The sequence below is a fragment of the Thermoanaerobaculia bacterium genome (assembly GCA_035593605.1).
In the GTDB taxonomy this organism is placed as follows: Bacteria; Acidobacteriota; Thermoanaerobaculia; order UBA2201; family DAOSWS01; genus DAOSWS01.
Map to the genome: position 1 here is coordinate 1 of DAOSWS010000016.1, position 57671 is coordinate 57671.

The 57671-nt window shown below is 52.4% G+C and carries 51 protein-coding genes (1 of these 51 running past the window's edge); 21 read left to right on the forward strand and 30 right to left on the reverse strand.

What is annotated here, in order from left to right:
* Positions 1–148: 148 nt before the first annotated feature.
* The 3 genes from PLD04_09090 (at position 149) to PLD04_09100 (ending at position 5954) form a co-directional block, all read left to right on the forward strand.
* A complete protein-coding gene (locus tag PLD04_09090) occupies positions 149–1693 on the forward strand; it encodes a hypothetical protein (GenBank protein ID HXK68485.1) in 1545 nt (514 codons plus the stop codon).
* The gene (locus tag PLD04_09095) at positions 1690–3111 is read left to right on the forward strand and encodes a HEAT repeat domain-containing protein (GenBank protein HXK68486.1); all 1422 of its coding nucleotides are present in this window, start codon (positions 1690–1692) and stop codon (positions 3109–3111) included. The genes PLD04_09090 and PLD04_09095 overlap by 4 nt, the downstream gene beginning before the upstream one ends.
* Before the next feature lie 176 nt (positions 3112–3287).
* Complete coding sequence (locus PLD04_09100; GenBank protein ID HXK68487.1) at positions 3288–5954, forward strand: fused MFS/spermidine synthase; 2667 nt, start codon at positions 3288–3290, stop codon at positions 5952–5954.
* A 51-nt stretch (positions 5955–6005) separates the two neighbouring features.
* Here the strand turns inward: PLD04_09100 and PLD04_09105 are convergent, their stop codons facing one another.
* The 5 genes from PLD04_09105 to PLD04_09125 form a co-directional block, all read right to left on the reverse strand.
* Positions 6006–7841, reverse strand: coding sequence for a sulfatase-like hydrolase/transferase (locus PLD04_09105; protein ID HXK68488.1), 1836 nt, complete (start codon positions 7839–7841; stop codon positions 6006–6008).
* A gap of 118 nt (positions 7842–7959) precedes the next feature.
* Complete coding sequence (locus tag PLD04_09110) at positions 7960–12588, reverse strand: hypothetical protein (GenBank protein HXK68489.1); 4629 nt, start codon at positions 12586–12588, stop codon at positions 7960–7962.
* Between the two features lie 293 nt (positions 12589–12881).
* Positions 12882–13877: a D-alanine--D-alanine ligase family protein gene (locus tag PLD04_09115; protein ID HXK68490.1), complete on the reverse strand. Its 996-nt coding sequence runs from the start codon at positions 13875–13877 to the stop codon at positions 12882–12884.
* Positions 13874–14182, reverse strand: coding sequence for a zf-TFIIB domain-containing protein (locus PLD04_09120; protein HXK68491.1), 309 nt, complete (start codon positions 14180–14182; stop codon positions 13874–13876). The genes PLD04_09115 and PLD04_09120 overlap by 4 nt, the downstream gene beginning before the upstream one ends.
* Entirely contained in the window at positions 14179–14859 is a 681-nt protein-coding gene (locus PLD04_09125; protein HXK68492.1) for an HAD-IA family hydrolase, read from the reverse strand. The genes PLD04_09120 and PLD04_09125 overlap by 4 nt, the downstream gene beginning before the upstream one ends.
* Positions 14860–14946: 87 nt before the next feature.
* Between PLD04_09125 and PLD04_09130 the strand changes: the two genes are divergently transcribed.
* From PLD04_09130 to PLD04_09140, 3 genes are all read left to right on the forward strand, one after another.
* Positions 14947–15423: a hypothetical protein gene (locus PLD04_09130; protein ID HXK68493.1), complete on the forward strand. Its 477-nt coding sequence runs from the start codon at positions 14947–14949 to the stop codon at positions 15421–15423.
* On the forward strand, positions 15420–16718 hold the full coding sequence (gene der, locus PLD04_09135; protein HXK68494.1) for a ribosome biogenesis GTPase Der: 1299 nt from the start codon (positions 15420–15422) through the stop codon (positions 16716–16718). The genes PLD04_09130 and der overlap by 4 nt, the downstream gene beginning before the upstream one ends.
* Before the next feature lie 80 nt (positions 16719–16798).
* Positions 16799–18109 (forward strand): MFS transporter, encoded by a 1311-nt coding sequence (locus tag PLD04_09140; protein ID HXK68495.1) that lies wholly within the window; start codon positions 16799–16801, stop codon positions 18107–18109.
* A gap of 40 nt (positions 18110–18149) precedes the next feature.
* On the opposite strand, the gene PLD04_09145 is transcribed toward PLD04_09140, so the two are convergent.
* From PLD04_09145 to PLD04_09155, 3 genes are read right to left on the reverse strand one after another with little or no spacing between them, the layout of a single operon-like run.
* Positions 18150–18527, reverse strand: a complete 378-nt coding sequence (locus tag PLD04_09145) for a response regulator (protein ID HXK68496.1) — start codon at positions 18525–18527, stop codon at positions 18150–18152.
* 15 nt (positions 18528–18542) lie between these two features.
* Entirely contained in the window at positions 18543–18956 is a 414-nt protein-coding gene (gene acpS / locus PLD04_09150) for a holo-ACP synthase (protein HXK68497.1), read from the reverse strand.
* Complete coding sequence (locus PLD04_09155; GenBank protein ID HXK68498.1) at positions 18956–19738, reverse strand: PfkB family carbohydrate kinase; 783 nt, start codon at positions 19736–19738, stop codon at positions 18956–18958. Before PLD04_09155 ends, acpS begins: the two co-directional genes overlap by 1 nt.
* Before the next feature lie 73 nt (positions 19739–19811).
* Here PLD04_09155 and PLD04_09160 point away from each other — a divergent pair, with 73 nt between their 5' ends.
* Positions 19812–22757 carry a protein kinase gene (locus PLD04_09160; protein ID HXK68499.1) on the forward strand — a complete coding sequence of 982 codons (2946 nt, stop codon included), beginning with the start codon at positions 19812–19814 and terminating at the stop codon, positions 22755–22757.
* Here the strand turns inward: PLD04_09160 and PLD04_09165 are convergent.
* The 5 genes from PLD04_09165 to PLD04_09185 all read right to left on the reverse strand — a co-directional run bounded on the left by PLD04_09165 (position 22746) and on the right by PLD04_09185 (position 26280).
* Positions 22746–23042 (reverse strand): hypothetical protein, encoded by a 297-nt coding sequence (locus PLD04_09165; protein HXK68500.1) that lies wholly within the window; start codon positions 23040–23042, stop codon positions 22746–22748. The two genes, PLD04_09160 and PLD04_09165, sit on opposite strands and share 12 nt — an antisense overlap.
* Positions 23006–24241 (reverse strand): SufS family cysteine desulfurase, encoded by a 1236-nt coding sequence (locus tag PLD04_09170; GenBank protein HXK68501.1) that lies wholly within the window; start codon positions 24239–24241, stop codon positions 23006–23008. Before PLD04_09170 ends, PLD04_09165 begins: the two co-directional genes overlap by 37 nt.
* Positions 24231–24728, reverse strand: a complete 498-nt coding sequence (locus PLD04_09175; GenBank protein HXK68502.1) for an iron-sulfur cluster assembly scaffold protein — start codon at positions 24726–24728, stop codon at positions 24231–24233. The genes PLD04_09170 and PLD04_09175 overlap by 11 nt, the downstream gene beginning before the upstream one ends.
* Positions 24725–25972 carry an aminotransferase class V-fold PLP-dependent enzyme gene (locus PLD04_09180; protein ID HXK68503.1) on the reverse strand — a complete coding sequence of 416 codons (1248 nt, stop codon included), beginning with the start codon at positions 25970–25972 and terminating at the stop codon, positions 24725–24727. Before PLD04_09180 ends, PLD04_09175 begins: the two co-directional genes overlap by 4 nt.
* A gap of 77 nt (positions 25973–26049) precedes the next feature.
* Positions 26050–26280, reverse strand: coding sequence for a hypothetical protein (locus PLD04_09185; GenBank protein ID HXK68504.1), 231 nt, complete (start codon positions 26278–26280; stop codon positions 26050–26052).
* Positions 26281–26369: 89 nt separating this feature from the next.
* Between PLD04_09185 and kdsB the strand changes: the two genes are divergently transcribed.
* Genes kdsB through PLD04_09210 form a run of 5 tightly spaced genes read left to right on the forward strand, consistent with a single transcriptional unit; the run spans position 26370 to position 32050 of the window.
* Positions 26370–27086 (forward strand): 3-deoxy-manno-octulosonate cytidylyltransferase, encoded by a 717-nt coding sequence (kdsB, locus tag PLD04_09190; GenBank protein HXK68505.1) that lies wholly within the window; start codon positions 26370–26372, stop codon positions 27084–27086.
* Complete coding sequence (locus PLD04_09195) at positions 27086–28693, forward strand: CTP synthase (GenBank protein ID HXK68506.1); 1608 nt, start codon at positions 27086–27088, stop codon at positions 28691–28693. Before kdsB ends, PLD04_09195 begins: the two co-directional genes overlap by 1 nt.
* A gap of 3 nt (positions 28694–28696) precedes the next feature.
* Positions 28697–29479: a 3-deoxy-8-phosphooctulonate synthase gene (kdsA, locus tag PLD04_09200; protein ID HXK68507.1), complete on the forward strand. Its 783-nt coding sequence runs from the start codon at positions 28697–28699 to the stop codon at positions 29477–29479.
* Entirely contained in the window at positions 29476–30432 is a 957-nt protein-coding gene (locus tag PLD04_09205; protein HXK68508.1) for a KpsF/GutQ family sugar-phosphate isomerase, read from the forward strand. Before kdsA ends, PLD04_09205 begins: the two co-directional genes overlap by 4 nt.
* A gap of 4 nt (positions 30433–30436) precedes the next feature.
* Positions 30437–32050 (forward strand): POTRA domain-containing protein, encoded by a 1614-nt coding sequence (locus PLD04_09210; protein ID HXK68509.1) that lies wholly within the window; start codon positions 30437–30439, stop codon positions 32048–32050.
* Here the strand turns inward: PLD04_09210 and PLD04_09215 are convergent.
* Together PLD04_09215 and PLD04_09220 are read right to left on the reverse strand one after the other, a co-directional pair.
* Complete coding sequence (locus PLD04_09215; protein ID HXK68510.1) at positions 31993–32742, reverse strand: MBL fold metallo-hydrolase; 750 nt, start codon at positions 32740–32742, stop codon at positions 31993–31995. The genes PLD04_09210 and PLD04_09215 overlap by 58 nt on opposite strands.
* Positions 32739–34574, reverse strand: coding sequence for a TIGR04442 family protein (locus tag PLD04_09220; GenBank protein HXK68511.1), 1836 nt, complete (start codon positions 34572–34574; stop codon positions 32739–32741). Before PLD04_09220 ends, PLD04_09215 begins: the two co-directional genes overlap by 4 nt.
* Positions 34575–34737: 163 nt before the next feature.
* Between PLD04_09220 and PLD04_09225 the strand changes: the two genes are divergently transcribed.
* Positions 34738–35523 (forward strand): MBL fold metallo-hydrolase, encoded by a 786-nt coding sequence (locus PLD04_09225; GenBank protein ID HXK68512.1) that lies wholly within the window; start codon positions 34738–34740, stop codon positions 35521–35523.
* 16 nt (positions 35524–35539) lie between these two features.
* Here PLD04_09225 and PLD04_09230 read toward each other — a convergent pair whose 3' ends face one another.
* From PLD04_09230 to PLD04_09245, 4 genes are all read right to left on the reverse strand, one after another.
* On the reverse strand, positions 35540–36739 hold the full coding sequence (locus tag PLD04_09230; GenBank protein HXK68513.1) for a hypothetical protein: 1200 nt from the start codon (positions 36737–36739) through the stop codon (positions 35540–35542).
* Between the two features lie 81 nt (positions 36740–36820).
* Positions 36821–37588 (reverse strand): Stp1/IreP family PP2C-type Ser/Thr phosphatase, encoded by a 768-nt coding sequence (locus tag PLD04_09235; GenBank protein ID HXK68514.1) that lies wholly within the window; start codon positions 37586–37588, stop codon positions 36821–36823.
* Positions 37585–38670 carry a hypothetical protein gene (locus PLD04_09240; GenBank protein HXK68515.1) on the reverse strand — a complete coding sequence of 362 codons (1086 nt, stop codon included), beginning with the start codon at positions 38668–38670 and terminating at the stop codon, positions 37585–37587. The genes PLD04_09235 and PLD04_09240 overlap by 4 nt, the downstream gene beginning before the upstream one ends.
* Before the next feature lie 61 nt (positions 38671–38731).
* Positions 38732–39499: a DUF4115 domain-containing protein gene (locus tag PLD04_09245; GenBank protein ID HXK68516.1), complete on the reverse strand. Its 768-nt coding sequence runs from the start codon at positions 39497–39499 to the stop codon at positions 38732–38734.
* Positions 39500–39634: 135 nt separating this feature from the next.
* Between PLD04_09245 and PLD04_09250 the strand changes: the two genes are divergently transcribed.
* The gene (locus PLD04_09250) at positions 39635–41965 is read left to right on the forward strand and encodes an O-antigen ligase family protein (protein ID HXK68517.1); all 2331 of its coding nucleotides are present in this window, start codon (positions 39635–39637) and stop codon (positions 41963–41965) included.
* 3 nt (positions 41966–41968) lie between these two features.
* Here the strand turns inward: PLD04_09250 and xerD are convergent, their stop codons facing one another.
* The 11 genes from xerD to PLD04_09305 form a co-directional block, all read right to left on the reverse strand.
* Positions 41969–42856, reverse strand: coding sequence for a site-specific tyrosine recombinase XerD (gene xerD / locus PLD04_09255; GenBank protein ID HXK68518.1), 888 nt, complete (start codon positions 42854–42856; stop codon positions 41969–41971).
* The gene (locus tag PLD04_09260) at positions 42853–43422 is read right to left on the reverse strand and encodes an acyloxyacyl hydrolase (GenBank protein HXK68519.1); all 570 of its coding nucleotides are present in this window, start codon (positions 43420–43422) and stop codon (positions 42853–42855) included. Before PLD04_09260 ends, xerD begins: the two co-directional genes overlap by 4 nt.
* A complete protein-coding gene (locus tag PLD04_09265; GenBank protein HXK68520.1) occupies positions 43422–43919 on the reverse strand; it encodes a cupin domain-containing protein in 498 nt (165 codons plus the stop codon). Before PLD04_09265 ends, PLD04_09260 begins: the two co-directional genes overlap by 1 nt.
* A 4-nt stretch (positions 43920–43923) precedes the next feature.
* Positions 43924–44655: a PilZ domain-containing protein gene (locus PLD04_09270; protein HXK68521.1), complete on the reverse strand. Its 732-nt coding sequence runs from the start codon at positions 44653–44655 to the stop codon at positions 43924–43926.
* Between the two features lie 66 nt (positions 44656–44721).
* On the reverse strand, positions 44722–45147 hold the full coding sequence (locus PLD04_09275; protein ID HXK68522.1) for a 4Fe-4S dicluster domain-containing protein: 426 nt from the start codon (positions 45145–45147) through the stop codon (positions 44722–44724).
* A gap of 11 nt (positions 45148–45158) precedes the next feature.
* The gene (locus PLD04_09280; protein ID HXK68523.1) at positions 45159–45347 is read right to left on the reverse strand and encodes a hypothetical protein; all 189 of its coding nucleotides are present in this window, start codon (positions 45345–45347) and stop codon (positions 45159–45161) included.
* Complete coding sequence (locus PLD04_09285; GenBank protein HXK68524.1) at positions 45344–45889, reverse strand: 2-oxoacid:acceptor oxidoreductase family protein; 546 nt, start codon at positions 45887–45889, stop codon at positions 45344–45346. Before PLD04_09285 ends, PLD04_09280 begins: the two co-directional genes overlap by 4 nt.
* A 1-nt stretch (position 45890) precedes the next feature.
* Positions 45891–46640, reverse strand: a complete 750-nt coding sequence (locus PLD04_09290) for a thiamine pyrophosphate-dependent enzyme (protein HXK68525.1) — start codon at positions 46638–46640, stop codon at positions 45891–45893.
* Entirely contained in the window at positions 46637–47725 is a 1089-nt protein-coding gene (locus PLD04_09295) for a 3-methyl-2-oxobutanoate dehydrogenase subunit VorB (GenBank protein ID HXK68526.1), read from the reverse strand. The genes PLD04_09290 and PLD04_09295 overlap by 4 nt, the downstream gene beginning before the upstream one ends.
* Positions 47726–47749: 24 nt before the next feature.
* Positions 47750–48016: a 4Fe-4S dicluster domain-containing protein gene (locus PLD04_09300; GenBank protein ID HXK68527.1), complete on the reverse strand. Its 267-nt coding sequence runs from the start codon at positions 48014–48016 to the stop codon at positions 47750–47752.
* Positions 48003–48710, reverse strand: a complete 708-nt coding sequence (locus PLD04_09305; GenBank protein ID HXK68528.1) for a hypothetical protein — start codon at positions 48708–48710, stop codon at positions 48003–48005. The genes PLD04_09300 and PLD04_09305 overlap by 14 nt, the downstream gene beginning before the upstream one ends.
* Before the next feature lie 270 nt (positions 48711–48980).
* On the opposite strand from PLD04_09305, the gene groES reads away from it, so the two are divergent.
* The 7 genes from groES to PLD04_09340 form a co-directional block, all read left to right on the forward strand.
* Entirely contained in the window at positions 48981–49271 is a 291-nt protein-coding gene (gene groES, locus PLD04_09310; protein ID HXK68529.1) for a co-chaperone GroES, read from the forward strand.
* Between the two features lie 12 nt (positions 49272–49283).
* A complete protein-coding gene (gene groL, locus PLD04_09315; GenBank protein HXK68530.1) occupies positions 49284–50912 on the forward strand; it encodes a chaperonin GroEL in 1629 nt (542 codons plus the stop codon).
* 132 nt (positions 50913–51044) lie between these two features.
* Positions 51045–53516, forward strand: coding sequence for a DNA polymerase I (locus tag PLD04_09320; protein HXK68531.1), 2472 nt, complete (start codon positions 51045–51047; stop codon positions 53514–53516).
* Positions 53513–54697, forward strand: coding sequence for a hypothetical protein (locus PLD04_09325; protein HXK68532.1), 1185 nt, complete (start codon positions 53513–53515; stop codon positions 54695–54697). Before PLD04_09320 ends, PLD04_09325 begins: the two co-directional genes overlap by 4 nt.
* Positions 54694–55935 carry a pitrilysin family protein gene (locus PLD04_09330; protein ID HXK68533.1) on the forward strand — a complete coding sequence of 414 codons (1242 nt, stop codon included), beginning with the start codon at positions 54694–54696 and terminating at the stop codon, positions 55933–55935. Before PLD04_09325 ends, PLD04_09330 begins: the two co-directional genes overlap by 4 nt.
* On the forward strand, positions 55914–57212 hold the full coding sequence (locus PLD04_09335) for a pitrilysin family protein (GenBank protein ID HXK68534.1): 1299 nt from the start codon (positions 55914–55916) through the stop codon (positions 57210–57212). The genes PLD04_09330 and PLD04_09335 overlap by 22 nt, the downstream gene beginning before the upstream one ends.
* 52 nt (positions 57213–57264) lie before the next feature.
* Positions 57265–57671, forward strand: the beginning of a protein-coding gene (locus tag PLD04_09340) for a phosphatase PAP2 family protein (protein ID HXK68535.1). The gene runs 631 nt beyond the window's last position; 407 of the gene's 1038 nt are visible here — the first part of the coding sequence; it begins with the start codon at positions 57265–57267; the stop codon falls past the right edge of the window.

The following is a 57671-nucleotide window of genomic DNA, read 5'->3' on the forward strand; positions in this document are numbered from 1 at the left end:
GCGATGTCTACAATGGTGACAAATACGAAAATGGTATCAACCTGAAAACCTTGAAAAAGGACTATGTCGCATGAACCCTTTTTACACACCTATTGACATGTCCGGTCTGGAATCCTGGTTCTGACCGGATATAGGGTATAATTAAAGAATGCACTTGCATCACGTAAAATTTGTTTTGATCATTTTTCTTACTTTGACAGGAAGATTAGCACCCGCATTAGATGGTAGCCCTTTTAACGTTCTGGACAGTAAATTACATCAAGAGATGGATCAGATTAATAGAACCTGGTCTTCTGCATCACCAAACGTAAAACCTGTGTTGGAACAAAAATTGACAACGATCTATCAAAGACTTCATGATATTCGGCACTATAAAGCCTTCGAGGAGCTCTGGAACAACATTTACTATTCTGATGACGAGATTGTGGTTCTTTATCCTGCAAGCGGATCACACCTTGCCCCACTTGAGATTGTTCACAGTTCAACATTCCAGCGTGTGACCTTTATTTATACGGAAATCGATCCCAATGTAATTCCCAGACTGGAAGCCACATTGCTTCAAATGGTTGATCTAGGATTCTATTCCGACCTTTCCGTCACTATCACCCCGCTCCAAACACTCTCTGGTTCCCGGGGAGATGATCGTAATCCAAAACAAGATATCGCTTCCTGGCTGCAGAATGAGATTCAAAAAACAGGAACAGCCCCCCCCATAGAGCTCAATTTTTTCTTTAAGTTCAAGCACACAAATGTTTTACTAAAGCTATTAATAAATGCCAGTTCTCAAATACCCGGGTCTTCATCGTATTTCAGGGCTGAAGATATCTCAAAAGCCAACTTGGTCATCACCCATGACTTAAGCTTTGATCCACGTGAGAATCTGTCCCTTCTGTTCGAAATATTAGATTCAAGATGTACTCTCCAGGTTAAAACCAGACTCCTTATTTTGATGGAAGACCTAAATCGATATCCTTTTCCGCTGGATCTATCGCCTTTAGACATTATAAAAACAACTGAGCAACCATATGGACATGCTTCCTTTTTAGCGCTTCCTAGCGGCACCCTCACACCCTTTGAGTCAGGCCAAAGTCTTTACAGAGGAGCCACAGTGTTAGAACCCGATCTACATTTCTGGTGTGCATTAAGCACAAATAAAAGGAAAAATCTTTTCGATTTGATTCTTTTTCGGGATTACGGCTTTAACCGAAGAAATGTTGATCTGATCGATGGACATCCAGTATTTGCTCCCGCCATCCTTGATTGGTACAACGGGTACGCTTATAAGGATATAATAAACTCAGACCTTCGAGAATATCCCAATTTCTTATCGAAATTGGTCGAATCCTGTATCACTCTCCTCAGCGATATCCCAAAAGGAAAAAACCGTGAGTGGCTCTGTAATTCATTGAATATATTTAAGACAACGCTGAGCTCGATTTCGACTGGGGAACCCCGGACAATCATCGACGAAGCATTGAAAAACGGTGACTTAAAGTTCTTGCACTCCAATGCTTCCCGGACTCAGTATACCAAGGCATTAGCATCAACCGATCGAATATTACAAAGATTAAAATCAGACGTCAAACAAGCAAAAGAGGCGCTGAGAGTATATAAAATGAAGGCGAACTTTCTGGAAACCCAATGCTCCAGTCCGAAGGGTTTCAGTAACCATCATAAGGATAGCTTTCAATGAATTTACCTTACGAGATAAAATTTTTTTTCGCTGTGGCTTTCATCTTACCCGTGTTTTCCGCTCGAGTTATCGCAGATAATAATCCCTCAGAAAAATTACTGCACGAAAACATTTCCGTTCTCCGGGACCAGAATCCTGATATGCTCTACGGCCCGGGCAATCAAGAGCTTAAGGATAAAATTACCAAGGCCCGTAATCAAATTTTATCTCAACGTGAAATAGCAACAGAGTCTCTTAAGTCAGAGATCGAAACACTGGATCGGATTAAAGTCCAGGATCCCGTTTTTATTCAAGAATCCGCAGCTTTGATATGGAAACTAAAGGGTCTGAGTGAGGCAGATTACATATTATCACTCTTGAAGAAAATTCCAGCTGAAAAACAAAATACACCAGTATATTCTACACTCATGGACGTTGCCGAACTACAAAGCCCAAAGGGAATTCCCTTACTTGTTCAATGTATGGATAAACACAGTGGCGGTTTTTACCTGAACAATGAGGTATATATCCAATGGCCCCTTACCGTGAAGATCGTTTGGGCGCAATGGGGTCCAGATTCATGGCCGGTTCTGCTCGATTTATTGCACAAAAATAGCGACACTCGCATAAAACAGTCTGCTATGCTTATACTAACACAGGCTCAATACTTACCTGCACTTCAGTCGATTCGCGACCTCGTCAAAAGTGATAACGCCGCCCTTCGCCAGACTGCGATTACATGCCTGGGAGTATTCGGTCATCCTGACGATTTTGGTACACTTGTCAATGTTTTAGCCAACTCTGAAGGAGAAGATTTATGGGCCAGTGCATTCGCATTATTCGAGTATGAAGATCTACGAGCGATTCCCTATCTGGAAAATAAAATGATATGCGAGAACCAAGATGCTCGCTTTGAAATCCTTGCGGCATTATCACATCTAACGACACCTGATTCCATTAATTCTCTGTACCGATACTGCGCCAATCCAGCCAGCAGGAGTGAAAATAGATTTTGCACGAGATGGTCAGCCAATTTTCAAAGGGATTTCGAATGCAATCCGGAAGATTTCATTGTCCTGAATTCTCCGGAACAGGATCACAGGTGCAGGTTGCAGATTCAAAAATTCAACAGCCGATTTCAGCATTCTTCAGAGAGTCAACCGTTTACCCGGAATGATTTCATGACCTTATTAAAATTATGGAAAAATGGATCCTCCCTGCTACCTCCAGAATATCCAAATCTAACGATTGGGACCCTGATTAGTGTTTCTAAAGGTGATGATTTGTCCTTCTATTATCAAGTGTTAGCTTCGGCCTACAAACACTTTACGAATGAATCATGGGCAGACATTCAAACTCTGGAGGAACTGATAAAACGAATAAGCCGAAAGAGATTTCGAGCTGAGATTGGTATCACTTCAAAAGCGTCCAAACCTTGAGCCAAACCACATTGGAACAGAACCACATTCCGTCGAAGTTATTCATCCCGGTTTTCTCATTATTTCTCATTATTTCCGGGTACTGCTCCGTTAGCTATGAAATACTCTGGTTTCGTTCCTTACATCTTCTCCTTGGATCCGATTCTCTGGCTATCGCCCTTGTACTTTCATCTTTCATGGCGGGCCTTGGCGTCGGGAGCTGGTGGCTGGGTAAAGCTGCGGACAGAATATCTCCGTCAGCTCTTTATCGCTGGCTTGAACTGGGGATTGGGCTCTATGCGTGTATCACACCCTGGCTGCTGAGCTTCGGATCCATACCCTATCGTTTTATCTTCCAGTCCCTTGAAGGGCATACGGAACTTTTACTACTTTTCAAATTTCTTCTCAGTTTTGTCGTTCTGTTTATTCCAACCTTCCTGATGGGAGGAACGTTGCCAACCGCCGTACGCATATTAACAAAGAACTTTGAAATCAGGAGCGGCAGAATAGCAAAAGCATATGGTTTGAATACTCTTGGTGCATGTCTATCTGCCGTGCTTGTACCCTTCTTACTTTTACCCAGCTTGGACCAACATTGGGTCCTTGCAGGAACAATTTGTGGGAATCTATTTATATTTCTTGGAATGTTTCTTTTTTCTCCATCCCAAGGAAAACAAGCCATTGCGTATCATGAAAATTTGGGATCAAAAAGCGGAATGAGACTCGAAAAGTCTTTTCTCTCATGGACTTTATTTCTTACAGGTTTTGTGTCACTTGGTCTTGAAACCGTCTGGAACCGGCTTTTCTCGTTGCACATGACAAGCAGCATCTACACATTCAGCCTGATTCTTGCACTATATCTCGCAGCCGTAGGATTCGGATCCTTACTTATGGGACTCCGTCCCTTAAAAAATGGGAACCAGGGTCGAATCTTCGCTTTCACGCAACTAATTATTTCATTTCTTATCATTATCCAGGTGATGATTATTGATAAAGTTACCTGGATACAACTCTGGCTGCTCGACATGGGTGGCGTTGGGTTTGGTTCATACATGCTAACCAACGCTCTTGTCATCACCTTGATGACAGGACCTATCAACCTGTTATTTGGATTATCTTTTCCTTCCGCTTTAACCTATTTGACATCCGATCCAGAGCGGCTTGGAAGAAAAACTGGGGCATTAGCCGCAATCAACACCCTGGGTACAGCCACAGCTTCCATCGTGGTAACATTCTTTTTCTATTCCATTTTAGGCAGCAAAATTACACTTCTGATATTGGGGTTGCTGTCCCTATCTTGCTTTTTTATAATCTCTCGATCGATTCAATTCCCCAAGAGAAACCTCTTGGTCATAATCATTTTGGGTCTTATTGTAGTAGCTTTACTTTTTCCATGGAAAAAACAGAATTTTCATTTGCTAATGGCTCAAAAACCAGATTGGGCTCTGGAAATGTACAGAAAGGATAAACTCCAAACGTATAGAGATCAAATTAAAATATTATCCTTTTTGGAAGGAAGAGAAGCTGTTGTATCGGCCTGCATTTTACCAGAAGGAGTCCGGACCCTCTTTATCAATGGCAAACCGGATGCAAGCGATTATTCCAATGACAAACTCTCTCAATATTTATCAGGGCACCTGCCATTTTTGTATTACCGGAAATCCAATCCTCCTGAAGTTCTTGTATTAGGATTAGGATCTGGTTCTTCCACTTATGCTGCATTCCAACATGACGTGGCAAGCATAGAAACCATTGAAATCTCACCTGAAGTGATACAGTGTGCGAGGAAACATTTCACAGAATTAAACCATAACGTTGCCATGAAAACTCCCATTCGTCTTGCAGACGCCAGAAATATTCTGCATAACACAAACAAACGTTATGACATTATTATCAGTGAACCCTCCAACCCCTGGATTACCGGAGTCAGCAACCTATTTACTACAGAATTTTTTAAGGATGTAGATTTACATCTCAAAGAGGATGGTATTTTTTGTCAATGGTTTTATTATTACAAATTAAATTACGAACACGTTCTTGGTATGGTCTCGACTCTCCGAAGTGTCTTTCCGCATATCAACGCTTACAGTCAAGCGGGTGATATATTTCTGATTGCTTCGAAAAGCAAATTGCAACTGGATGAATCTGCGCTAATGACACCATCGTCAAATACGCAGACCCTCATCAAGCAAATGGGATTTTCTAATTCTAGTATGGTCACAAATTACTTTCTTTGGAATGAAGAACAAATCCATAAAATCGAAACACTACTGCCTGTTAACCGTGACGGCCGATCATGGCTTGAATTTGAAGCTCCTAAATACATTTTTGGAAACTACAGTGACAGTAACCTTTCCAAATTTATTGATACAGCCCCCTCATCTATTCTCCCCCTTTCGGTAAAACCTACTATTACCTCCAGTACTCTGGAATTTCATCCGATTGGCATTAACTTACCGCACTTGCAGGGACTCTCCCTCAACAGCTTTTGTCTTGAACGTCATACCTTTATTTCAAAAGACATAATCCAGAATGCGTTCTGGGTTGCCAGATTTTCAGATAAAAACGGGGGAACCATGGCCCTCTCATCCCCTGTTCTTGAGAGAGACTTAAATTTTCAAACAATTCAGTTACTCCTGAAAGGCGAAATGAAAGGCTGGCTAACTGCAGTTCCCGTGAAGGTGACCTTGCCGGACAGAACCTATTTAGCCTTTGTAGATGAAGGTCCTCCTTTCCGTTGGACAGGTCTATGGAAATATCATGCTAACGGTCAATATTACATTCTTACAGTTGATTCTCTTAAAACAATAAATGACAGAATTTCTTTAGTCAATTATTTAAATAGAATTCGTTATAAATCTTAATATCAGGTCCACTGAAAAACGATTCGGTAGTGTCAAGAATCTTTCGCACTTTTATGGGGAACTCTGCAGTTTTTCATGTCGATGCATATATTCGGTTAATCTCTCCTTCTCGGAGTCAGAAGGTTCTAATTCAAGACACCGCTGGTAGTGGAACACCGCCTGATCGGGTTTATTCAGGAGAGTTGCATAAACGTTTCCCAGGTTTTTATGAATAACAGGGTTATCCTCCCGCAATACAAGTGCAGCTTTAAAAGCTCTTTCGGCTTCCTCACCTCTCCCGGACATTGCGTAAAGGGCACCCATATTGGATAAAATCCCCACATCGGTCGAATTCCATTTTAAGACACGTTCATAGACCTCCAGGGATTCCTCAATCCTTCCTTGTCTAGCCAGAAGATTTCCCCATTCCTTTGCAAGAGTAGCAGATTTTGGATATTTTCTTATCAATGGCTCTATCACATCCGGCAGTGTTGACGGGTCGTTCCTCGATGCTTTTCTCGCATGATACAGGAGGTTCCAGTCTGACAAAATCTGGCTCAGTGTCGCCCTTTGAAACTCAATACCTTTCGGAACTACAGCTCCGATGTACCCGAGACTTTTAAGTTTTTTTTCTTCCTCCGTCGTAGGCTCACTTCGTCTGTATAAGACCTGTACGATTCTCTCCAGAGGAAGATTGCGCGCGCATTCACCGCGAAGATCACGAAGGATCTGTTTATTGGATGTAGAACTGACACGATTGACTTGCTGGTAAGGATCAACGGCACTGTTATAAAGTTCCTCTCCGCCATGTCGTATATACATCCATTCATCTTTTCTGATTCCCATTACAGGATTTGCCCCAAACATAAGTGATGGGAGTACCGTGAGGGAAACAAGAGCTTGCCCAACACGGTCGTGTAGAATTCGATTGATTCCATCCTCATCGATGCCGGAAGAAAGATTCACCCAGCCTTTTATGGTCGGAGCAAGGTCCACCAGTCCCCATGGCCCCTTTGCAGAGTTTGAAATGGGAGGCCTCGGAAAGAATATTAGTGGAACATGTAGCGTGCTTCGGTATATCCCCATACCGTGCTCGGGTTCGTCTTTATCGCCCAGACCCTCACCATGATCTCCCACAATTACCATTTTCCAGGATCTTTTTTTATCCTTACGCAATTGTAGGATCAGTTGTCCCGTAAGTTGGTCCGTATAAGCTACCTGTGATGCATAGGGATTTCCGGGATACTGTGAATCAATTCCAGGTCTTTCCGCGTAAGGCATATGTAAATCGTAAAAATGGACCCAGAGAAATAACTTCTGGTTCTCGGGAGTGTTCCGGATGTAATCCAGTGCTGCATCCAGGGTCAGTTGGCCATCACGGCGGGCTCCCCCACCGCCTTCATCTGCCCTTACTCTCTCGGGACATATGTCGTTGTAAACATCGAAACCTCGATTAAGTCCATACCGCGCGTTCAATGTCTCTGATGAAACAAAGGCCGCCGTTGAATACCCTTTTCTGTGGAAGGCTTCAGCCAGTGTTTCACGGGTATTATCCAGGTTATAACCGGAACAATCCATAACACCGTGGTTCAGAATATCGTTTCCCGTTAGAATGGAAGCATGTGCGGGTGTTGTGAGTGGACAGGTGGTCAATGCCTCTCGGACATATAAACCCTCTCCCGCCAGGGAATCAAGGTGGGGCGTTTCGACCTTCTCGGTTCCGGCAGCGCCAACGTAATCCCATCTCCATGTATCAATGGTTATAAGGAGGAAGGAAGAAACTGAAGGTTGCGATGGCGTGGAGCTTGCCCCATCCCTGGACGAATCATGGTAGCAGGTATTCAAAAGAAGCAGAGCACCTGATACGAGAACACAAAGAATCATTTTTCTGCAGAAATTTAGTATCATATTTGGATTATAGCACTGAGAACCGGGTTAAATGAATCAGTTTCATTTCCGTGTGGAAGTATAAATAAGCGGGGCCATTTGGCCCCGCTTAGAATTGCATCTTCAGGAATACGCAGGTTTACTGTTTTACTTTTCCATCTTCCGGGACTTCCCGCCTTGTGGGTGCTTTCCCAGATACATTGCACCGGGAAAGTGGCTTGGTTCGCCATCCGTTTGTCATGGGAAGAATTGGTGAAAGGGAAGTTGTATTCTCATGAGTTGTAAAACTTCTCTTTGCACAGCTATTCGCGGTTGTGTCCTTGGTACCACCGCAGGCGGCAGTATCTCCCGTTAGCGATCTCTCCGTGCTGGAAGAATTGTTTCCATGCCGCCCAAAATTGCTTCCAGTTACCGCAGTGATGACGAACCAGTAACCTTGTCCTGCAGCTGGGATCGGTGATGTTAGGTTGTCCACATTTCCTGAAGTACCAATGGAACAGTTCTCATTGGTAACAGTCATTGTTGAACCCAGCGTGGAGAGATTACCCCAGTACATATTAAAATTATCGGGCGTACCACAGGCTGGATCCCACGTAACGTGAACCGTATTCGGGTTTGTACCCTTGGTGACTGTCATGTAAGTTCCTGGAACATCTTCACCATAGGTTGGGGGGGGAGGCGCGCTTCCGCACGAACCCGAACAGGTTGTTGAATCACATTGCCAGCCTGTTGCAGAAAGGAAAGCTGCCGCCAATCGATGGGTCGAATTTGTGTTTTGCATGTGAGTCAAAAACCTAATCCCAAAATTAGGGTTGTTGAGCATTGAATCAGCAGCTGAAGGCCCGGAGCAAGGTGGTACATCCGCCATACCTGCCACTGTGGCATAGAGAGAACCACTCCAGCACTGCCATTCATCACCACCAGCGGCTGTACCGGGATCATTAAGGCCAAGGTTACACCAGGTAACTCCGTTTGGTGTCCACGCTATATCCCAGTAATCTCCTGTCTGAAGGTTACCGACATCCCACTCCCACCACATGGCTACGTTAGTTGTAGCACCTACCGTGCTCAATGTATGTTGGATATATCGATCAGTGTTTTTTCCAGTCGTAAATGCAACACCGGTATCGGGATCAGTCCAGCACCCATCACCATAGTCTGCCTGGCTCCAGGTACCTGAAACAGTCCACGGATCTGAAAATCCCCATCGACCTGTTGAACTCGTGGCAGTTGGGGCAACTTCGAACCTATCATAATAACTCATCCCGTTGACCGGATCTGGATTAATTGAATCTTCAATCCCGATATCTACTGGAGAAGACAAGGTGACCGGACCATAGGGGTTCGTGGATTGAACCGTTACCTCTAATGGGATCTGCTGGCCAGCAGCAGGGCAGGCGACGGAAGGATCCACCGCTATGGTGAAAGGATCACTGGGATCCGGTGCATAGACATAACCGGTACCGTAGGGAATGAGACCATAGGTTGCATTACCATCACAAATCTGGATCATCCCGGCACCAAACACCGCGTCACAGGTGGGACAGCTAAGTGTGGCGGTGGTCCCATAGGCCCAGTCGTTTCCTGTGTTGGCCAGGTAGGGCATGACAACCCCTACCTCCCCTGGATCAATACCGCCATTATCGTTGCAATCGGTGTCGTCAAAGGCGAACTGGTCATACGCAAGGACGGGATCACCGGAGCAGACCGTACTTTCGCAGACCAGATTGCCAATATTTAATGCCACATCATCGATGTGAACATCATTTCCATAATCGTTCACGCAAAGAAGTCCAACCTGCACTGACGAATGTCCTGCACCTGCATATGCTGTGAGATCCACGGAGTGTTGAGTCCACACATTCGCCGAACCATTGTATCTATAGACAGGTGCACCAACATTAACCCAGTGAGTTCCTTCTGTTGCACAGGTCGATGTTCCCGCTTCACAAACCTGAACCTGGATGTAGTCTTCATTCGTGTAGATGTTATCGTGAAACATCCAGTAGGTCAGTGTAGCACCTGCATAGGAGGTGAGGTCAGATACTGTGCTTCGGTAGAGCCGTGCAGAGGAAGGTGGATAAACGGTCCAGGTATTGGCATAGGCCAGGCCCGCGCCACTGTGGGTTGGATATCCCGAAGGGTGAACAGTAGCAGTAGATCGCTGCCACAGCAAAGTACCACCGGTGGTATCAACGGATAACCGGGCCCATCCCGTCGGAGGGAAAGTTGTCGAGTCGAACGATTCGGTAAAAGCTGAGCCAGTAACATTAAAATTGGCATTTGCGATTTCCGTGAAAGTTTGAGAAGCGCTGCAACCGCCTCCTGTATTAGTCCATGCATCATCAATGGCATGAATATTGGTGATGTTAAAGGTCAACGTCTTGGTACAATTGGCGGGCCAAGCGCCAGTGTACTCTACGGCAAATGGGTAATCACCATACGCATAAGTCATTGAGGGAAGATCCGGAAATGTCACGGTGGGATTGATGATCGTAACATCAGGATCCGAACAGGTCAGGGTAACTTCAAAAGGTCCAGGAAGATCATCACTTTCATAGTTTGCGATAGCGATATTGTAATTTAAAACTTCCCCACGATCATGGTATGTGTCGTCATCACAGCCGCCACTCAATGGATCAATTTGATACACGCAGACTTCCCTCTGGCAGTCTACTGTTGAATTGTTGGAAGTGTATGGGTTTCCATCACCGCCGGTAAAGGAGAGCCAGATGTCGTCCCCGTGAACGGCACCCAGATCGCTTAATGAAGCTGGTGTAACAGAGAAGGGTCCGGTACCTGAAATCGTACCCGCTACAGAACCTCCGCTGGTTACGTGGTACACAGCATTAGTCGGCGTTCCCGTTGCATCAACGATGGTTGCCGTGGCTTCATCCACGCAGAAGTAGGTCATCTTGTCCAGTGTGGCAGAGGGCTCTACCGCACAATCGGCAAACCGGAAGCTGGCGATGTAGCTTGTATCTTCCACGCCGGTGCTGGGGGCAGTGGTTGAACGATCTCTCACATACTCAACATTCACCCAAATGTCACATCCGTTGGGATCAATGGCAGCCCCGTTATAATCACCCCACCGGTAGATACTATACTGCACAGTACCATTCTGATATACCTTTTCACCAGCTTTGACAGTAACGGGACCTGAGAGTGTATTGGTTGGGTCACCTGCCTGACGCCCCGCGAGGTAGCCACCGACGTACACAGGGCCTGTTGCTGAAGCGCGGTTGAAGACTGTTATGAAGTTTTGCTTCGTATCCACAGTGCAATCGGCCATCCACAAATGGTTGTTTGCGAGCGTATATTCGTTAGTTTGAATAACAGCCGGGTTACTTCCACTAACATTAATCTGGTTCCACTGGACCGTATCGAAGTTGGAGCCATTATTCCCCGTTCTAACCGTCCAGAGGTAAGGCCATCGCAGCTCAACATCGGTTTGGCGAATATCAAGCCCATCGATCGGGTAGCTTTGTGCGTAGGCAGAATTACTTGGGTTAGTGATCGAACCAGGGTAGGATGTTACGCTGGCCTGCCATTGTGTTGGGGTTGACGTCAATGTCGGCTGGTTCCATCGCCAGAGATCATGGGCTTGAGTAGACAAATTTGGGGTAATAATATACGTGGGCGTGCCCGCCGGGGGGTATTGCCCCTGGTCAAAGCCCCGCCTCTCGGCAGCCTGCGGAATGAGTGTACTGGAAAACACATACTGAGCCTGATCCGCTGATAGCAACGTTGATCCCGCATAAGCCTTTGTTTTATTAATGACATACATCACAGACTGGTTGCCTCCGGAAGATGGGAACCAGACGGATCCGCTGAAAATTGCATCTTCCCCTACAGCCGTATGGGGATAATCCGCAACTCCCGTACCGGCAGGATCGATTTCATAGGTCCACCAGTTACTGGCTGCGGTAATGGGGCTTTCCGCTTTGGATACGGCCAGGCAGAGTCTGCTATCTGTTGCGGTAGAATTAATACCAAGTCCTGTTACAACGTACCGGTCGTTCTCATCATCGTAGACAACCTGTGGATCACAGGTATAACCGTTGCCGCAAATGGACAGGCCCGTAAACAGCGATTGAAGTGAGATCGTGCCCTGCGAAGCACCGGTCTTGTTGTACACATGGAGGTATGAGTTGTAGCCCCCTATCACATATGAATCCCCGACCGCCAGGTCCACATCCGGAGGACCTCCAAATGTAGCGGAAACAGGGAAACTTTTAAACCCAATCCCCCCCGAACCCGGGGCTCCATCAGGTCCGTATCCGGGGATAAGGTTCAGGATCGGAGCGTCAGGGTCCAACCCGTCCTGGAGTGTTCCATAATCGGGTAAACCTTTTGAGTTCTCTTCCAATGTGCGCTTTAGCTGCTGCTCACTCTCCTCCAACCACTCCATCTCAATGGAACCTTTATTGTTTACGGGGACCGAAGGATCCCATTCAAGGGAAAAGTCTCGATCAGGTCCTTCGCTTTGCTGTGCAGGATCCAGATAAATGAGCACGCCTTCAGGAAGTGCACCACCCGACGAATCCGACCCCGATTTCGGAAATAAGATACCCCGGGAAGCAATGGTTTTGGGTTCAACGTAAACCGAAGTATCCAGTTTTTCTGCATGAAGCGGTTTTTTCGCTTCTTTCATGCTTTTCTCAGTTTTGCTCTTGCCGGGTTCATCCCCTCCTATAACGATGGAAGTGGAAAAAAACAGAAAAACAGCCAGTAAAACAAGTAAAACCCTTAAACGAGAATGTTTCATACGATCCTCCTTGTTGTAGACCTCGTAAGAATATATTGCGCGGGCGCATTCATCATGCGGCCGAGATCACATGCAAATAATGAAAGCAAAACTCGTGCCAGCAAAGCACAATTCAAAATAAACCTTTTTTTATCAAAGACTTACTTTCCTCTTGAATCCCTTGACCCGCATTCCCACTGTTACGTTTTGTAACAATCAGAACAGGCCCTCCGAAAGACGAGAATTCCACGCAGATATCATACCCACCCCCTCCCCCTGTGTCAAGCCCGAAGCCACTCCTTTTCAAAATTCGTTCAGGCCAGAAGGGCCAGGTCGGCGAGTTGAGTAATGAGGTTGGTAAAGGAAATGCCGGAATGCTCCATGAGCTTCGGGTACATAGATATGGGAGTGAATCCTGGAATCGTGTTGATTTCGTTCAGGAGAAGACCTTTCTCTCGATCCAGGAAGAAGTCCACCCGGGCCATCCCATAGGCATCGACGGCTGTGTAGGCGGACGCGGCCATTCTTCGCGCCTCGGCAATCACTTCTTCAGGAAGGCTGGCGGGAACCAGAACCTGAGCTTTATTATTCACATACTTGTCGTCGTAATCGTAGAAGTCGGAACCCGGCACAATTTCTCCCGGCACGGATACGACATCCGGCGTATAGCCTCCCAGGACCGCGACCTCCAGTTCGCGTCCCTTGATGGCCGGCTCGATCATGACCTTCCGGCTGATTGCAAAGGCGGATTCGACGGCAGCCGGCAATGCCTCCAGGGCGCTCACATGGGAAATTCCGACCGAGGATCCCGAATCGGCCGGTTTCACAAAGACCGGTGCGTGAATTGCGTTTCCGAATCGATCCAGTTCACTCTTCCAGCTCTCCCGGTGGAGGACCCGCCAGGGGACAACCGGAAGGCCGTGATGGGCCCACAGGGCCTTGGATACAGCCTTGTCCATTCCAAGGGCGGAAGCACGGACCCCGCAGCCCACGTAGGGGTACCCGAGGGACTGCAACCACGCCTGAAGGTTCCCGTCCTCTCCAAAGGTCCCATGAACCAGGGGAAAGACAACATCCGGTCGGAGGTCGCCGAGGATATCATGGAGCTGGCGTTGTGAGGGTTCATATCCAGATCCCAGGACCATCGACTCTGCCTGCGCACCTTCGACCCATTGCCAGTCCCGTGTCATACCGATCAGGACCGGGTCGAAGCTTTCACGATCCACCCGGGCGTAGACACTCCGGGCCGAAATAATGGAGACATCGTGTTCGACAGAGGGGCCGCCGAAGAGGATGGCGAGGCGTCTCATGAAAAGATCTTGAAAAATTTCTTCATGACAGAGGAATCCTCAATGGCCAGAATGGTCTCCATCTCTCCGGCATCAAGATAGACGCCGCCGCAGGACAGGCACTTATCGACCTGGACTCCCTTGAACTGAATCTCCTCCATTTCCATTCCGCACTTGGGACAGTGAAGCCAGTGAAGTTCCCTGAGCTTTGCCCTCTCTGCCTCGGCAATCTTATCGAGCCGCTCCTTCTGAAGTGCCTTCCGGCGCTTCAGCTCTTCCTGCATGAAAAACTCTTCTTCTTTTTCACTGGGCTTATGAATTATCATCGGTCATCCTCCTTGAAGGGTTGCTTGGCAGAATGTAAGCACTGATCCAAAAAGGTGAGGATCGCGTCCAGGCGTTCAATCACCGGCACACCGGAAGCCTTCAGCTCTTCATAGGAATAGCTCCCGGTGGCCACCAGAAGGACGGGAACCTCCGCGGCCTTCGCCGTTTCGACATCCAGCGGCATATCTCCGATATAAAGGCAATGTTCCGGCCCCTTCCCGGCCCGCTCCATGATGGATTCCAGCATGTCCGGGTGGGGCTTGGGGCGGGGTACGTCGTTGGGGCCCAGTACAGACTGAAAGTAGTGCTCGATTTCAAGATGCGCAAGGATCTGACGGGAAAATGTAGAGGGTTTATTGGTCGCCACCGCCATAGTGTACCCGCGGGATCGGAGCCGGGACAGCGTCGTTTCGACCGTGGGCAGGATCTCCGTGAGCGGCAGGCAGACCTGGGGATATTGTTCTCGAAAGTAGCGAATCCCGGTGGTCACATTCGCTTCTCCCATTGCCTCCCGCATCAGGTGCTCCAGGCCCCACCCCACCCTGCGGCGCGTCCGCGCGAAATCCCAGGGTTCGTATCCCAGGGTGGTCATGGCGTGAACCAGGCTTGCGTGGATCGCCCGGAACGAATCCACCAGGGTGCCGTCCAGGTCAAAGATAAGAAGTTCCGGGGCCATTGCGGCCTAGTATATCAGATGCCCCATCACCGTCGACCATCCAATCGGGAACTTTCCACGTGCCTCCCGGTCCTATATAATATGATTGTGAAACGCTGTATTCTCTTTCTGCTTCTTCTTTCTCTTGCCGGATGCGACAACGAAGCCCGGAAACTCAGGCGTCTCGATGAGGTAAAGAACCTTATTCATCGATATGTGGAAGTTCTCCCGAAGGCCTACGAAACGGGCAATATCAGTGCTCTGGACGGGTTTGCTTCCGAAAGGGAAAAATCCACGGTCCGCACCATGGTTCAGACGCTACGGGCCAAGAACTACCGTCTGAAAGCCTCCCTGGCCGATCTGCAGATCACCTATACCGACATCTTCAACGAATCCAATGCCTATGTGAGGACAACCGAGACCTGGGATGTCACTTCGTACCGCGTGGACACGGGGGAAGTAAGGGGACATCAGCGGGGTCAGGTTCTCCACGTGGTCTATCAGGTCAAAGAATTTCAGGGAGAGGGCTGGCTCGTCATCGCCAGAATCGTCCAGGAGACCAAACAGCCCTTCCTCAAAGAATGACCCGTTCCCAACCTGTTGTCGTGATCTGCGGGAGGCCGAACGTGGGGAAGAGTACGCTCTTCAACCGATGGGTCGGCCGGAGGAAGGCTCTCGTTCATCGGAAACCGGGCATGACCCGGGACCGGATTGAAGAGGATATGGGAGGGTACCGGCTCGTGGACACGGGCGGGATCGAATTTCTCTCGGAAGATGAGCTATCCGGCACGATTCGCGACCAGGCCAGGCAGGCCCTCCAAGGTGCCGACCTGATTCTCCTTACCGTGGATGGGGCCGGAGGAATCAATCCTCTGGACAAGGATCTCTCCGACTACCTCCATAAACTGGATGTACGGGTATGGCTCGTAGTGAACAAGGCGGACGTCAAGGTTTCGGAGTCGAACATCCATGAGTTTTCCGAACTGGGGTGGCCCCGGATTCACCTTGTTTCCGCCGAACATGGCGACGGTACCGGAACGCTTCGAGAGGAGGCGGAAGCCTTCCTTGGAGTGGAAAGCACGGCGGGTCCCGCTCCCATTGCGAGAATCGCCATCGTAGGAAAACCGAACGTGGGAAAATCCTCCCTCATTAACCGCCTTCTGGATCAATCCAGGCTCACGGTTTCCTCTCTTCCGGGAACAACCCGGGACGCGGTGGACGTGGAAGTTCGAAGACAGGGGAATACCTATGTCTTCGTGGATACCGCCGGGCTCCGAAGAAAGAAACAGGTTCGGGATGAGCAGGAGAAGCTCTCCGTCATGAAAAGTATTCAGAGCATCGAACGGTCAGATCTCTGCTGCCTGGTTGTCGATGCCAGCCAGCCCATCACGCAGCAGGACCTGAGTATTGCGACGGAGATTGTACGGGCCCGCAAGGCGGTCATCGTTCTGGCCAATAAAACCGATCTCCTGACCGGTTCCGATGCCTCCATCACCCTCCGGTCCGCATTGACGGAACGCCTTACCTTTCTCAGCCATGCCCCCATTCTTCTCCTTTCCGCCAGAACGGGACGAAACGTAGGGAAGATCTGGCTTCAGATCGATCGAGTCCTGGAGGCCTATCAGAGACGGGTACCCACCGGAATACTTAACCGTCTCTATGCCGATTTTGCCGCCCGCTTTCCTTCACGGCAGAGAAAGTTCCTCTACATCACTCAGGCGGCCACGGCCCCTCCTCTCTTCGTTCTCATGTCCAACCGTGCGGGCCCCCTGGATGCGAGCTTCTCCCGTTTTCTGGAAAACCGCATTAGAGAAGCTGTGGACTTTCCCGGTACCCCCATCCTGTTCAAGGTCCGGGGACGAAAACCCAGGAATTCGTAATCCGGGACCCGGGTATGATAGGATAGGTTCGCCGTTCCTGATTCTTGAGGAACAACCCCATTTCAGTCCGGAGAGTATCGATGACACAAGAGGTCTCCCTGTTCCACCCGTCCCGCAGAGCCTACAGGTTTTCCGTACTTCTCTTTGTTAGCCTCCTGACCTACGGCTCCTATTTTGCATATGACAGTCTTGGCGCCATCGCCCCCATGCTCATCGAAGCCCTGGGCGTAGACCGCGCCGCTGTGGGAGCCACCTACACCGTCTATTCCATCGCGGCCATAGTTTCTGTATTCCTGGGCGGCCTGTTAATCGATAAGATAGGGACAAGGAAGGCCAGCCTTATCTTTTCCTCCCTGGTCGTACTGGGAACGATCATCGTGGCCATCGCGCCATCCCTCTGGCTCCTCTATGTGGGCCGGTTCATCTTCGGTGCAGGATCGGAGTCTCTTGTCGTTGCCCAGAGTGCCATCATCGCCCGCTGGTTCAAGGGGAAGGAGCTGGCCCTCGCCTTCGGCATCGCCCTCACGATTTCCCGCCTGGGTACGCTCTTCAGCTTCAACACCGAAGCACTCATCGCCTCCTTCTTTGGAAAGTACCAGTACGCCCTCTGGGCCGCCGTTCTCTTTTGCGTCGTGTCTCTCCTGAGCAACCTCATTTACAATATCCTTGACAAACGGGGCGAACACGCACTGGATCTCAAAGAAGAGGGCGCCGGGGACAAGATCGTCTTATCGGATATTAAGAAATTCAAGTCTTCCTACTGGTACGTCACTCTCCTCTGCGTCACCTTTTACTCCGCCATCTTTCCTTTCACCGCGCTGTCCACCGATTTCTTCCATGACAAGTGGGGGCTCCCGATGGAAGCAGGCGGAAGCGGAGGGTTCTTATCCCAGGTCTTTTCCAACCTGATTCACATGTTTACAACGGCCGGCGGGACCACTTCGATTATCATCTTTGCCTCCATGGTTTTCGCCCCCTTCGCAGGAAGTCTTGTGGATAAAATTGGCCGCCGGGCCAGCCTCATGATGATCGGGTCGATCCTCATGATCCCCTCTTACATCATCATGGGCTACACGACCGTCAACCCCGCCATCCCCATGATCATTCTGGGAGCGGCATTTGTCCTCGTTCCGGCCGCCATGTGGCCCGCTGTTCCTCTGATCGTTCAGAAGGAGCGGGTGGGTACAGCGTTCGGGCTCATGACGATGATTCAGAATATCGGGCTGGCCACCTTTCCCTGGTTAAATGGTCTTCTGCGGGACTTTACCCATACCTACAAGGCCAGCATGCTGATGTTTGCCAGCCTGGGAGCTTTCGGACTTCTCTTCGCCGTTCTTCTTCTCCGGGCAGACCGGCGGGAAGGCGGAAAACTGGAGAATCCTCACGGCTGAGAATTGAATTTTCAGTCTGATGTGACAGGAAGGATGTCGGTCAGGCTCCAACCATGCTGTGGACCTTGTCCACCAGCACATTGACGGAAAAGGGTTTCCCGAGAAAATCGCTGGCACCCAGTTCAACGCCCCGATGTATGTTCTGCGGGCTGGACAGCACGCTGAGGATGATGACCGGGATGTTGGCGGTTTGGGGGTTTTCTCTGACGATCCGCAAAAAATCGAACCCGTTCAGCTTTTCTTCCTCAAAGGCCAGATCGAGGATAATGAGATCGGGACATTCATCCCGTATGAACTCAATCGCATCACGCACGGAGGACTTCAGCGTGGTGTCAAAATTGGAAAGCCTGAGCTTGAAATCCACCACCTGACGCAAACATGGATCATCATCTACAATCAGGATCCGCTTCCGTGCCATCATATGTAGTATACCTCAATCTTCCTTTTTTGGCTCCCATGGAGCGGCAGACCCGTTTTTCATGGCAATGGCAACGGTCACAGCCTGATCCCGCTCATGGGTCATGGAGACATGAATCTCTCCGACATTCGCCTGGCTCGCGTGAACAGCCAGTCGACCGTGAAGCCGGACAGAGGGAGCTCCCCCGGGAAGGTGGATCACTTCCACATCCGTAAACCGGATGGGAAACCCAACCGGTCGGAGGGCCTTGTACACCGCCTCTTTCATGCTGAATATGACCGCAAGTTCCTGGATAAAGACCGGGTGTTCATCCGCGTGGCGAATTTCGCCGGGATGGGTGATCCGATGGAGAAATTTCTTCCCAAATCGGGAATAGGCAGATGCGATCCGTTTCAGATTGACAATATCAACACCGATGCCGTAGATCATCAGAGCGGTGTATTCAGGTTGAGGGGGTGGGCTCCGCCTCCAATCTTAAAATTGTGCATCATCGCCTTCCGGATATAGAGCTTGGCCTTGTTGACGCTGGTCAGAAGATCGTCTCCCTTGATGAGGTTTCCCAGCACACAGGAAGAGAAAACCGCACCTTTGCCCAGCGTGTTTTCCGTAACCATCAGAGGGGCATCCGCCAGTTTGATGCTCATGCCGTCATGAACCACATCCATGGCGCGATTATCCTTCCCTCTTGAGGTGATCACGACCTGGCTGCACCCGCGCTGGATCAGCTCCGAGGCTGCATCGCGCATGGCCTGCAGGTCCTCGACCGGTTTTCCCAGGATCATACCGGCCTCCTCCACGTTGCATACGACAATATCCACTTTGGGCATGATATGGGTGACCAGGGCATTGAGAACAGCGGGCGTCTGGAGACGGTGTCCTAACGGATGGATCAGGGAAAGATCCAGCAGGCTGGGCTGGATGGGTCGGGAGCCGAGAAGCTCCGCTACCATGTCGACCGTAATTTCTTCAGGGAGCAGGGAAAGCTTCAGCCCATTAAACGTGAGATCGGAGAGAAGCGCTTCCAGCTGCTGCCCCACACTTGCGAAGGGAACCGGCATGAAATCGGTGACCTGACGGGTATTCTGGGCAAAGATCCCCGTCACACAGGCCGCCACGTAATAACGAAAATTGTGAAACATACGGATATCCACACCGACACCGCCTGCGCCGGTCGGATCGAAGGCCCCAATGACAAGAACACGTTTATTCACAACCATATTGTACATAATTTCACCAGTGCGCGCAAAACCAGCCTTCGACAGGGCCGTGTTAGAATGTCGCCATATGGACATCCGCCTCTGCCCGAAATGTGAAACCGTCCATGGCGGAGGGACTTCCTGCCCTTCGTGCAGCAGTGGCCTCGTTCTCCAGGACGAATCTTTTTTTCTGGGGAAATTCGTCGGAAAATACCTGATTGACAGGCTTCTGGGAGCCGGGGGTATGGGTGTCGTGTTTCGGGCCATCCACACGACACTAAAGAGGCCTGCAGCCCTGAAAATTATCCTGCCCGAGCTTTCCGATGAGGGATTCCTCCAGCGATTCCAGAGGGAAGCGCAGCTTCTTGCCGATCTGAAACATCCCAACATCGTGGAAATCTACGACTTCGACGTGTCCCCCTGGGGCCCTCCCTTTTATGTGATGGAGTATCTGGAGGGGAAGAGCCTTCGCAGGGTCCTGTCCGACGGATCTTCCCCCATTCCCTATCCTGAGGCATGTTCCATCCTTCAGGATCTTTCCTCCGCATTGCAGTACGCCCATCGAAAGGGCGTCATTCACCGGGATCTGAAGCCGGAAAATATCATGCTGATTCCGCTGGAGGATCGCACCGTCGTAAAGATTCTTGACTTCGGTATTGCCAAAATCCTCACCCGTGCCCGGGAGGAGGCCTCCATTCTGACCCAGACGGGGGCAGTTCTCGGAACGCCCCAGTACATGGCTCCTGAGCAGGTCATGGGAGGAGAAGTTGGACCGGCCACCGATCAGTACGCCCTCGCTCTGATCACGGCGGAAATGTTGACCGGGAAGGCCCTTCGAGCAGGAAAGACCCTGGGAGAAATCATTTCCCGGGAATTCACCACTCCCCTCCCCCTTGAGACCCTCTCGAAGGAAGATCTTCCTCCAGGAGCCGGAGAAGCTCTTCGAAGGGCCACACAACCCGATCCTTCTCTCCGTTTTGAAGATGTGACGTCCTACATGCGCGCCTTCTGTGCCGAACATGTTTCCGCCGGTGAGGGGGCCACTTCCGTAGTGCGGAGAGATACGGAGGCCACCCCGACCATTTCCGTCCCGTCCCACCCCTTCCCGTCAGCAAAAAAGCGGCGCAGGTTCCCCTTTGTTCCTGTGGGAATTCTTATCCTGATTCTCGCCCTTTCGTCCATTCTCTTTCTGGTTCGGCCATGGAGCCGGACGTCTACCGAACCAGCGGAACTTCTTACTTTACTCGATACGATTGCCCTCCCTCCTGACACCGTTTCGATTCTCGGTTCAGGGGAGGGTGCCATCCTTCTTAAGGGATCGGGCTGCGTCTACCTTCTCGATCCTTCCAATCCAGCCATACCCGGACGTTTTCCACTCATGGAAGGGGAGCAGATCCTGGGCAGGCTCCGGGATGGGAGGCTGGCTACCCGGGAGGGAGAAACCGTATGGGCCAGAGATTTACAGCAGAATGAGCGCAAGCCGCTCTTTGAAGACCTGGAGAGCGGAAAGAACCTGCGTATCAATACGGATGGAACCTGGCTGGCCCTTTTTGATTCAGAGAACGTCACCCTTCTTTCTTCAGGTGAGACAAAACCCGTTCGTTTTGCGCCGGGTGATGGGGAAATCCTGGAGGTCACCGTCGGTTCCCGGTATGCCGCGATGGTTTCCCGGCTGGGCAGTGTCACCCTCATCGATCTACATTCCGGCTCTCCCGTATTTCGTGCGCCCTATCCGGAAAGCGAGGTTAAGACCCTCGCTCTGCAGGAAGCCTTTGGCCTTGTCGCCGTGGGCGGTTGGTACGACACCCTCTTTCTGGGCAGGGCAGGTGAGAATCGACTCTTTCCCGTGCTGACAACCCCGGGGATGACGCGCCATATTCAGATTCTGCCCGATCATCCCACCCTCGTGGCTGCAAAGGGAGACACCCTGACCCTCTACCGCCCGGAAAATCCCACCCCGACCATGTTGAATTTTGAAGGGAGGGATGTCCTGGATGCCGCCATGGTTGCAGAGGGACTTGCCATTGTTGTTGCCCGACCGCTTCAGATGTTTCTCTACCGATACAGAGATCTTTCGATTGCCACCACGATCTCCACCGGACCCAAGGAAATATGGGCTCTCGCAACCGGTGAGAAGGACTCCACGATCTATGCAGGGAATTCGGAGGGAACGCTCTTTCGGGTCAATCCTGAACATGGCGACATTGAAACGCACCCCCTCCACACCCAGGGAATCACGTCCATGGTTGCAGGGGGAGCTTACCTGGCTTCGGCTTCTGACGACAAAACGATCGCCGTCTGGAAGATTCCCGAAATGAACGTAATCTGGCGATCACGGGTCCATGACTACCTGATAAATTTTCTCTTTCTCAATTCCCACACTTCAACACTCTGGTCCTCCTCTTCGGATGGAACGGTCAAGGCGTGGCGCTGGCCTGGATTGGAAGACGCGGGCAGTTTTCCGATTGAACGGATCTCTTCCGCTGCCCTGTGGGTAAACCGTGAGGAAAACAAGGCCCTTCTGGGAACATGGGACCATCGAGCCCTGCTCTTGGAACGGACGGAAGGCAGTTGGAAGGTCATCGCCACCTATGCCCTCCCCTCCTCCGGCGGATACTCTATCGCGGCTCTTGAAGACAGAGGTCTGATCCTCCTCGTCGGCGTCAATCCCACGGGCCTCTTCCTTCTGGATGCACGCGACAATCAATTCTTCTCCCTCGACCCCATGGGTCTTACCCTCTTCTGGACAACACCGTATGATCAGGATTCACTGCTTGTTGGGGGAGAAAACGTTCTTGGCCTTCTTTCCTTTACGCGAGGGGATAGCGAGATCTCCTGCAAATCAGCCATCCGTTTTTCCACCGACCTCCACACACTCTTTATTGTCCTGAATTCTCAACCTGCGTCACAGATTATTGCAGGTAGCGGCAAGGGGGAAATTCACATTCTTGATTTGACAGATCAAAATATCCCTTTCGCGGCCACCGATCTTCACCCCCGGCTCCTGACTCCTCTGAAACGATCAGGCCAGTAAGGCTTCCAGGTAGGCTTCCGCCTCTTCCCTCCCCCCGTCAAATCCTTTAAGGATCAATTTTCCGTTGCAGAAAAGGGTCAAATCCTTCCCCTGAAAGGATCCCATCGTCATAATGTCCCCCACCTGCCTTGTGATCGAGACCCTGGTTCGAATGCGCTGAATCACCTCAGCTGAATGGGAGGGTTCAAGAAGGGCGATAAAATCCCGTTCTTCATTACAGGAGGGCTCCAGATCCCTCACGTATCGGGTCAGGCCTTTGTCAGAGTTTCCAGAGCTTCGAGGCACCGGTCAACTTCCTCTTCTGTGTTGTAGATGTACGGGGTGATCCGGATGGTGGCCGGGACGTTAAAATGGGAATGAAGGGGATGGGCACAATGCCGTCCGGATCGAACACAGATTCCCTGCGTATCGAGATAGGACGCCACATCATCTGCTGAATATCCATCCAGCGTAAAGGCGAGCGTTCCGATTGAATCTTCAGGATCGGGAACGGGAATCAGGGTACGCACACCGGGAAGCTGATCCAGTCCTCGGGTCAGCCGATCAAAGAGAACATATCCGTGTTCCCGGATAAAGGACCAGCCAACCTTTTTCAAGTACTGTATCGCGGTCTCCATTCCAACTGCGGAAGCGACGTTTGCCGTCCCGGCTTCGAATTTCCATGGCAGTTCGTTCCAGACGACATCGAGTTGATCCGATTCGGGGGAAAAACGAACCTCGGAGATCATGTCACCCCCGCCAAGGAAAGGAGGCATGGTGCGCAGGAGCTCTTCCCGGGCCCAGAGAACACCCATTCCCAATGGTCCAAGCATCTTGTGAGCAGAAAAGGCATAGGCGTCGGCACCGAGAGACACCACATTCACGTCGAGATGGGGCACAGCCTGTGCACCGTCAACGATGAGGAGGGCTCCCGCCCTGTGAACCAACTCTGCAATGGTACGGATGTCGTTGATCCTTCCCAGCACATTGGACACGTGGGGAAGAGCCACGATTCGCGGTTTCCTTTCCAGCTCCCGCTGCAGGGCTTCAAAATCGAGGGTCCCATCTTCACAAACGGGCAGAAGGTGAAGGTGGATCCCCATCCGCTCCTTCAATAGAATCCAGGGAATCAGATTGCTGTGGTGATCGGAGACCGATGCGACGACATGATCTCCGGGACGAAGATATTTCTCGGACAGGGATCGGGCGAGCAGGTTGAGAGCCTCAGTTGTATTTCGCGTAAAGATAACCTCCCGGTAAGAGGAGGCATGGATAAAGCGTGCCACGGTATGGTGAGTCCTGAGGTAGAGCTCTGTGGCTTCTCTGGCCAGCGAATAGACACCCCGGTGCACATTGGCGTTGGTTGTGGCATAAAACGCATGCTCCGCTTCGAGAACCGACCGCGGCTTCTGCGTGGTGGCAGCATTATCGAGGTAAACGAGCGTATGGCCATTCCGGGCCTGAGCCAGGATCGGGAAATCTTTCCTCAGGAGGTCAAGATTCATCGGAGGATTCAAACCGATCCTGCATGGTTTCCGCCAGCTCTTCTTCTTCAAGGGCATGGGCTTCGTCGGAAGTCAGCTCCGCAGGAAGCCACTCCGGCCCGGGTGGATGCTCTTCAAAATATTTCCGTATGGAACGGCGCAACGCACCGACGGCCAGAACACCGCAGTGGACTTTTACTGGAGGAAGGCCCCCCAGATCCTCGGCGATTTCCTTCCATGATGCAAAAAACGCATCCCGGAGAAGCTGGCCCTTCACCCGCTCGGTAAGAGCGGATGCTGTGGCGATATTAGACGCACATCCAAAGCTCTCAAATGAGATCGATTCGAGGTTTGCATCTTTTACCTTCAGGTAGAAGGTGATCATGTCTCCACACGCCATACTTCCGGCAGAAGCCTTTACGTCGGCATCGGCCATGGGACCCAGGTTTCGCGGATTGCGAAAGTGATCAAGCACCTGAGGTGAATAGGGGAGCGGAGAACGGGTCATGATTCCTCCCGGTAGGCACCGGATATGGTCCGAAGCCGGATGAGGCTCAGAGGAAAGGATTCCAGGATATGGTCCACATCCTCATCCGTTAGACAGCGGTGGACTTTCATCAGGATACTTCCATGCGCCTCTTCAAATTTGCGCCCCATAGCCATGAGAACGTGGGACGGTTGAAGAATCTTCCTGGAACAGGCACTTCCCGAAGACACGTAGATCCCCCGATCTGCCAGGTCCACGGTCAGGGCCTCTCCCTCTGCATGAAGAAAGGAGATATTCACGTTGTCGGATGCTCTCGACGTCCGGGGACCGTTCAGAAGGGAATCGGGAAGTGTAAGCAATTCATTCATCAGGCGATCCCGCATGGCATTCAGTCGTTCCAGCGTATGATCGAAATCGAAGAAATGGGCCTTTACCGCAGCTGCAAATCCGGCAATTGCAGGTATATTTTCGTCTCCCGGCCACAGGGGTTGGGTTGAATAGGCTCCTTCAAGGAGAGCGTTTACATTTTTCCGCTGTTTCACCCAGAGGCCGGCAACTCCGCGAGGTCCGAGAAGTTTCGTCGAGGAAAAGGTAGCCATGTCGAGATCGAGATCCGGGAGCCGAAGGGGAATCTTGCCGAATGCATCGGAAAGGTCAGAATGGATAAGAGCTTCCGGACTTCGATCCCGGATCAGCCTGATGATTTCCTTCATCGGCTGAATCGTTCCCGTCTCCGCATTGACCATGGCAATCGAGATAATCATGGTTTCTTCGTTTACCGCATCCTTCAACCGATCGAGATCGATCGTTCCGTCTGAATCCACTTTAATTTTATGTAAAGAAAAACCCTCCCGGGACAGACGTTCTGCGCAGTGGAGAACACTTAAGGGCTCGACCTGGGAGACCACCACGCCCCGGGCTGATCCCTTGCGGTTTCGAGTAGAACCGAGGATCGCCAGGTTGTTGGCTTCTGTCGTATCGTGGGGAAAGTGGAGACCATCCGCTGTCGGGAAGCCTAAAGCGTTTGAAATAATGGTTCCGGATTCCTGGAGGACCTGATAGGCTTCCCATCCCGGTGCGTGGGTCATTCCCGTATGGCCGTACCCCTCCCGGTTGAAGTAGGGCAACATGGCCTGAACCACGTCTTCAGCCACATAGTAACCATTTTCCACATCAAGAAAGACACGACGCTCCATGGGTATACCGTCCATTACAGAAAAGGCTGCGGGACCGGAACCCAGGGGGCCCGGACCCGGAAAATCCATCGAATTACTATAGACGATCGGCGTGTTCTTTTCAACACAGCGTTCTTCAGGGTTTCGTCGTTGGAGGTGGATGTCCTTCACCGCTCAGACAGAGCAGATCCTTCCTTCCTGAACCGGCAGGAGCTGCTCACGACGGAAATCTGCGCGCGGTCCATGGCAATCAATCCAGACTGGAAACCATTTGTGGAAATTAGGGAGAGTGTCACCGTCTCTCCGGCAATGACCCAGTCCCGGGCACGGTCCACCATACCCGGAAACAGTACAGGGATCCACAGGATCCTGAGCCCGGGGCCTCGTGTCTTTTTCATGGCATAAACCCGGAATTGATTATATCTGCCTATCCTTCCGGCTCCAACTTCATGTTGACAAATAACGGCCGATTCTCTAACATCTTTTCGTGCAGGGTACCATCATTATTCCAGCGAGGTTCGCCTCCACCCGTTTTCCCGGGAAACCACTGGCCCCCATTCTGGGTGTACCTATGATCGTGCATGTCGTTCGGCGCTGTACCCGGGTTCCCGGTATTGAGAGGGTTCTTGTCGCTACAGATGACCACCGGATCGCAGAAGCTATCCGCTCTGAGGGAGGGGAAGTCATCATGACCTCCCCCGATTGTCCTTCGGGGACCGATCGTGTGGCCGAGGCTGCTTCCGGCATGAGCTCCCCATGGTTTATTAATGTTCAGGGAGATGAGCCCCTGATCCCCCCTGAGAATATCGCACGGGTTGCACGCGCCCTCGCGGAAGGACGCCCCATGGTGACACTGGACTTTCCTCTGGAACCTTCCCGGGCGGAAGATCCTTCCATCGTTAAAGTTGTCACCAGCGCGGCACGTGAAGCACTCTACTTTTCCCGTGCTCCCATTCCATATCCCCGCACACCTGGAACTTTTTTTAAACATATTGGTATTTACGGGTACCGCAGGGATATTCTCGAAAGGCTGGTGACCCTGCCACCCTGCCCTCTTGAAATAACCGAAGGCCTGGAGCAGCTGCGAGCTCTCTACCACGGCATTCCCATTTACGTGGAACGTGCCGTGGAGGATTCCCTGGCTGTCGATGAACCCGATCATGTCGCGCAGGTTGAAGCACGTCTGCGTAATAAGGAGGAGTGATGGAAACCAAGTATATCTTTGTAACCGGCGGAGTCGTATCGTCCCTGGGAAAGGGGATTGCCTCTGCCTCGATGGGTGCCATCCTCGAAGCCCGGGGCTTTAAGGTCACCATCCAGAAATTCGACCCGTACATCAATGTCGATCCGGGAACGATGTCCCCCTTTCAGCATGGGGAAGTGTACGTCACGGATGATGGAGCGGAGACCGACCTGGACCTGGGACACTATGAACGTTTCACATCAACACGAACCTCGAAAAAGAACAACTTCACTACGGGACAGATCTATCAATCGGTCCTTCAGAGGGAGCGGAAAGGCGACTACCTGGGGGCCACGGTACAGGTTATCCCTCACATCACCGATGAAATCAAGCGTTGTGTCCGCGCACTGGCTGAAGATGTAGACATTGTCATCGTAGAAATCGGAGGTACCGTAGGCGACATTGAATCCCAACCCTTTTTGGAGGCTATCCGCCAGTTCCGGCAGGACGTGGGTGAGCGGAATGCAATCTTTATTCACTTGACCCTGGTTCCTTACGTATCCACGGCCGGAGAGCTGAAAACCAAGCCCACGCAACACTCCGTGAAGGAGCTTCGGGCGATCGGTATCCAGCCCGACATCATCCTCTGTCGTTCCGACCGTGCTCTTCCTGAAAACGTGAAGCGAAAGATCGCTCTCTTCTGCTCTGTGAGTGAGCGGGGCGTCATTGATGTACTGGATGCAGAAAATATTTACCAGGTTCCTCTTCAGCTCTGCAGAGAAGGCCTGGACAACCTCCTGGTCGATCTCCTTCGACTTCCCAACCTTAAGGGAGACATGTCCGCATGGGTGGACCTGGTTCAGAGGATCAGGAATCCTGAAGATGAAGTCACGATTGGAATTGTCGGAAAATATGTCCAGCTTTCAGATTCCTACAAGAGTCTGAACGAAGCACTCATGCACGGAGGCCTGGCCAACGGAACCCGGGTCCACCTTACCTGGATCGATTCCGAGAAACTCGAAGATGACGATTCCTTTCCGGGTGAAGTCTTTTCTGTGGATGGAGTCCTGGTTCCGGGAGGATTTGGCGTCCGGGGAATCGAAGGTATGATTCGAGCCATCACCGTCGCCCGAGAGAAAAAGATACCCTTTTTCGGAATCTGTCTGGGCCTGCAGACGGCTGTGATCGAATTTGCCCGGCATGTATGCGGCCTGGAGGAAGCCCATTCCACAGAGTTTCATGAAGATGCGACCCACAAGGTGATTTACAAGCTTCGGGACCTTCTGGGCGTGGACACCCTGGGTGGGACCATGAGGCTGGGGGCTTATCCATGCCGGCTTGAGGAAGGGACACTCGCCCGCGAGGTTTATGGAAAGGATCTGATTTCCGAACGCCATCGCCATCGATACGAAGTAAACCAGGAATTTTTGGACATATATCGAGAGAACGAGCTGAAGATTTCCGGTCTTTCCCCGGACGGAAAATTCGTTGAGATGATCGAACTTCCAAACCACCCCTACTTTGTCGCCTGCCAGTTTCACCCGGAATTCAAAAGCAAGCCCCTCGCACCCCACCCGCTCTTCTCCGCCTTTATCGGGGCGGCACTCCGGTACAAACGTTCGAGGTAATCCATGAAACGCATCCTTCTCTTTGCGGGACCCTGCGTGATTGAATCCCTTGATCACTCCCTGACCATGGCCGAAAAAATCCTGGAAATCACCCGCGATCTTCCTGTGGATTTCGTCTTCAAATCATCCTTCGATAAGGCCAACCGGACGTCCCTTGATTCCTACCGGGGACCCGGCCTGGATCGTGGTCTATCGATTCTGTCCACGGTTCGCGATCGTGTCGGGGTTCCTGTCATTACCGACATCCACCTTCCCGAACAGGCAGAACCGGCCTCTCAGGCCGTGGACATTCTCCAGATTCCCGCCTTCCTCTGCCGCCAGACCGACCTTCTCGTTGCGGCGGGAAGCACGGGAAGACCCGTCAATATCAAGAAGGGTCAGTTCATGTCCCCCGCGGATATGGGATACGCGGTCGAAAAGACCCGGACAGGGGGTTCCCAACGTGTCACCCTGACAGAAAGAGGAACCTTCTTCGGATATGGAAACCTCGTCGTGGACATGCGTTCCCTGGTTATGATGCGGGACCTGGCCGACGGAGTCATCTTTGATGCTACCCACAGTGTCCAGCTTCCCGGCGGTGCTGGCGGGAAATCGGGCGGATTGAGGGAGTTCATCCTCCCGCTTTCGAAAGCGGCAGCCGCCGTAGGAGTCGATGGCTTTTTTCTGGAGGTTCACGACCGGCCCGAGGCCGCTCTTTCCGATGCGGGAAGCCAGCTCGCGTTGAACGATCTTCCATCCTTTCTGGAAACGATTCTCTCGATCTGCAGCGCAGGGGAAAGACCGTGACCGTGGAACTGGGGAAGCGGGTCCTGAAGATTGAAGCCAACGCCATTCAGGATGTGGCAGAGTCTCTGGACGAAGCCTTTTCCCGGGCGGTCGATATCCTGGCGGACTGCAGGGGTAAAGTCGTGGTGACGGGGATGGGAAAATCCGGCATCATCTGCAGAAAGATAGCCGCCACCATGTCTTCCACCGGCACCCCGGCCATCTTCATGCATCCGGCAGAAGCCATTCACGGTGATCTGGGGATCATTGCTCAGGGAGACGTTGTCCTGGCTGTTTCCTACAGTGGTGAAACCGAGGAGGTGATTCGTCTTCTGGAATTCCTCCAGAGACAGGGGATCCTTCTCATTGCGATTACCGGAAATCCGGAATCGACACTGGGCCGCCATGCAAAGTCCCACATCAGTGCCCGCGTGTCCAAGGAGGCATGCCCGCTGAACCTCGCCCCGACCGCGTCGACCACAGCCGCCCTTGCGGTGGGAGACGCATTGTCGATCGCTCTTTCAATCCGAAAGGGGTTTCGGGAGGAAGATTTTGCCCTTCGCCATCCAGGAGGAAAGCTGGGTAAAAAACTGATGAGGGTCAGAGATCTCATGCACACGGGAGATGCGCTTCCCAGGGTTCAGCCCGGAACAAACATGAAGGATGTGATCTACGAGATGTCTCGTAAGGGTTTCGGAATCACGGCCGTTGTGGACGATCAGAACGCCCTCCTGGGCGTAATCTCCGATGGGGATCTGCGAAGGTTTCTTCAACGGGACAACGCGATCCTCCAGAAGACAGCAGGAGAATGCATGAAGGCAGGCGCGGTAACGATCGGCCCGGACATCCTTGCCTCGGAGGCCCTGAAACACCTGGAGGACCGGAGAATTACTTCACTCTTCATCACGGACGACCGGAAGGTGCTGGAAGGCATTCTCCACATACACGACCTCTGGGGAGTCGGCTTCTTTTGATCGTGTGAAGCACCTTCCCGTTCTCATCCTGATATTCCTTTCCTCCATCATCCGGGCGGATGATCTCCCCGTAATCCGCGAAATCTCTCTGATAAGGAATCCCATATTCGATCCCGACGACCCGGTGGAGAGGAGATGGCCCTATCGCCTCGCCAACTCACTTCACATCACCACAAAGGAGGGATTTATCCGCTCTGCCCTTCTTTTCAGAGAGGGAGATCTTTACGATCCGCTTCTCCTTGAAGCAGCCGAGCGCAGGCTCCGGAATACGGGCTTTTTCAATCCCGTGTCGATCACGGCGGTTCCCCTCCCCGATGGAAATGTCCGTGTCGAGGTTCGGACAAGGGAAACATGGACTCTCAACCCGGGTGCCAGCTTCTCCAGTTACAGCGGGAACAATTCCATCAGTTTCGAGGTGGAGGAATCAAACTTCCTGGGCTGGGGAAAGAAGGTGATTGCCCGGTGGGAAAATTCGGTGGAACAGGAGCGTGGATCCATCCACTATGAGGATCCCGTCTTTCTGAGCGATCGAAACCACCTCACCGTGGGATTGTGGAAGACCAGCGACGGGGAAGGACATCAACTCTTCTACCATAGACCGTTTATGACCCGGAAACAGGGTGCTTCATTCAGGGCCGGGTTTTTGAACAGTGATGATCGCGTTCTCCTGTACTGGAAAGGAGAGGAAGCCCTGGAATTCATCCTTCACAGGGACTGGGCCGTTGTAGAAGGAATGATCCGCCTCTGGGGTCAGGGGGACAGGGTTCTGCGGGGTGGGGGCGGATTCAGCAGTCTCGAAACTTCTTCCTCAACCTGGGAAGACCACGGGGGTGACCATCCCTTTGTCCTGGATCGACCCAGAAAGGATCGGCTCGGTTTCTTCTCCCTGGAGTACATGCGGCAGCGATATCTGAAAACCCAGGGGCTCTATGCCTTCCAGCACGATGAAGACACCCTTCTCGGTCCCAGGGCCCGTTTTGGTTTCGGATTTTCCGAAGGCGGCCGAATGTGGATCTACTCCGATGCTGAAATCGGCTGGGGTACTCCCAGGCATCAAATCCTGGGAAAGGGGGTCCTGAACCGCGAAATGGGAGGCGACCGGAGGACCTTTTATCTGGCAGGATTCCAGGCAGCGCACCAGTGGTCAACCTCCTCCACTTCGATCATGGCGGTCCGGATGGATGGATACCTTCACCCTGCGGGAATGGAGGTCCTGTACCTTGATGCCGAGGAAGGGCTGCGGGGCATACCGTTCCGGAACCAGGCCGGTACACGCCGGGCACAATTGACTTTCCAGCACAAGGTGCTGCTTTTCACGAATGTGCTTCACCTCATGAACATTGGAGCCGCCGGATTTGCGGATATCGGCAAGATCTGGGGTCTGGAAAGAAACTTCGACGAAGCAGAGATTCAGCGAACCATTGGCGTAGGCTTGAGGATTGAAAGCCTTCGCTCCGGATTCGCAACCCTTGCCCGGCTCGATCTTGGTTATGATTTAAAAGATGGCGGCTGGGAAATATCCATCACCACCGATGAGTGGTTCGACTGGCGCGTCGGGGGTTATTTGCCTGACGAAATGGAAAGCCCGTCCCATGCGATGTGGTGGGTGGGCCGCTGAAGCATGGCCTGCAGATCTCCCATCGTCTGTCCGGAATGACCCACATGGGTAAAGACCAACCTCTCAATCCCCAGCTCGTCTGCCCGTTGAACCGCTTCGTTCATCGGCCAATGATTGGGCAGAGAACGATCGGGTGAGGATCCGTCGGTCACAAGAAGGTCAATCCCCCGGATCCGGGAAGCGGTGGGCCGGGGAAGGCAGCAAATATCGGGAGCATAGAACACCGATCCATCCATGAGGATTCCCGAGGTGGGTGTTCGAGGAGAATGTTCAACTTCCAGAAATTCAATGTCATAACCTGCAATCCGGACCGCACGTCCGGGTATCACCTCACAGTATTCAAGGGGAAGATCTCCATGAACCTTCCGCACGGTGTCCAGCGTATCCGACAGGGCCCATACCCGAACCCGTCCCCATGAAAGATCGGCATAGTCAGGACATAGATCTCTCAGCCCGAGAATATGATCATGGTGACCGTGGGTCAGCAGGACATCCGACAGGATCGGGTGTCCTGCGCGAGCCCATTGGATGGAAAAGTCGGTTCCGCAATCGATGAGAACTCTTCGATCGAGAAGGATAGAGGATCTCGTCCGGGAATCCCTGGGATCAGGGGAGAGGCACTGAGGACATGTACAACGGGGCCGGGGAAGGGCCCAGGCTCCCGATGTTCCCAGGAAAGAAAAGTGGATCATGCCACCTGGGCGGCGGAAAGAAGCCTGGAGAACCTGGCAGGATCGACATTTTCCATCTGCAGATAATTCTGCTCCAGCTCCTCGACGGTGAAGAGATCCAGCCCGCTGTTATGGAGAAAATCTTTCCGCAATTCGATCTTACCGGTTTCCATCATCTCCGGCAGGATTTCACCCAGGTAGAGGGATTCCATCTGGAGATGGTGAATTGCTTCGAGGATCAGACGGTCAGATATTTCCTCTCCCAGCTGCTGGCGTACCACTTCCCTGCGGATTTCCTTCACGAAGGCTTCAAGGCCATGCTGTGTCGAGAGGCCGGCATATACGTGCTTGATACGCTCCCGGGCAATCTGAAGAACGACACTGAAAAAGCGTTCTTCCGTGGTTACTTCGGAAATGAGATGGACCAGTTCCTGCAGTGTCATTTCATTATCGGAAATCCGAATCAGACCCTGCTGAACAAGCTCCAGTTTGCGCCGGCCATACCGGGGAAGATAGGGGTTACTGAAAAGAGGCTCGATAAAGAGCTCATCAAAAAGCTGGGATTTCAGATCATTGAAGATTCTCCGGTTATTCACGAGGGACCGGATATTGGAGTCTTCAATTTCGACGTTATCCATAAAGGCCAGACGGTTGATCAGTGCGGCCGTGGCATCAAAACGGTCCAGATAGGTCACAACATTTCCAAAAGATTCCAGCAGCTGGAAATCTTCGGTTTGCGCCACACGTTCGTCAATGAGACGTCCGACATCCAGCAGAATTTCTTCGAAGGCATTGTTATGCTGTTCAACGGAAATCTGCTTTGCTTTTAAAAGCGCGATAAGTTCTTCTTCGGCCACCTCGTGGGTAAAGGGGCCGCTTTCGATCAGGAAACCCTCCAGAACTTCCCGGGTCTTACTGAGATAGGGAGGCTCTTCCACTGTCTTCAATGTGGTCTTTCCCGAGAAGAGAATATCTTCCAGGGTGTCGAAAATCGTGGACGGTACGTTCTGCCGGAGTGCGATCGTTCTCAACCTCTGGAGGCGAGCCTGGAGGGAAGCATCCAGCGCTCCTTTTCGACGACCCTGCATGAGCGTCTGACGATACTCACGAATGATTCGAGCGTTATCCGGATTGTGATAGATAATATCAATCTTGATTCGCTCCTGCTGATACGAATCGACCCGATCCGACACCTCTGAATATCGTTCCATAATTTCCGGCGGAAAACCCCGGTATTCCGAGTAAATCTGTCGACAGAGCTTCTGATAGGCTCGATTGGGAAGGTGGACAAAACGAAAAAGAAAAATATCCGTACCCTGTTCCTGCAGCGATTCCCTCAGCTCCCGCATCAGGTCGACATCGTGCTCCTGGCCGACATCGGCACTGCGTTTCAGCAATTTCCCTATACATTTGAGCGTCATCTCCTGTCGTTCCACAACGGATCGCCCTGCATCGTGGTCAGCAACAAAGAAGAAGTAATTACTTACCGCATGACCGTTGAGAAAGATGCGCTCGTAACTTTCCTTCCCGGAAGTTCGGGTCGTAAAGTAGATTTCATCGGTTTCTTCATCCTGGAACGCGCCGTAAAAGACAAGCCGGTTTGTGACATCCTCGGTGAACATGTCTTCAGGAGGAATCTGTGTCCCGAACATATAGGCGTTAAACGCGCCCCCATTTCCGTTGTACTCTATCCCTTCCGCCGTCATACGCAGGTGATTCATATCTGAAAAAAAACAGACTTCGCCTTCCATCTGCTGAAGGAAGAACCTGCGATGGATGTCAGGCCCCGTAATCGTAGCGAAAAAAGCAACGTCCTCGTGAACGTGACCGTGGTAGGAAACCGAACGGATCATTACCGCAATTCTAACATGGAAGGATGCGCGTTACGGTCCTCTGGGAATATCGGCCTGAACGAATCTGTATTCAATGGATATGACGAAATACCCATCAGTTCAAATTGGAAATTTCCAGTTGCGGATCCTGAATGGAGGTTCCTTCAGCCTGGACGGAGGCGCGATGTTCGGAGTCGTTCCCCGAACGATGTGGTCCCGTGAAGAACCGCCTGACCCTTTGAATCGCATCCGTCTTCATTGTAACTGTCTCCTGATTTCGAGGGAGAATGACCATGTTCTGGTGGAAACCGGAATGGGATTTTCATGGACAGAGAAGCAGCGCCATCGGTTCGCCATTGACTCTGGTTCCCTCGAGCAGTCGCTGGAAGATCTAAACCTTCAGGTTTCATCCATCACCCATGTGGTGAATACGCATCTCCATTTCGATCATGCCGGGGGTAACTTTATCAATCTGAACGGCGAAAGTGTTCCCCGGTATCCCCGTGCTTCATACTATGTTCAGGAAAGGGAATGGACTCACGGTTTGAATCCGACATGGAAGGACCGTGCAAGCTATCGAAGCGAAGATTTTGAAAAACTTGAACTCCGGGGACAGCTGGTACGGCTGGAGGGTGCATCGGAGATCATTCCCGGAATCCGTGTCCTCTCTGTCGGCGGGCACAGCCCCGGTATGCAGCTGGTTGAAGTCAGGGACGGCAGCGAACGGGCTGTCTTTCTTGCAGATCTGATCCCGACCCGCCACCACGTGCGCCTTCCATGGCTTATGGCCTATGACAGCTATCCCATAACGACACTCCAGGTCAAGGAGAACCTCCTTCCCGAACTTGCAGAAGATGGCAGCCTTGTGGTTCTTTACCATGATAATCGTTTCCCTATGGGCCATATCCGGCGGGAGGGTAACGATTCATTTCAATTCATTTATTTGCCGATTTTCAATCCGGAAAACTGAATCCGGCTGTATACGATCACTCCTTCAGGCGAAGCTCTCCAATCGGGGCCAGAAATCCCTCCGAAGTCAGGGCATAGATGCCATAGGTCGTTGAAGTCGGCTCTTCGCTTGGATCCAGCAGATGGAATGACATCGGTTCAAGAGCATGGGGAACCGCGGGAAGCATCGAAGCCAGACCGGTAACAAGCGTGTCATCCACGACTTCTGATTTCAGAATAACCCAGGATTGAACGTCCTGCACCGATTCCGCCCGGAAGGACACCTGGAACTGATCGCCTTCCAGTTCAAGCTTCGTGCCCTCCACCCGGGCCGGGTACCGTTCCAGCGGTGTGAGCTGGACCTGGCTGTTCTCTGACAAAGGGAGATCCGCCGTATTAAAGAAAACCATCAGGAAATCTTCCAGGCCTGAGAGGGGAACGCGGATTCCTGCGGTAAGAGGCCTGACATCCACGTCCGCGACGGGGAATCGATACCTCACGATCAGGCTCCCGCGAACCCCTGAGGGTTCGGTAACGGCATCCAGAACAACACCCTCTGCAGATCGGCGGCCAAGATCCCACCGATGGACACGGATCGTAAGCGGATCGGGGTTGTCGAACTGAAAGATCTGAGGCTGAAGAGGGAATGCATGGATGGATCCGGGCTGAAGAAGAGGCATCCATTCATCGATCATGCGAAGGGCACGGGATCGGAAAAGAGAACCGATCGTATCCTGGCCGCCGCCGAGGAGAACCTCGTTAATGGCTTCGATACTGCGGCCCGGTCCATTCGTGCGGTCTGCAACCCAGATTCGCCCCAGTACGGTGAGATCCTGTTCTATCAGACTGTCATAAAGAGTTCGGAGAACCAGGTCTTCCGGCGTGGCCCCGCCCATTTCAAAGGAGGTACCTTTCAGCAACGTCGCCAGTGTCGCATCACGATGAAGGGGAAGCGATGCGGGATCCAGAAGATCCAGCACGAGGGTGTAGAAAACGGGCATGACGTGGGAAAAATCCCTGGGCTCAGGAAGGATCGCACGAGAAATAGATTCATCCATGGTGAGAACCATGACTCCATCTCGTATCGCAAGATCATCCGGTATCGGAAACCCGAATTCATTCAGATGCTGTTCGGCTTTCTGAAACCATGGGTCCCAACTGACAGGACCGGAGTAGTTCATCGCCTGGAGTAAGCTGGAAAGGCCCAGAACCATCAAAAGAATAAGATTACGACGCATGAAAAGCCTCCCGACAAGGTTGCATACTATTCCTAACCTTCATTCGCAATCGGGTTATTCCTGCCAACGGACCGGTCAACATCAATCCCTTATACGGACTAACACGACCGATGTGTTGTCATGGCCTCCCATCTTGTTTGCCGTTTCAATCAGGCGATTTGCCTGTTGCTGGAGACTCCCCCCCTCTCGAAGCAGGGATGCAATCATCTCATCCTCAAGCATGGTGGTAAGACCATCCGTGCAGAGAAGGAGAAGATCACCCGGTTCAAGGGACATGGAGGCGATATCGACAGAGACAACAGAGGCACCCCCAAGGGCACGGGTGATTACATTTCGGAGTGGATGACGGAGCGCTTCTTCCGCGGTAAGGCTTCCAGCATTGATCTGTTCCTGGATCCAGGAGTGATCTTCAGTTTTCAGATAGAATTGGCCATTTCTCAGAAGATAGAGGCGACTGTCCCCTACATGTGCATAGATCGCTTCATCATCCCTGAGAAGTATGGCAACGACGGTGGTCCCCATCCCGGCCAGGTTTCGGTTCTCACGGGAGTGCCGGTAAATCATCCCGTTCGCAGCCATGATGGAAGCCATGAGCCGTTGCCAGGGTAGAGGAAATTCCTTCGGTGTCGGGAAGGGCCACGTAGGTTTGCTGACCTCAGCTGATTTCTGGATGAACTCCCGTATTGACTCTACAGCAAGATGAGAAGCAATTTCACCGGCGGCATGACCGCCCATTCCGTCCGCAACGAGGTAAAGGTTGAGATCATCCTCCACCAGGAAGGAATCCTCGTTATTCTGCCGGAGCATCCCTGTATCCGTCAAACCGAAGGTTTCGATTTTCAGGGTCACCGATTGGTCTTTCTCACGTTATATAACCGCTTGGCAGCCTGACGCACCGGATCGGGAACATCCTTTTCACTTGTCAGGTCTTTCAAATCCTTATCATTCATGCGGGGCAGCAGTCCCAGAGAAACGCCTACCGGCGTATGGGGGTTATAGATGACCTGTCTAACGATGGGGTACTTTCTCATCCACTCGCGACGCTGTGATATCAATCGCATCACCTCGGCGGGCACGTCCCTCATTCCGGAGATGACATTGATTTCCGACTCCGTCACCTTTGGACTCATGACAACTGCCGCCTTTACAAGTTTATTCGCATCCCGAATCAGAATACCCCTGGCTTCCTTACTGCCCTTCAGCGCGACTTCCACCTTCTGCGGTACGGTCATTTTCAAGACCGTCTGGTAAAGCGTGGCCTCTTCCTCATCCGCCAATTCTTCTCCCGTCATATTCAGATCGGAAAAGAGCATATCGTCCGGGAGCGAAGTCATTCCGAACGTTTCAAAAATTTCCTTTGGAATTTCAAACAGATCTTCCCCGAAGGTATCCTCGGTGAACTCTTCCGATTCCTCATACTCCTCCCCAAACATCTCCTGAGGAATCTCTTCTCCCGGCCCCGGGAAAATTTCCTGTGGAACCGGTTCTTCAGGATGATCCTGTTTAAAAAAATCCTGTCGGATTTCCAGGATCCTTCGCTTTGCGAATGGATCCAAAGAAGGATTGGATTCCAGGGCCTCAAGAATTTCCGGATGATCAATGATCTTTCCAACATTTGTGATGATAATTTCCTGGAGTGCCGAAGGAACACGGGAAGCCAGGAAGGCAACTGTCTGAATGCTCACATTTTTATGCCGGAGAACCTTCTCCATCATGGGTGTCGACCGCAGATACTGTGCCAGAACATTGAGGTCTTCAGCCTGCAGGTCGGGATTTTCAACATGCTGTTGAAGAAGCCTCGGGGGTAATCCATTCAAAGTGGAATTTGCCTGATTTCGCAACACCTCATCTTCTCCATTCAAAAAAATGAGAAGAATGGAAAAAAGACTATCGGGATCAACAGGAAAGAGTCCCTGTGCGAGCAGACTCATGATGTTCGGAGGCAGTGATCCTTCACGTACGGCCTGAATCAAATCCGATGCTGATCTATGCTCACTCAACGTTCATGTCCTCGATTCCTATGGTCACATCCAGCGGCTGTCCATCTCTTCCTTGAATGGGGTAAGGTTCCCCTCCTCGCTCCACCTGAACCGCGCCTCCATCACCGGCTCGAAAGGCAAGCGATTCTCTCAGAGAGTAGCTCAGGCGATCTCCCGGCTCCTTCACACCTTCAAACACCTTTTTCCCATCCAGCGTAATGGTAATCCAGCATCGTCTCAGGAACGTGAGATCAATTCGGGTGGGTTCCACCACAGGTACAGTCTTTGCCGTGGCAGGTTCAGGCTCAGGCTCGGTTGGCCGGATGGACGTCTGATTTTCAGGAGTTTCCACCCCGCTATTCTGCAGGGATTGAAAAAGAAAGACAAGGCCGAAGATTCCGACAAGTATCGTGCAGACAATAAATACCCAGAAGAAACCTTGATTTACAGGGTTTCGGGACACTGCCCTTCCCTTTCGTTCCGCCGTTCCCCGCTCCCTGCGATATAACTCCACGGCCTCTTCGCTTTCCAGTCCTACAATTCTGGCATATTGCCGAATAAAAGCCCTGGCAAAAACTTCATTCGGGAGAAGTTGGAAATTATGTTCCTCAATGGCCCTGAGATACCTCAGGGCGATATTTGATTTCCGGGCGACATCCTCAAGGCTTATTCCTTTCGCCTCCCTGGATTGTTTGAGGATCGTCCCCACGCGGTCGGATTCCTGGTGCACCCATTCATGGTAGTGGTATAATTCAACTGTGTCAAGGTACTTGATTTTCATGACTTCCAGCATCTATTTCCTGATAATTCCTCATGATGAAATCCCGGTTCAAAACCCCTGAACGCCATCCCGGCGGGCTTCCCTTCAAAGACCCGCAAGCGATCCGATCATGAATCAGAATCGGCGCCTGAAAGAATGAATTTTCCCATCATCCTATCTCTTTTTCTGATTCTGGCTGTTTCCGTATGTTTTGGAGGGGGACACCTTCAGGTGCATTCCTGGGCACTGGCTGTCGCCTGCCTGGGTACGGCCCTTCTAGTCCTCCGCATAAGAGAGATTACTGCATCCATCAAAGGGTATCTGCTTCCTCTGGGAACCTTCCTGATCATCATCCTCCTGACCTCCATTCCGGCCCTTCACCTTTCGTATAGTCCCCTGAACTCGTCGATTTCCCTGGCTCAGATCCTATCGGCCCTGGCCTTCTTTATCGTCGGAACCGAACTCGCTTCCCGCAGCCGTTCCAGCCGATTTCTCTTCTTTCAGATTTTTCTTTACACCATGGCATTCCTGACGATCCTATCCTGGGCTCAGACTCTGGCCGACCCCGACCGGTACCTCTTTATCTTTCCCCTCGAGGTTACGACAAAGCCCTTCGGTTTCATGCCCAATAAGAACCTCTTTTCTGCCGTGGTCAATCTCATCCTCTTTCCACTCGCAGGTGTTACGGCTGTTCTCTGGTCCTCAGCCGAAGCCCGCAGATCGGGAAAACATCTCCTTGTGACCTTTCTGGTCAGTCTGGTCGCCATCATTCTCCTCGTAAGCCGAAGCGAAGGAGCCATCCTTTCCGCGGGGGGCGCTCTGGTGATCTTTTTCCTGAGCCGCAGAAAGGAACGCTGGATCCGTGCGGTCGTCATCATGCTTGCCGTATGCCTGCTGAGCGGCTATCTCTGGATCAAGTTCAGCCATGGAAAGGCGGAGGATCTTCTCAGTCGACTTGAATTTTACCGAAGGACCGCTCACATCATGCTGGACCATCCCATTCTGGGAACCGGTCTGGGAACCTACGGTCTTGTGGCTCCCCGGTACCAGCCAGCCGAAGGGGGACGGCTCCTGGACAAGATGCATAATGATTACCTTGAGCTGGGGGTTACAGGGGGTCTGTCTTCTCTCCTGATCCTGATTCCGGCCCTGCTTCTGATGTGGCGATCCCGGGCTGTCCTTGCAAATGGAGGCATACGCACGGGGACCTATCTGGGACTCTTGGCTCTGTCCTTTCACGCCATGGGAGATTTTCCCTTTAACAGCCTGATCATTACATGGATCGCCGCACTCTATGCCGGTTCCCTGCTGCGGCGTGATCGCTCATCCTTGCAAATTCCCGCCTGGATCCGGTTTCCCCTATGCCTGCTTGCCATTCTCATGGTCGTACTCCTGGCCCTGCGGGGATTGGCCATAACCTCAGGTGGCCGGATTCATCCTGAACTGGCTCCCGAGGTCGTCACCCACCACCTTCATCAGGAAAACCTTGAAGGTGACTGTGGTACCTACCTTCCCCAGGCCATGAAATCCATGCGGATGAATCCGTATCATGCCCCTCTGCGGGCGGAGATTGCACGGTGTATGGATGCGCTGGGCGACCCCGAAGCTGTCCCTATGATCGAAGAAGCCTCAAAACTCGAACCCTACAACGTTCAGATTCTTCTTGTGGCCGCAAAGTACACCTACCTCTGGGGCGACCGGGACAGGGCCCTCACTCACCTCGCCTCCGCACGGGCCGTAAAGGAATCCGTTCCTCTCTTTATCCCCATGTCGAAGGAGGAACGGGACGATCTGATCATTGAAAGCACCCGGAAGCAGGCCATTCTCCACCCGTACCATCAGGCTGCCATCTATTCGGCCGCCGCCTCACAGCTGCAGCGCCTTGCCTCCCCCAGAACATGGCCCTTCCTGCGGGAATCTTTGGAACGGTTTCCTCTGGAACCCCGGCTCCTGGACCTCGCAGCAGGATTCACCGCAAAAAAGAAGCCGGCAAGATCCCTGCGGTTCGCAAGAATGGCCTATGATCTCGATTCCACCTTTTATCGGGCCTTCAGGATCGCCAGCCAGTATCGAACCCTCAATGATTCCCTGCGAGCGGAAGAGTGGTTTCTGAAAACGGTCGCAGAATGTGAGACTCCTTCCAGATATGCGCCTCTTGCCCCCCGGTTTATTTCCGAACCTGCGCGCGCTCTTCGTCTCATGGAGGAATCCTACTCCACAGATCCTGCCTCGTCGCTGGCCGTTGCCATTGGCTTTCAGCGGGAGAAAGAAGAATTCTATACCGAGGCCAGGAAGTGGTATATACGGGCGATCGACCTGGATCGTCAATACGGACCGGCCTATCGAAAGCTTTACGATCTGGGCCGAAAAACCGGTGATCTGCTTCTGTCTTCAAAAACACTACAGGATGCTCGGGCCCGCCTGCCCGGGGAAACGTTTTCTAAATATTTTCCTGAAATTAAAAGGGAAGCGGACAATGAAGCCTGATAATCAGGCTCTTGGATGGTGCTGGAGATAGATCCGCTTAAGACGTTCCTGCGTAATGTGGGTATAGATCTGGGTTGTGGAAATATCCGCATGGCCCAGCAGCATCTGGAGAGAACGCAGGTCCGCACCGTTCTCCAGCAGGTGGGTGGCAAAGGAATGGCGGATTACATGGGGTGAGAGTGGTTTCGTCAGGCCGGCCTGGCGTGCATAACCCTTGATCAGCTTCCAGAATGCCTGCCGGGTGAGCGGGGTCCCTCGATTACTCAGAAAGACCTCTCCCCTCAGCCGGCGGTTGAGACGGGGGCGGGCCTCTTCCAGGTATCGACCCAGCCATTGTATCGCCTGGGTTCCAAGGGGAATGATCCTTTCCTTCCCTCCCTTTCCCATGACTCGAACCAGTCCCGGATCCAGTATGACCATATCCAGATGAAGCCCGGTGAGCTCGGAAACCCTCATTCCCGTGGCATAGAGAACCTCAAGCATGGCCCGGTCACGAATCCCCTTCATTGTGCCGATTTTTGGAGCCGAGAGAAGGTTTTCCACCTCTTCAGGCGTAAGAAATTTAGGCAATACCTTCCAAAGTTTGGGAGATTCCACGGTATCTGTGGGATCGTCGGCACGATGATCCATGACAACAAGAAAACGGAAGAACGATCTCATGCTGGAAAGCAGGCGGGCCAGGCTCCTGGGGGCAAGATGATCCTGGCGTGCAGATCGAAAAAACTCCCTCACTCCGGTTTCATCAATCCCGGACGGGGTGACCCTGGCTCGTTCCCCCCATTTCCTGAGTTTGCCCAGGTCACGAATGTAACTTTCTACCGTATTTTTACTAAGCCCCCGCTCCAGCCCGAGGTGGTCCTGAAAGATCGCGATCGCTTCGTCCCAGTTCATCGGTCTGACCGATCGAAAGAAAGGGCCCCCGGATCAGGCAGGGGGATCACAACGCTGACACCCACCCGATGGGTATCGTACCCCTTGTTGCTGGCACGGCTGATCAGGCTGTGACTGTAATGGGCCAGTCCGTAGTGAGCCAGGATTTCCATATCCTTATTTTTTACGATCGTCAGTCCCAGCCGCATCTGGGGTGTCCATTTAAAGGGATATTCAAACCAAGTAACCGGGATATTGTTCACCATGGGACCGATTCCGAATTCGGCAAAAAAACGCCTGTTACGATATCGGATTCGTGAAGCGAATCCAATGGAATATGAATCCCCGTATCCTTCAATATCGAAGGAATGGCCGTCGAATGTGAAGTACAGGTCCCAGAATGGACTGAGTTTCCAACCCCGACCCGCGCTGAACTCCATGACCCGGGAGGGTTCGTCAATATCTCCCGTAAACCATAGGGACGTCCAGCCCCGGCTGAGGGTAACCTGAAAAAACGAATCCCTGGAAGAGAAATCCAGTGCTTGCAGAGGTGCGGCCATCAGAATCAGAACAAGAACCAGACGCATCAAGGTTTCTTTCCTTCGCAGGTGAGAGCCTGGATGAGTTCGGAACGATCGGGGTATTTCTGGAGAAGATCATCTCTTTCACCGAGAACCAGGTCCTGAAAGTGAAATCCGGGAGCCATGGTTGTGCCCAGAAGAGCGAATGTCCCCCCTTCGCGGACTCTGGAGCCCTGCCAGGTGTTTGCAGGGACACAGATCTGCGGCTGCATGCCTTCGAATAGATCGTTTCCCAGAAGCATGATTTCAGATTCCCCGGGTCCCAGGAGGAGCAGCTCGACGGGATCCCCAAGATAAAAGTGATAGACCTCGTCAAAGGGAAGTCGGTGGATTCGGGACGGGGTCCCGGGAGTCAGGAGGAAATAGATCGCTGTCGAAAGGGGTCTGCGGGGTTTCCCATCCGAAATCCATGTGCTCGCAGAACGATAGGTTTCCCGGTAAAAGCCCCCTTCACCGGGAAGAGGCTCAAGGTTCAAAAGCTCGAGAAGTCTGGAAACATTCATACCCTCAGGACGGACGTGCCAGCTTCCCCTGGTCGTAACCCCGATCAAGGAACTGGTAAAAGTGAGAACGGGTGGACGGATCCAGGTCTTCATATATCATACCCATACCCTTCAAGCCCTCCCGCTGCGAATCTGCATGGCGTGCTACAGCAGCTTCCCCGGCGATATCAATTGGAGAATCCGGTAGTCGGAATTGAAAATCGACCCGTGTACCAACCGGATAATAGATCGGAGTCCGGACAAGCATGCCCGACCGGGAAAGATTCACAGTCTGGCAGAAGAGTACCCCTTTTCGATAACTCATCTGAACATGGAGCGTGATAAGAATTCGGCTTGAAATACGCGGTGCAATGTGGGTAAGGTTTGCGATGATCCGTTCCAGTTTGTCAAGGCTGGTACTCTCGGAAATCACTTCGTTCAACCCTTTCCCGAGAAATTCTCGATGGAATGTCACCTGGTCTTCAGGGACCATGGCCACGATGGAACTGGAACGGGAGGGAGACCCCTCACAGCGAAGAATGTTGAGAGACTCCTCAAGCTGATCTCTTCCTCTCAGGTTTCCGAGAATGATCAGGTCAAAATGTTCCTTCCGTGCAAGTTCCAGCGAGTCGGCAAGCGTGTCCGGCCGTTCTGTCTGGAATGTCGAGCGGGAAAGGAGGCCCGGGAGAGGATCCTGAAGAGGGCTGATCATGCCGGCCAGCAGGATTCTCGTCTCTCGGATTCTGGACTCTTCCATAGCCGGAATCTCTTTTACCCGTTCCCTACACGATTCGGAAGGGAAGGCTCCGATTGGACATGCGCCTCAGGCGCTCTTGGATTCCGAGGGAATCGTAACGTACTCAAGAGCTCCAGTGGGACAGAAGGGGACGCACTGTGGATCTCCGCCGCAAAGATCGCATTTGTGGACAATTCTGAAATCGTCGTCCCATTTCATGTTCCCGAAGGGACATGCGGCGACACAGGATTTACAGTTCTTACACTTGCTGTAATCCACATCAATTGCTCCCGTGGCTTCATTACGAATCAGAGCGTTGGAGTTACACGATTTCACACAGGCGGCATCGACGCACTGAAAACATACGATCGGCGTACCGGCTTCAACACCGCGACGGATGATGTTGATACGGGTCTGCCCCGCTTTTCCATCCTTTCCATGGGCAAAACCGCAGGCCAGTTCACACTTGCCGCATGCGATGCATTTATCAACGGTAACGGTATAGAGTTTCATCGTCTCCTCCCCTACTTCAAGAACTCTGCGAACTTACGGGCATATTTCTCCCGCTTGCAGGCGTCACAGAGTGTGAAATACTCGATCGGAATGTTGCACTTTTCCACAAAGTACTTTCCGTACGCCGCAGTCCAGGTCGGTTTTCCGCAGGCCTCACAGTGAGTGGGGGTCTTCAGGGATTTTTTCTCGGGAGTGGTCATGCTTTCCCTCCTTTTCCCAGCGCATAACCTCGATCGAGGGCTTTGTAGTTCAACTGGATGATCTTATCTTTTCCTGCAAAGGTTTCATCGATTGTGGCCTTGAGGCTCTCGATGGTCACCATGTCCGTTTTCCCTGCAAGGGCACCCAGAGCGACCATATTGGCCGCCTTGGGGCTTCCGCATTCGATGGCAATCTGGTTGGCAGGGATGTAGAGGACATCAAGGTCTTTGCGTTCAGCCTTCCGGTCAATCAGGGACGAGTTGATCAGGAGAAGCCCGTCTTTTCGGATCATGGGCTCAAATTTATCCAGTGACGGACGGTTCATGGCGATCACCACTTTTGGGGAGCGCACTACCGGTGATCCAACCGGATGGTCGGATACAACTACCGTGCAATTGCAGGTTCCTCCCCTCATCTCGGGACCGTAGGATGGAAGCCATGAGACTTCCTTCCCTTCCTGCATGCCGGCATACGCAAGCATCTTTCCGATTAAAAGGATTCCCTGACCTCCAAAACCGGCCATAATAATATCGGTCTGCATGTCAGCCCTCCTCCGGAGTCTTGTAGATGCCCAGTTTGTAGTACGGGAGCATATTGGCCTCCAGCCAGTTCAGGGACTCGGTTGGAGAAATTCCCCAGTTGGTCGGGCAGGTCGAGAGAACCTCGACCATCGAAAAACATGTTCCCTTCACCTGATATTCGAAGGCCTTTTTAATCATGGCTTTTGCCTTCACCGTTTCCATTGCATTATGAACAGAGGTTCGAGCAATAAAGGCAGGGGTTCGCAACGAAGAGAGCAGTTCAGCCACTCGAATGGGATATCCGGCCAGATTTACATCCCTTCCCAGAGGACATGTCGTCGCCACCTGTCCGGGCATGGTAGTGGGCGCCATCTGTCCGCCCGTCATACCGTAAATCGCATTATTGACAAAGATGGTCGTGAACTTTTCTCCGCGGTTTGCTGCGTGGACAATCTCTGCCATTCCGATGGAAGCAAGATCTCCATCTCCCTGGTAGGTAAAGACAATCAGTTCGGGGTGTCCTCGTTTGATTCCTGTGGCAACCGCAGGCGCCCTGCCGTGGGATGCTTCGTGAAAGTCACAGTTGAAATAATCATAGGCCAGAACGGAGCAGCCCACGGGAGCCACTCCAACGGTACGCTCCCGGACTCCCAGCTCATCCATGACCTCAGCCACGAGCCGATGGATCGTTCCATGCGTGCACCCGGGACAGTAATGGGTGATCACAGGCATGAGGGATTCGGGACGCTCAAAAATGGTGTGAGTGTTCATGCCTTCCTCCCCTTCTTGGCTTTCACCGGTTTCAGAATGGTTTCGATTTCATGGATGACCTCGTCCGGAGTGACAAGAATACCCCCCTGGCGCCCGTAAAAATGGACAGGAAGGTCATCCTTCACGGCGTACTTTACATCCTCCACCATCTGCCCCGTGGACAATTCCACGGTAAGAACGGCTTTGGCCTTCCTGGCAATTTTTCGAAGATCGTCGTAAGGAAACGGGTAGAGCGTCACAGGGCGGAAGAGGGCAGTCTTGATTCCCCGTTCCCGGAGTTCTTCGACAGCGGTCAGGCAGACGCGGGCCGGTGTGCCGTAGGCAACCAGCAGGACATCATAGGGCCCGTCAGCATACTGGGTGCTGAATCGGATTTCATCTTTTTCGATCCTGTCGTACTTGGCCTTGAGGTTCCGATTGTGCTGCTCGAGTGCCTCCGGATCGAGAATCAGGGAATTGATGATATTGGGCTTGCGTCCGACATTTCCTGTCGTGGCCCAATCCTTGGGTTTCAAAGGTTTACAGGGTTTACGCCCCTCCTTAAATTCGACGGGTTCCATCATCTGCCCGATGAGGGCATCGCCTACAACCAGAACGGGATTCCTGTAATAATCGGCAAGATCAAATGCGTCCTGGATCAGATCCGCGGCCTCCTGGACGGACCATGGAGCCAGCACGATGCATCGATAGTCTCCGTGGCCTCCCCCCTTGGTAGCCTGAAAATAATCACCCTGCGCGGGAAGAATTCCACCCAGACCCGGACCTGCGCGCATGATGTTCACAATGACGCACGGAAGCTCTGCGCCCGCGATGTAGGATAACCCTTCCATCATCAGGGAAATCCCGGGGGACGAGGACGAGGTGAAAACACGAACCCCCGATCCGGCTGCACCATAGAGCATGTTCGACGCGGCAACTTCACTTTCCGCCTGCACAAAGGTGCCCCCGACCTGGGGCAGACGGAGGGACATGTATTCCGGGATCTCGTTTTGCGGGGTGATCGGATAGCCGAAGAAGAGTCTGCAACCCGCCATGATGGCAGCTTCGCCGATTGCCTCCGCACCCTTTAACAGTTTTTTGGCCATACCCTTGCCTCCCTGAAATTGGTATCAGTACGGAAAGTACTTGTAGGTTGTCCCCAGCACGGCGACCTCAATCGCAGCGTCGGGACAGACAATGCCGCAGATCCTGCATCCGATGCATCGCGGCTGTTCGACAACCTTTGCGTAAAAGTACCCCTTGACATTCAATTCCTTGCCCATGGCCAGAATCTGTTCGGGGCAGGCCTTCACACAGAGCTCGCACCCCTTGCACCGGTTTGGATCGATGGTGACTTTCGGCATGCCGGCTTCCTCCTTTCTATTAAGCGACCACAGAGGGTCGTATAAAGCCTTTCACTTGAGCCCCGAAGGGCGGCCGGATAAAGGTACGGATCGGAAGGATTGGACAGGAAAAGCTGCTCGGGTCTAACTGTCGAACAATCTCTTCCTTGGCCACGACCCATTGTATCGGTAAACCTGCCAGCTCGGCAAATTTCCTGGTAATGTGAAAGCCGTTGAGAACCACATCCGGGGTGGTTTCATCCATAAGATGGGTATTGGCAATGATCCCGGTCACCTTCAATCGGCTGGTCGCTTCTATGGACTGGATCATGGCGAGGTTTCCATCGATATCCGAAGTCCGGGGACGGGAGTGGTTCACGACCATCAAGAGTTCAAGGTCCAGGTTGTTTAAAACGTCGTGAAAGGATGAAAGAACCCTGCATCCGTCAGCATCTCCAGCCACATCCATCACAACCCTGGATGATCCATTCTGCAGCACACCCCGAATTTCCGGCATGACAATCGGAAGATCGGCATATACTCTCTCCCCGGAAGGAATAATCATGGAGACTCCGGTGGAGACAAGAAAATTTCTTACCATACGGGATCGAAAGAAGGGTTTGACGATATCCAGATCAACGAAATAAACATCATTCTCAATCTCATTTTCTTTCAGCGCAAGATTAATCCCAATCTCAGATTTTCCGCTTCCAAAATGTCCGACCAGGATCGAAACGCGCGTAAGCATCCGGTCACCTTACCATACCGGGGGGTAAAATTCAATTCGCCGACTCCGGTGTTTCAAGAATTCAAAGGACCCGCACGGCATAATGTTAATGTCTCTAATTACAATTGTTAGAATATATCTTATAGATGCACTATAAGATCTATGCACACTATCACCTACGCCCCCTTGACATGAAAATATAAAATCACTATCCTTTGCTTAGCACTCACCCGGATCGAGTGCTAACAAAATGAAAACCACTATCTGTTGAGAAAGGAGCACGGTATGAAAATGAAAGTCAGACCCCTCTATGACCGCATCCTGGTCAAGCGCCTCGAGCCCGAAGAGGAAATGCGTGGCGGAATCATTATTCCCGACACGGCAAAGGAAAAGCCGATGGAAGGTGAAGTCATCGCGGCAGGTTCCGGAAAGATGGATGAGAACGGAAAGAGGATTCCCCTGGATGTAAAGAAAGGGGATCGAATCCTTCTCGGCAAGTATGCCGGCACCGACATTAAGATCGACGGGGAAGATTACGTCATCCTGCGGGAAGATGAAGTCCTCGCCATTATTGAAAAGTAAAAGGAGGCTATCATGGCGAAACAGATTATTTACAGTGAAGATGCACGACAGGCAATCCTCCGCGGCGTGAACAAGCTGGCCGACGCGGTGAAGGTAACCCTCGGTCCCAAGGGGCGCAACGTCATTCTTGAAAAGAAGTTTGGCTCCCCCACCATCACCAAAGACGGTGTCACCGTTGCCAAAGAGATCGAGTTAAAGGATCCGCTGGAGAACATGGGCGCTCAGATGGTGAAAGAAGTGGCCTCAAAAACCAGTGACGTAGCCGGGGACGGGACCACGACCGCTACGGTTCTTGCCCAGGCGATCTACCGGGAAGGGCTCAAGATGGTCGCATCCGGAGCCAACCCCATGGACCTCAAGCGCGGAATCGAGCTGGCTGTGAAGGAAACCACGAAGGCGATCGACGATCTTTCCAAGCCCGTCGAAACCAGTGAGCAGATCGCTTTTGTCGGAACCATTTCCGCCAACAACGACAGTGAGATCGGTCAGACGATCGCCCAGGCCATGGACAAGGTTGGAAAAGACGGCGTGATCACCGTGGAAGAAGCCAAGGGACTGGAAACCACCCTCGAAGTTGTGGAAGGCATGCAGTTTGACCGCGGTTACCTTTCTCCCTATTTCGTCTCCGATCCCGAGCGGATGGAATGCGCTCTGGACAATGCCGTCATCCTTCTCTTTGAGAAAAAGATCTCCAACATGAAGGATCTGCTTCCCATCCTTGAGCAGGTGGCCCGCCAGGGGAAACCCTTTGTCATCCTTGCCGAAGATGTGGAAGGTGAAGCCCTTGCCACGCTCGTGGTCAACAAGCTTCGCGGAACATTGAATGTTTGTGCCGTGAAAGCCCCTGGATTCGGCGATCGCCGCAAAGCCATGATGGAAGACATCGCCATTCTCACCGGCGGTAAGCTCATCAGTGAAGATCTGGGCATCAAGCTTGAAAACGTCAAGTGGGATGACCTTGGCCATGCAAAGAAGATCACGATCACCAAGGAAGACACAACGATCGTCGTTGACACCTCGGATAAAGCCCGCAAGGAAGCTATCGCCGGTCGGGTGAAGCAGATTAAGGCCCAGATTGACGAGACATCCTCGGATTATGATCGGGAAAAACTGCAGGAACGACTTGCCAAGCTCGTTGGCGGCGTCGCAGTGATCAAGGTTGGAGCCGCTACGGAAACCGAGATGAAGGAAAAGAAAGCGCGGGTCGAAGACGCCATGCATGCCACCAAGGCAGCCGTGGAAGAAGGCATCGTGCCCGGCGGTGGTGTCGCCCTTCTGCGTGCCATTCCGATTCTCGAAAAGTTAGCAACCGAAGGCGACGTTCATCAGGGCGTCAAAATCGTCATGAAATCCCTCGAAGAACCCCTGCGGTGGATCGTGAACAACACCGGCCTCGAAGGCAGCGTGATTGTGAATGAGATCAAGGGCAAGAAGGGATCCGTAGGTTTCAATGCTCAGACCGAAGTTGTGGAAGACCTCATGAAGGCCGGCATCGTTGATCCTGCCAAGGTCACCAAGAACGCTCTGTACAATGCCGCTTCTATCGCAGGACTGCTCCTGACGACCGAAGCTCTTGTTTCCGAGATTAAAGAGGATAAGGAAGAGAAGACTCCGCCCATGCCCGGCGGTGACATGTATTAATCGAACCTTCCCCACCTTACAGCTTTGCCCGGCCCCCTCGCCAGAGGGGGCCATTTTTATGAGTCTTATCGCCGGATCTCAATTACTATGACCCTGAACGCAGGGAGGAATCCCTCTGCTATAATTCTTTCCGTGCTTGTACTTATTGACGGCCACTCCAGCCTCTATCGCGCCTACTATGCGATTCGACATCTCTCCGCCAGGGACGGAACACCCACAAATGCCGTCTTCGGATTCGTTCAGATCCTCCATAAAATCCTGGATGATTTTTCGCCCGATCACTGCGGTGTAGCCTTTGACGTCGCCCGGAAAACATTCCGATCCGACCTCTACCCGCCTTACAAATCCACCAGGAAACCGATGCCGGACGATCTGCGCCCTCAGGTTCCCCTGATCAAGGAAATTCTGGGAGCCATGACCATTCCCGTTCTTGAAATGGAAGATTTCGAAGCGGATGACGTGATCGCGACCCTGGCAACTCAGACGGCAGATCGTGGAGATCACGTTCTAATTGTGTCATCCGACAAGGATCTGATGCAGCTTCTCTCCAACAAAATTCACCTCTATCACACATCCTGGGGGGAAGTCGTCACTCCGGCATCCTTTGAGGCCAGAATGGGATTTCCCTCATCGTGCATGACGGAATATCAGGCATTGTTGGGGGACAGCTCGGACAATATTCCCGGGGTCAGGGGGATTGGAGAAAAGGGGGCCCAGACCCTGATTCAGTCTTACGGAACCCTTGAGGAAATTTACAGTCACCTGGATGAAATCAAGGGTGCGACGGGGAGAAAGCTGGCCGAGGGAAGGGACCAGGCGTTTCTTTCCAGAGATCTGGCCACTCTGCGGAGAGACCTTCCCCTTTCGGTAGAAGAAGATGCCCTGGCCCTGACCCGTCCAGATATGGATGTCCTGAAGGAACTCTATTTACGCCTGGATTTCACCTCCCTCGCACGGAAACTGGAGTCCTCCGAAACCCGTACAATCCGTGAGGTCGAAGGCCCCCCTGACTGGCGCGGAATCGACCATGCCGCCATCGTGAAAGACGGCAGCGAAATCTGTCTCTCACCATCCCCTGACATTCTTTACAGTTTTTCCAGAGACATCTGGAAGACCCAGGCCAATAAGGGGAACATCTCATGGATAACTTTTCACGCCAAGGACCTCTACGGTACGGTTTTGCATCCCAGAGAGTCCGGAGGTGTCCCCATTCACGACATCGAACTGATGGCCTATCTGCTCGATCCTGGACGGGCCGGACTCGGGATAACCGATCTTGCGTCCCGCTACCTGGGACGGGGAGAGGTACACCATATCCCTCCCGTAATCCTGGAACTCTATCCGATTCTCCTGCATTCCCTCAAAGAGGAAGGACTTTTTGCTCTTTATGAAGAGATTGAGCTGCCCCTGATTTCCATTCTTTCGGCCATGGAGGCGGATGGTGTCTATGTCGACACTGGAATTCTCTATGAACTGGGAGACCGAATCGCAAAACAGATGGGAGAGCTTGAGAAGGAAATCTACGACCTGGCCGGACATCCCTTTAACATAAATTCGCCGAAACAATTGCGGGAGATTCTTTATGAGGAAATGGGTCTTCGGCCCTCCGGAGTAAAAACTGCGAAAACCAAACAGCTATCCACAGGAGAACAGGCTCTTCAGGATCTCATCAGCCGCGGCCACGCCTTTCCCGCCCTGATCCTGAAATACCGGGAACTTGCCAAATTAAGCGGAACCTATGTCGAACCCATTCCAAAACTGCTGGATTCCCGCGGACGCCTGCATACCACCTTTCACCAGACCACCACCGCCACCGGGAGATTATCTTCCTCAGATCCCAATGTCCAGAACATCCCGATTCGTACAGAGCTGGGGAGGGAAATTCGCCGCGCATTTGCAGCTCCTCCGGGGAGGCTTCTTGTCGCCGCCGACTATTCCCAGATCGAACTCCGTCTCCTGGCCCACTTTTCAGAGGATCCCGTTCTCCTTGAGGCTTTCCGGCGAGGGGCCGACATCCATACGGCCACGGCCGCCAAGGTTTTTCATATAAGCGAAGAGGAGGTCACCCCGGATCTTCGACGACGGGCCAAGACGATCAACTTCGGTGTTCTGTACGGCATGAGCGCTCACGGATTAAGTACGCAGATGGGAATTTCAAGGGAAGAGGCCCAGGATTTCATTACGGCCTACTTCGAAGGATTTCCGGGGATTCGATCCTATCTCGATGGAGTAATGGAGGAAACCCGAAACACCGGCCTGGTCCGGACGCTGAAAGGACGATTACGCCGACTCCCGGAAATTCACAGCTCAAATTTCAATATTCGGTCCAATGCGGAGCGAATGGCCATCAACGCACCTCTTCAGGGAACGGCGGCGGATATTATCAAGATGGCCATGGTCAGGGTATGGAGGGATATCCTTCGGGACTCGCAAGATGTTAAGATGGTTCTCCAGGTACACGATGAGCTCCTTCTTGAAGTCCCCGAATCAATCGCCGGGGAAATCGGGAAGAGGGTCAAGTCTATTATGGAGAGCGTCGTCACATTGCACGTTCCCCTTCAAGTGGATGTGGGTGTGGGCGCTCACTGGGAAGAGGTGAAATGAAACGAACGCTTTTGATCGCCATGGTATGGATGAGCTTTCTGGCGGGAATCTACGCTCAGGAACCCTTTCGGGATGCTGACACGGCCTATAACAGCGGCAACTATTCCGATGCCCTGAAGCTGTACCAGCGTGTTGCCGTCACTTCGACGGATGACGCCGTGCGCGCGGAAGCCTGGTTTCGATCGGGCTACTGTCAGTACGCCCTCGACAAAAGCCGGGACGCCATCACTTCCCTGGAAAACGCCCTGACCCTTAATCCTCGCCTTCAGGCCGATGTAAATATTTATCCGCCCGGATTTGTCGAACTCTTTGAAATCGCCCAGCTCAGAAATAATCTTCTGGACCAGCAGAGTCCGGCCACCCTCGAATTTCCTTCCATCGATCTTCCCCGGGAAGAGGTTGCCCTCCCGGAAATCACCTTTCCTGATCTGGTGCTTGAACCTCTTCCTCTGTCTCAACACTCTCCCTTTTCTATTCCCCTGGATAAAAACCCGGAGCTCTTGGAGCGGGATTTTCCGGGAAGCATGGATATTTCCGGTGAAATCGTGGTCGCCTTTACCGTGGATCAGAATGGAACGATCCAAAACATCGGAACCGTTTTTTCCGACTTCCCGGTATATGACCGTGCCCTGCTCTCCTATGCCCGTTTAAAATGGAAAATCGAGCCGGGAACAAAGGGTGGAAGACCGGTCCCGTCCGTTGCAGCCTACCGCCTCCATCTATCCTCGAAATTAAAAGGGATCAAGATTATTCGCGCCAATGTCCGGCCCGTGCTGGAATCGGACCCCATACCCGATTTCATTCAGGAACGTTACGTACCCGAGGCAGATTCTCTTCCCGGTGGAAGCACCTTTCTGGGTCCGGAATCGCTGGACACCCCCACGGCTGTCAAACGTGTCAAGGTGAACTTTGACAGCATGGATACACGGGGAACATTTCAGGGCGTGGCCATGCTGAATGCTTCGGGGAAAATTGTCCAGTTCAGAGCAACCGAGGCTTCCATACCCGCAGCCATTCCCGCCCTCCGGGAGGTTCTTAAAACCTGGACATTTGCACCATCGGGTGCCGGGGGCCGACCGGTCGCCAGCTATCTCATGGTTGACATCGAACTGCTCTACAGCCTTTCGGGTCCCGACCTGGAATCCTCCGAGAGATCTACCATTACGATTCTTCCTCGATGAGGCTTCACAGCGATTCTCTCTCCTGCGGACTTCAGGTGTACCACCTGGAGGACCCGGCCGCAACGGCCGCAAGTGTTCAGGTCTGGTATCGTATCGGCTGTGCGCACGAGCCGGAAAACAAGAGAGGAATTGCCCATCTTCTGGAGCACATGATGTTCAAGGGAACGGATTCCGTGGGTCCCGAAGAGCATGCAAGGACGATCCAGAGGCTGGGAGGCCAGTCCAACGCCTTCACCACAGAAGACGTGACCGTCTACTTTCAGACGCTTCCCGCGGAACACGGGCTTCGGGCCATTCATTTGGAAGCCGACCGGATGACAAACCTGGCCTTTCCGGAGGGCCACTTTCTCAAAGAGCGGGGCGTCGTACTCGAAGAGTACAGTGAACGGATCCTTAACCAGCCCGTCACAAGAGCCCTCCAATCGATACGCAGAACCATCTTTCAGGGCCATCCCTATGCCATCGATCCGGCCGGAATCCCGGAGCAGGTCGAATCCTTTTCCCGGGAAGACCTGGCAGAGTTCTACCATCGTTACTACCATCCAGCCAATGCAACGCTGATCACAGCCGGGCCCCACTCCTTCCAGGTGCTCCGGGAAGCGGCCGAATCAGCATTTGATTCCCATCAACGACCGGGAGATCCCGCTCCGGACATCCCCCCCTTTCCGGAGAATCCTCCGTCCCTCATCACCGATCGATCCCCCATTCGCGTCCACCTCCATTGCCGGGTGTACTATCTGTCCAGGAATCCGGAAAACTTCCATTCTCTTCAAGCCTTGAACCTTCTCCTTGGAGATGGAGAAACTGCCGTCATGAGACGGCGAATCGAACGAAAACGCATGGGAGTCATTCATGCCGGTACGTTTCACTACCCGACCCGTGCCGGCCATCTCTTCTTTGTCTACCTCGCTGTTCTCCCCTTTCTGGGATTCAGAAATGCCGCAGGAGAACTTTCCAGGATCATGGAGGGACCCACGCCCTTTTCACCGAAAGATCTGGAAGAGATCCGGGGACGGATTCGCATTTCCCTGGCCTCCCAGCTTATGGGTACAGAAAAGAAGGCGACCCGCCTTGGAGATTGTGTTGTCATGCGAGATGATCCTGATGCTTTTTTTCGTGATGATGAAACCTTTTCGACTCTTTCCTATGACAGAATCCATGAGACCTTTCGCCAGCTCCAGCAGGCCCGCTGGACAACGATCAACCTGAAGGCCCGATGGTCACGCGCCGGCAACTGAACTGGTCCCTGCTTTCTTCCGGTTCTTTCCTGATCACCGCGGAATCGGAGTTTCCTCCCTGTTTCCAGATCGGTTTTCTCTTTCCTGCAGGGTCGGCAGATGAAGCCGTCGGACTGGAGGGTCTATCTCAGATTGCCCTTCCCCTTCTGGGAAGAGAAACGTTGCGTCATTCCCGTACAGAACTGCAGCGGAATCTCGATCGACTCGGCGCCATCGTGGACAGTGACACCATGGAAGAAACATCCATCGTCACCATGGTCTTCATGGAAGATCATGTGGATGAATGCCTGTCTCTTCTCAGGGAGATCCTTACCGAACCCACGGTTCAGAAAAGAGATCTGGCCAGGGAGAAACGAAAGCTCCGTGCAAACTTCCAGATTCTGGATCAGGATCCCGACGTCGTAACTGAGGCCCATGCACGCACGGCCTATTTTGGTCCCGGCCATCCGCTCAGCCAGCAGGCCCGACCGAAAACAGTGGGGCGAATCAAGCTCCAGGACTGCAGACAGTTCTGGGAAATGCTGATGCGCCGGGGTCCTCTGGCTGTATTTTTCTCCGGTCCGGCTTCCCACGCCCGGCTTCGTGAACTCTATTGTCGATGGTTCGGGACCCTGCACACATCTTTCGGCTCGGCCATTCTTCCTGCTCCACGGGCGGAGCCGACCCGTCGCCTGCTTCACAGACCGTCCCTCCAGCAGGCGGCACTTCATGCCATTATTCCCACGGTTCCGCGGACCGAATCTTTGTACCTTCCTCTCCGCATCGGCCTCTATGCATGGCTGGAGGGCGGATTTTCCTCCAGGCTGATGACAAAGTTGCGGGTCGAACTGGGGGGCACGTACGGGATTCACGGGGCCTATCACACTCTTCGTGATTGCGGGTTTTTCAGTCTTCAGACATCGGTCAACACAGCGATGCTTGAATCCGTGCTGACGATTCTGTCCGAAGAATACACCCTCCTTCGTACACGAGGACTCAGCGATGCGGAATTTCAGGAAACGGTGGATTCGTTTATCCATGCCTTTCCACTCCTTTGGGACAGCACCCCGGAACTGGGATCCCACCTGCTGCGGCAGTATGCCCTGGGAGTCCCCCTGGAGACGGTTCTGGAATTTCCCGACAGAGTCCGGGCTTTGAAGCTGGAAGAGATTCAGAGGGCGCTTCAGGCTCTCCCCTCCACTCTTCCGATCCAGGTTGTAGCTGTTCCGAACGAATCCAATCTGCCTTCCTGTCTGAGCCACTACCGGAGACACCGATGGCTGGAATTCGCATCGTAACGTCTGCCACAACACCCCGTCCCCCGGGGCACCTTCCGGATCGGGGCTGGAGATGACACCCCGGAATTGGAGAATCTTTCCCTTTGAACTCTTTATCCTCCTGAACCTGCTGGCCACCGTTCTTTTTTTGCGAATTCACGGGATCGGTCTGACGGTTCGGACATTCACGAATGTTGCAAAGGTCAGCCTTCCCCTCTTCCTGCTCTATATGGCGGCAGGGCTGCTTCTGACAATCGGCCTTGCAGCCATTCGGAAAGACCTCGGGGATTATCTTCGAACCTTCTTCTCACCGACATCTCTTCTGGTTGCGGCCCGGATTCTACTCGGTGCCGTGATTCTCATGTACGGATATGTATGGATCAAACTGACCATCCCTCTGACTGCGGCTTCCACCGCAGACCTCTTCCTGTGGAAACTGGACATCCGGGTTCACATGGGTCTCGCGCCCTTTGCTGCAGT

What these genes read in the sequence shown, in the direction of transcription:
- PLD04_09090 (HXK68485.1), top strand. Translation starts at nt 149, where the DNA reads ATGCACTTGCATCACGTAAAATTTGTTTTGATCATTTTTCTTACTTTG.
- PLD04_09095 (HXK68486.1), top strand. Translation starts at nt 1,690, where the DNA reads ATGAATTTACCTTACGAGATAAAATTTTTTTTCGCTGTGGCTTTCATC.
- PLD04_09100 (HXK68487.1), top strand. Translation starts at nt 3,288, where the DNA reads ATGGCGGGCCTTGGCGTCGGGAGCTGGTGGCTGGGTAAAGCTGCGGAC.
- PLD04_09105 (HXK68488.1), bottom strand. Translation starts at nt 7,841, where the DNA reads ATGATACTAAATTTCTGCAGAAAAATGATTCTTTGTGTTCTCGTATCA.
- PLD04_09110 (HXK68489.1), bottom strand. Translation starts at nt 12,588, where the DNA reads ATGAAACATTCTCGTTTAAGGGTTTTACTTGTTTTACTGGCTGTTTTT.
- PLD04_09115 (HXK68490.1), bottom strand. Translation starts at nt 13,877, where the DNA reads ATGAGACGCCTCGCCATCCTCTTCGGCGGCCCCTCTGTCGAACACGAT.
- PLD04_09120 (HXK68491.1), bottom strand. Translation starts at nt 14,182, where the DNA reads ATGATAATTCATAAGCCCAGTGAAAAAGAAGAAGAGTTTTTCATGCAG.
- PLD04_09125 (HXK68492.1), bottom strand. Translation starts at nt 14,859, where the DNA reads ATGGCCCCGGAACTTCTTATCTTTGACCTGGACGGCACCCTGGTGGAT.
- der (HXK68494.1), top strand. Translation starts at nt 15,420, where the DNA reads ATGACCCGTTCCCAACCTGTTGTCGTGATCTGCGGGAGGCCGAACGTG.
- PLD04_09140 (HXK68495.1), top strand. Translation starts at nt 16,799, where the DNA reads ATGACACAAGAGGTCTCCCTGTTCCACCCGTCCCGCAGAGCCTACAGG.
- PLD04_09145 (HXK68496.1), bottom strand. Translation starts at nt 18,527, where the DNA reads ATGGCACGGAAGCGGATCCTGATTGTAGATGATGATCCATGTTTGCGT.
- acpS (HXK68497.1), bottom strand. Translation starts at nt 18,956, where the DNA reads ATGATCTACGGCATCGGTGTTGATATTGTCAATCTGAAACGGATCGCA.
- PLD04_09160 (HXK68499.1), top strand. Translation starts at nt 19,812, where the DNA reads ATGGACATCCGCCTCTGCCCGAAATGTGAAACCGTCCATGGCGGAGGG.
- PLD04_09170 (HXK68501.1), bottom strand. Translation starts at nt 24,241, where the DNA reads ATGAATCTTGACCTCCTGAGGAAAGATTTCCCGATCCTGGCTCAGGCC.
- PLD04_09175 (HXK68502.1), bottom strand. Translation starts at nt 24,728, where the DNA reads ATGACCCGTTCTCCGCTCCCCTATTCACCTCAGGTGCTTGATCACTTT.
- PLD04_09180 (HXK68503.1), bottom strand. Translation starts at nt 25,972, where the DNA reads ATGGATTTTCCGGGTCCGGGCCCCCTGGGTTCCGGTCCCGCAGCCTTT.
- PLD04_09185 (HXK68504.1), bottom strand. Translation starts at nt 26,280, where the DNA reads ATGAAAAAGACACGAGGCCCCGGGCTCAGGATCCTGTGGATCCCTGTA.
- PLD04_09195 (HXK68506.1), top strand. Translation starts at nt 27,086, where the DNA reads ATGGAAACCAAGTATATCTTTGTAACCGGCGGAGTCGTATCGTCCCTG.
- kdsA (HXK68507.1), top strand. Translation starts at nt 28,697, where the DNA reads ATGAAACGCATCCTTCTCTTTGCGGGACCCTGCGTGATTGAATCCCTT.
- PLD04_09215 (HXK68510.1), bottom strand. Translation starts at nt 32,742, where the DNA reads ATGATCCACTTTTCTTTCCTGGGAACATCGGGAGCCTGGGCCCTTCCC.
- PLD04_09220 (HXK68511.1), bottom strand. Translation starts at nt 34,574, where the DNA reads ATGATCCGTTCGGTTTCCTACCACGGTCACGTTCACGAGGACGTTGCT.
- PLD04_09225 (HXK68512.1), top strand. Translation starts at nt 34,738, where the DNA reads ATGTTCGGAGTCGTTCCCCGAACGATGTGGTCCCGTGAAGAACCGCCT.
- PLD04_09230 (HXK68513.1), bottom strand. Translation starts at nt 36,739, where the DNA reads ATGCGTCGTAATCTTATTCTTTTGATGGTTCTGGGCCTTTCCAGCTTA.
- PLD04_09240 (HXK68515.1), bottom strand. Translation starts at nt 38,670, where the DNA reads ATGAGTCTGCTCGCACAGGGACTCTTTCCTGTTGATCCCGATAGTCTT.
- PLD04_09245 (HXK68516.1), bottom strand. Translation starts at nt 39,499, where the DNA reads ATGAAAATCAAGTACCTTGACACAGTTGAATTATACCACTACCATGAA.
- PLD04_09250 (HXK68517.1), top strand. Translation starts at nt 39,635, where the DNA reads ATGAATTTTCCCATCATCCTATCTCTTTTTCTGATTCTGGCTGTTTCC.
- xerD (HXK68518.1), bottom strand. Translation starts at nt 42,856, where the DNA reads ATGAACTGGGACGAAGCGATCGCGATCTTTCAGGACCACCTCGGGCTG.
- PLD04_09260 (HXK68519.1), bottom strand. Translation starts at nt 43,422, where the DNA reads ATGCGTCTGGTTCTTGTTCTGATTCTGATGGCCGCACCTCTGCAAGCA.
- PLD04_09265 (HXK68520.1), bottom strand. Translation starts at nt 43,919, where the DNA reads ATGAATGTTTCCAGACTTCTCGAGCTTTTGAACCTTGAGCCTCTTCCC.
- PLD04_09270 (HXK68521.1), bottom strand. Translation starts at nt 44,655, where the DNA reads ATGGAAGAGTCCAGAATCCGAGAGACGAGAATCCTGCTGGCCGGCATG.
- PLD04_09275 (HXK68522.1), bottom strand. Translation starts at nt 45,147, where the DNA reads ATGAAACTCTATACCGTTACCGTTGATAAATGCATCGCATGCGGCAAG.
- PLD04_09280 (HXK68523.1), bottom strand. Translation starts at nt 45,347, where the DNA reads ATGACCACTCCCGAGAAAAAATCCCTGAAGACCCCCACTCACTGTGAG.
- PLD04_09285 (HXK68524.1), bottom strand. Translation starts at nt 45,889, where the DNA reads ATGCAGACCGATATTATTATGGCCGGTTTTGGAGGTCAGGGAATCCTT.
- PLD04_09290 (HXK68525.1), bottom strand. Translation starts at nt 46,640, where the DNA reads ATGAACACTCACACCATTTTTGAGCGTCCCGAATCCCTCATGCCTGTG.
- PLD04_09295 (HXK68526.1), bottom strand. Translation starts at nt 47,725, where the DNA reads ATGGCCAAAAAACTGTTAAAGGGTGCGGAGGCAATCGGCGAAGCTGCC.
- PLD04_09305 (HXK68528.1), bottom strand. Translation starts at nt 48,710, where the DNA reads ATGCTTACGCGCGTTTCGATCCTGGTCGGACATTTTGGAAGCGGAAAA.
- groES (HXK68529.1), top strand. Translation starts at nt 48,981, where the DNA reads ATGAAAGTCAGACCCCTCTATGACCGCATCCTGGTCAAGCGCCTCGAG.
- groL (HXK68530.1), top strand. Translation starts at nt 49,284, where the DNA reads ATGGCGAAACAGATTATTTACAGTGAAGATGCACGACAGGCAATCCTC.
- PLD04_09325 (HXK68532.1), top strand. Translation starts at nt 53,513, where the DNA reads ATGAAACGAACGCTTTTGATCGCCATGGTATGGATGAGCTTTCTGGCG.
- PLD04_09330 (HXK68533.1), top strand. Translation starts at nt 54,694, where the DNA reads ATGAGGCTTCACAGCGATTCTCTCTCCTGCGGACTTCAGGTGTACCAC.
- PLD04_09335 (HXK68534.1), top strand. Translation starts at nt 55,914, where the DNA reads ATGGTCACGCGCCGGCAACTGAACTGGTCCCTGCTTTCTTCCGGTTCT.